The sequence below is a fragment of the Chryseobacterium scophthalmum genome, from assembly GCF_900143185.1.
Taxonomy (GTDB): Bacteria; Bacteroidota; Bacteroidia; order Flavobacteriales; family Weeksellaceae; genus Chryseobacterium; species Chryseobacterium scophthalmum.
On record NZ_FSRQ01000002.1, the window covers coordinates 576,714 to 634,384 of the forward strand.

General features: G+C 32.1%; 54 protein-coding genes and 1 pseudogene (2 of these 55 cut by a window edge). 20 read left to right on the forward strand and 35 right to left on the reverse strand.

Going from position 1 to position 57,671, the window contains the following annotated elements; translation table 11 throughout:
• From BUR17_RS12885 to BUR17_RS12900, 4 genes are all read right to left on the reverse strand, one after another.
• A protein-coding gene (locus BUR17_RS12885) for a hypothetical protein (RefSeq protein WP_074230764.1) crosses the window boundary here: on the reverse strand, window positions 1–1,698 show its 5' portion. The gene continues 612 nt to the left of window position 1, outside the view; the window shows 1,698 of its 2,310 coding nt (coding positions 1–1,698); it begins with the start codon at window positions 1,696–1,698; its stop codon lies off the left edge, out of view.
• Between the two features lie 302 nt (window positions 1,699–2,000).
• Window positions 2,001–2,264 (reverse strand): hypothetical protein, encoded by a 264-nt coding sequence (locus BUR17_RS12890; RefSeq protein WP_074230765.1) that lies wholly within the window; start codon window positions 2,262–2,264, stop codon window positions 2,001–2,003.
• A 158-nt stretch (window positions 2,265–2,422) separates the two neighbouring features.
• The gene (locus tag BUR17_RS12895) at window positions 2,423–3,460 is read right to left on the reverse strand and encodes a patatin-like phospholipase family protein (RefSeq protein ID WP_074230766.1); all 1,038 of its coding nucleotides are present in this window, start codon (window positions 3,458–3,460) and stop codon (window positions 2,423–2,425) included.
• 85 nt (window positions 3,461–3,545) lie between these two features.
• Entirely contained in the window at window positions 3,546–4,046 is a 501-nt protein-coding gene (locus BUR17_RS12900) for a M15 family metallopeptidase (RefSeq protein ID WP_074231228.1), read from the reverse strand.
• Between the two features lie 488 nt (window positions 4,047–4,534).
• Between BUR17_RS12900 and BUR17_RS12905 the strand changes: the two genes are divergently transcribed.
• Genes BUR17_RS12905 through BUR17_RS12915 form a run of 3 tightly spaced genes read left to right on the forward strand, consistent with a single transcriptional unit; the run spans window position 4,535 to window position 6,974 of the window.
• Window positions 4,535–5,530 carry a DUF2971 domain-containing protein gene (locus BUR17_RS12905; RefSeq protein ID WP_074230767.1) on the forward strand — a complete coding sequence of 332 codons (996 nt, stop codon included), beginning with the start codon at window positions 4,535–4,537 and terminating at the stop codon, window positions 5,528–5,530.
• A gap of 56 nt (window positions 5,531–5,586) precedes the next feature.
• Window positions 5,587–6,321, forward strand: coding sequence for a class I SAM-dependent methyltransferase (locus BUR17_RS12910; protein ID WP_074230768.1), 735 nt, complete (start codon window positions 5,587–5,589; stop codon window positions 6,319–6,321).
• Window positions 6,322–6,350: 29 nt separating this feature from the next.
• Window positions 6,351–6,974, forward strand: a complete 624-nt coding sequence (locus tag BUR17_RS12915) for a hypothetical protein (RefSeq protein WP_074230769.1) — start codon at window positions 6,351–6,353, stop codon at window positions 6,972–6,974.
• A gap of 83 nt (window positions 6,975–7,057) precedes the next feature.
• Here BUR17_RS12915 and BUR17_RS12920 read toward each other — a convergent pair whose 3' ends face one another.
• The 4 genes from BUR17_RS12920 to BUR17_RS12935 form a co-directional block, all read right to left on the reverse strand.
• Window positions 7,058–7,513 (reverse strand): hypothetical protein, encoded by a 456-nt coding sequence (locus BUR17_RS12920; protein WP_074230770.1) that lies wholly within the window; start codon window positions 7,511–7,513, stop codon window positions 7,058–7,060.
• On the reverse strand, window positions 7,482–8,654 hold the full coding sequence (locus BUR17_RS12925) for a nucleotidyltransferase domain-containing protein (RefSeq protein WP_074230771.1): 1,173 nt from the start codon (window positions 8,652–8,654) through the stop codon (window positions 7,482–7,484). Before BUR17_RS12925 ends, BUR17_RS12920 begins: the two co-directional genes overlap by 32 nt.
• The gene (locus BUR17_RS12930; protein WP_074230772.1) at window positions 8,655–9,416 is read right to left on the reverse strand and encodes an SMODS-associated NUDIX domain-containing protein; all 762 of its coding nucleotides are present in this window, start codon (window positions 9,414–9,416) and stop codon (window positions 8,655–8,657) included.
• Between the two features lie 62 nt (window positions 9,417–9,478).
• Entirely contained in the window at window positions 9,479–9,709 is a 231-nt protein-coding gene (locus tag BUR17_RS12935; RefSeq protein WP_074230773.1) for a hypothetical protein, read from the reverse strand.
• Window positions 9,710–9,808: 99 nt separating this feature from the next.
• Here BUR17_RS12935 and BUR17_RS12940 point away from each other — a divergent pair, with 99 nt between their 5' ends.
• The 3 genes from BUR17_RS12940 to BUR17_RS12950 are packed head-to-tail and all read left to right on the forward strand — an operon-like array spanning window position 9,809 to window position 11,634.
• Window positions 9,809–10,513, forward strand: a complete 705-nt coding sequence (locus BUR17_RS12940) for an RNA polymerase sigma factor (RefSeq protein ID WP_074230774.1) — start codon at window positions 9,809–9,811, stop codon at window positions 10,511–10,513.
• Window positions 10,500–10,847 (forward strand): hypothetical protein, encoded by a 348-nt coding sequence (locus BUR17_RS12945; protein WP_074230775.1) that lies wholly within the window; start codon window positions 10,500–10,502, stop codon window positions 10,845–10,847. The genes BUR17_RS12940 and BUR17_RS12945 overlap by 14 nt, the downstream gene beginning before the upstream one ends.
• On the forward strand, window positions 10,834–11,634 hold the full coding sequence (locus BUR17_RS12950) for an ImmA/IrrE family metallo-endopeptidase (RefSeq protein ID WP_074230776.1): 801 nt from the start codon (window positions 10,834–10,836) through the stop codon (window positions 11,632–11,634). Before BUR17_RS12945 ends, BUR17_RS12950 begins: the two co-directional genes overlap by 14 nt.
• Window positions 11,635–12,096: 462 nt before the next feature.
• Here BUR17_RS12950 and BUR17_RS21225 read toward each other — a convergent pair whose 3' ends face one another.
• The 4 genes from BUR17_RS21225 to BUR17_RS12965 form a co-directional block, all read right to left on the reverse strand.
• Window positions 12,097–12,324, reverse strand: coding sequence for a superinfection immunity protein (locus tag BUR17_RS21225; RefSeq protein WP_074230777.1), 228 nt, complete (start codon window positions 12,322–12,324; stop codon window positions 12,097–12,099).
• Window positions 12,325–12,631: 307 nt separating this feature from the next.
• Complete coding sequence (locus BUR17_RS12960; protein ID WP_074230778.1) at window positions 12,632–13,237, reverse strand: alpha-ketoglutarate-dependent dioxygenase AlkB family protein; 606 nt, start codon at window positions 13,235–13,237, stop codon at window positions 12,632–12,634.
• 120 nt (window positions 13,238–13,357) lie between these two features.
• Window positions 13,358–13,579: a hypothetical protein gene (locus tag BUR17_RS20665; RefSeq protein ID WP_143747588.1), complete on the reverse strand. Its 222-nt coding sequence runs from the start codon at window positions 13,577–13,579 to the stop codon at window positions 13,358–13,360.
• A gap of 25 nt (window positions 13,580–13,604) precedes the next feature.
• On the reverse strand, window positions 13,605–14,378 hold the full coding sequence (locus BUR17_RS12965) for an XRE family transcriptional regulator (protein ID WP_074230779.1): 774 nt from the start codon (window positions 14,376–14,378) through the stop codon (window positions 13,605–13,607).
• Between the two features lie 61 nt (window positions 14,379–14,439).
• Here BUR17_RS12965 and dinB point away from each other — a divergent pair, with 61 nt between their 5' ends.
• The 5 genes from dinB (at window position 14,440) to BUR17_RS12990 (ending at window position 22,269) form a co-directional block, all read left to right on the forward strand.
• Window positions 14,440–15,588 carry a DNA polymerase IV gene (gene dinB / locus BUR17_RS12970; RefSeq protein ID WP_074230780.1) on the forward strand — a complete coding sequence of 383 codons (1,149 nt, stop codon included), beginning with the start codon at window positions 14,440–14,442 and terminating at the stop codon, window positions 15,586–15,588.
• Between the two features lie 18 nt (window positions 15,589–15,606).
• Window positions 15,607–18,666 (forward strand): DNA polymerase III subunit alpha, encoded by a 3,060-nt coding sequence (locus BUR17_RS12975; RefSeq protein WP_074230781.1) that lies wholly within the window; start codon window positions 15,607–15,609, stop codon window positions 18,664–18,666.
• A 356-nt stretch (window positions 18,667–19,022) separates the two neighbouring features.
• On the forward strand, window positions 19,023–20,246 hold the full coding sequence (locus BUR17_RS12980; RefSeq protein WP_074230782.1) for a site-specific integrase: 1,224 nt from the start codon (window positions 19,023–19,025) through the stop codon (window positions 20,244–20,246).
• A gap of 7 nt (window positions 20,247–20,253) precedes the next feature.
• A complete protein-coding gene (locus tag BUR17_RS12985; RefSeq protein WP_074231231.1) occupies window positions 20,254–21,243 on the forward strand; it encodes a tyrosine-type recombinase/integrase in 990 nt (329 codons plus the stop codon).
• 6 nt (window positions 21,244–21,249) lie between these two features.
• The gene (locus BUR17_RS12990) at window positions 21,250–22,269 is read left to right on the forward strand and encodes a tyrosine-type recombinase/integrase (RefSeq protein ID WP_074230783.1); all 1,020 of its coding nucleotides are present in this window, start codon (window positions 21,250–21,252) and stop codon (window positions 22,267–22,269) included.
• 316 nt (window positions 22,270–22,585) lie between these two features.
• Here BUR17_RS12990 and BUR17_RS12995 read toward each other — a convergent pair whose 3' ends face one another.
• The 5 genes from BUR17_RS12995 to BUR17_RS13015 form a co-directional block, all read right to left on the reverse strand.
• Window positions 22,586–22,972 carry a GNAT family N-acetyltransferase gene (locus tag BUR17_RS12995; RefSeq protein WP_074230784.1) on the reverse strand — a complete coding sequence of 129 codons (387 nt, stop codon included), beginning with the start codon at window positions 22,970–22,972 and terminating at the stop codon, window positions 22,586–22,588.
• The gene (locus tag BUR17_RS13000; RefSeq protein ID WP_074230785.1) at window positions 22,969–23,973 is read right to left on the reverse strand and encodes a hypothetical protein; all 1,005 of its coding nucleotides are present in this window, start codon (window positions 23,971–23,973) and stop codon (window positions 22,969–22,971) included. Before BUR17_RS13000 ends, BUR17_RS12995 begins: the two co-directional genes overlap by 4 nt.
• Entirely contained in the window at window positions 23,963–26,122 is a 2,160-nt protein-coding gene (yhhB, locus tag BUR17_RS13005) for a cyclophane-forming radical SAM/SPASM peptide maturase YhhB (protein WP_074230786.1), read from the reverse strand. Before yhhB ends, BUR17_RS13000 begins: the two co-directional genes overlap by 11 nt.
• Before the next feature lie 61 nt (window positions 26,123–26,183).
• On the reverse strand, window positions 26,184–26,369 hold the full coding sequence (gene yhhA / locus BUR17_RS21230) for a YhhA family cyclophane-containing RiPP (RefSeq protein ID WP_074230787.1): 186 nt from the start codon (window positions 26,367–26,369) through the stop codon (window positions 26,184–26,186).
• 44 nt (window positions 26,370–26,413) lie between these two features.
• Window positions 26,414–27,562, reverse strand: a complete 1,149-nt coding sequence (locus BUR17_RS13015; protein WP_159437603.1) for a glycosyltransferase family 2 protein — start codon at window positions 27,560–27,562, stop codon at window positions 26,414–26,416.
• A gap of 475 nt (window positions 27,563–28,037) precedes the next feature.
• Here BUR17_RS13015 and BUR17_RS13020 point away from each other — a divergent pair, with 475 nt between their 5' ends.
• From BUR17_RS13020 to BUR17_RS21240, 3 genes and pseudogenes are all read left to right on the forward strand, one after another.
• Window positions 28,038–31,703, forward strand: a complete 3,666-nt coding sequence (locus BUR17_RS13020; protein ID WP_074230789.1) for a YobI family P-loop NTPase — start codon at window positions 28,038–28,040, stop codon at window positions 31,701–31,703.
• A gap of 415 nt (window positions 31,704–32,118) precedes the next feature.
• Window positions 32,119–33,156, forward strand: a pseudogene (locus tag BUR17_RS21235) (Y-family DNA polymerase); the annotation flags it as partial.
• Window positions 33,157–33,213: 57 nt separating this feature from the next.
• Window positions 33,214–33,366 carry a DUF4113 domain-containing protein gene (locus tag BUR17_RS21240; RefSeq protein ID WP_394333827.1) on the forward strand — a complete coding sequence of 51 codons (153 nt, stop codon included), beginning with the start codon at window positions 33,214–33,216 and terminating at the stop codon, window positions 33,364–33,366.
• 77 nt (window positions 33,367–33,443) lie between these two features.
• On the opposite strand, the gene BUR17_RS13030 is transcribed toward BUR17_RS21240, so the two are convergent.
• From BUR17_RS13030 to BUR17_RS13040, 3 genes are all read right to left on the reverse strand, one after another.
• The gene (locus tag BUR17_RS13030; protein ID WP_074230790.1) at window positions 33,444–34,058 is read right to left on the reverse strand and encodes a YdeI/OmpD-associated family protein; all 615 of its coding nucleotides are present in this window, start codon (window positions 34,056–34,058) and stop codon (window positions 33,444–33,446) included.
• A 153-nt stretch (window positions 34,059–34,211) separates the two neighbouring features.
• Window positions 34,212–35,345, reverse strand: a complete 1,134-nt coding sequence (locus BUR17_RS13035) for a serine hydrolase domain-containing protein (protein WP_074230791.1) — start codon at window positions 35,343–35,345, stop codon at window positions 34,212–34,214.
• 80 nt (window positions 35,346–35,425) lie between these two features.
• Window positions 35,426–36,967 carry a glycine--tRNA ligase gene (locus tag BUR17_RS13040; protein WP_074230792.1) on the reverse strand — a complete coding sequence of 514 codons (1,542 nt, stop codon included), beginning with the start codon at window positions 36,965–36,967 and terminating at the stop codon, window positions 35,426–35,428.
• A gap of 289 nt (window positions 36,968–37,256) precedes the next feature.
• On the opposite strand from BUR17_RS13040, the gene BUR17_RS13045 reads away from it, so the two are divergent.
• Both BUR17_RS13045 and BUR17_RS13050 read left to right on the forward strand, forming a co-directional pair.
• Window positions 37,257–37,952, forward strand: a complete 696-nt coding sequence (locus BUR17_RS13045; protein WP_074230793.1) for a pseudouridine synthase — start codon at window positions 37,257–37,259, stop codon at window positions 37,950–37,952.
• A 436-nt stretch (window positions 37,953–38,388) separates the two neighbouring features.
• Window positions 38,389–39,426, forward strand: a complete 1,038-nt coding sequence (locus tag BUR17_RS13050) for a quinone-dependent dihydroorotate dehydrogenase (protein WP_074230794.1) — start codon at window positions 38,389–38,391, stop codon at window positions 39,424–39,426.
• 145 nt (window positions 39,427–39,571) lie between these two features.
• Here the strand turns inward: BUR17_RS13050 and BUR17_RS13055 are convergent, their stop codons facing one another.
• Window positions 39,572–40,816, reverse strand: coding sequence for a DUF445 domain-containing protein (locus BUR17_RS13055; RefSeq protein WP_074230795.1), 1,245 nt, complete (start codon window positions 40,814–40,816; stop codon window positions 39,572–39,574).
• 197 nt (window positions 40,817–41,013) lie between these two features.
• Here BUR17_RS13055 and msrB point away from each other — a divergent pair, with 197 nt between their 5' ends.
• From msrB to BUR17_RS13070, 3 genes are all read left to right on the forward strand, one after another.
• Complete coding sequence (gene msrB / locus BUR17_RS13060; RefSeq protein WP_084550609.1) at window positions 41,014–41,457, forward strand: peptide-methionine (R)-S-oxide reductase MsrB; 444 nt, start codon at window positions 41,014–41,016, stop codon at window positions 41,455–41,457.
• A gap of 111 nt (window positions 41,458–41,568) precedes the next feature.
• Window positions 41,569–42,330 (forward strand): murein L,D-transpeptidase catalytic domain family protein, encoded by a 762-nt coding sequence (locus BUR17_RS13065; protein ID WP_074230797.1) that lies wholly within the window; start codon window positions 41,569–41,571, stop codon window positions 42,328–42,330.
• Window positions 42,331–42,617: 287 nt separating this feature from the next.
• Window positions 42,618–43,475, forward strand: a complete 858-nt coding sequence (locus tag BUR17_RS13070; protein ID WP_074230798.1) for a T9SS type A sorting domain-containing protein — start codon at window positions 42,618–42,620, stop codon at window positions 43,473–43,475.
• A 67-nt stretch (window positions 43,476–43,542) separates the two neighbouring features.
• On the opposite strand, the gene fabF is transcribed toward BUR17_RS13070, so the two are convergent.
• The 9 genes from fabF to BUR17_RS13115 all read right to left on the reverse strand — a co-directional run bounded on the left by fabF (window position 43,543) and on the right by BUR17_RS13115 (window position 53,004).
• A complete protein-coding gene (gene fabF / locus BUR17_RS13075) occupies window positions 43,543–44,784 on the reverse strand; it encodes a beta-ketoacyl-ACP synthase II (RefSeq protein ID WP_074230799.1) in 1,242 nt (413 codons plus the stop codon).
• A gap of 84 nt (window positions 44,785–44,868) precedes the next feature.
• Window positions 44,869–45,294 carry a PaaI family thioesterase gene (locus BUR17_RS13080; protein WP_074230800.1) on the reverse strand — a complete coding sequence of 142 codons (426 nt, stop codon included), beginning with the start codon at window positions 45,292–45,294 and terminating at the stop codon, window positions 44,869–44,871.
• A gap of 10 nt (window positions 45,295–45,304) precedes the next feature.
• Window positions 45,305–45,910: a TetR/AcrR family transcriptional regulator gene (locus BUR17_RS13085; RefSeq protein ID WP_074230801.1), complete on the reverse strand. Its 606-nt coding sequence runs from the start codon at window positions 45,908–45,910 to the stop codon at window positions 45,305–45,307.
• Between the two features lie 293 nt (window positions 45,911–46,203).
• Window positions 46,204–46,623, reverse strand: a complete 420-nt coding sequence (locus BUR17_RS13090) for an OsmC family protein (protein WP_074230802.1) — start codon at window positions 46,621–46,623, stop codon at window positions 46,204–46,206.
• Window positions 46,624–46,768: 145 nt separating this feature from the next.
• Window positions 46,769–49,462: a TonB-dependent receptor domain-containing protein gene (locus tag BUR17_RS13095; RefSeq protein ID WP_074230803.1), complete on the reverse strand. Its 2,694-nt coding sequence runs from the start codon at window positions 49,460–49,462 to the stop codon at window positions 46,769–46,771.
• A gap of 110 nt (window positions 49,463–49,572) precedes the next feature.
• Window positions 49,573–49,899, reverse strand: coding sequence for a hypothetical protein (locus BUR17_RS13100; protein WP_228418728.1), 327 nt, complete (start codon window positions 49,897–49,899; stop codon window positions 49,573–49,575).
• A 58-nt stretch (window positions 49,900–49,957) separates the two neighbouring features.
• Window positions 49,958–50,569 (reverse strand): hypothetical protein, encoded by a 612-nt coding sequence (locus tag BUR17_RS13105; protein WP_074231233.1) that lies wholly within the window; start codon window positions 50,567–50,569, stop codon window positions 49,958–49,960.
• A gap of 164 nt (window positions 50,570–50,733) precedes the next feature.
• Window positions 50,734–51,420, reverse strand: coding sequence for a response regulator transcription factor (locus tag BUR17_RS13110; protein ID WP_074230805.1), 687 nt, complete (start codon window positions 51,418–51,420; stop codon window positions 50,734–50,736).
• 36 nt (window positions 51,421–51,456) lie between these two features.
• Complete coding sequence (locus BUR17_RS13115) at window positions 51,457–53,004, reverse strand: sensor histidine kinase (protein ID WP_074230806.1); 1,548 nt, start codon at window positions 53,002–53,004, stop codon at window positions 51,457–51,459.
• A gap of 181 nt (window positions 53,005–53,185) precedes the next feature.
• Here BUR17_RS13115 and BUR17_RS13125 point away from each other — a divergent pair, with 181 nt between their 5' ends.
• Complete coding sequence (locus BUR17_RS13125; protein ID WP_074230808.1) at window positions 53,186–53,683, forward strand: SRPBCC family protein; 498 nt, start codon at window positions 53,186–53,188, stop codon at window positions 53,681–53,683.
• Between the two features lie 161 nt (window positions 53,684–53,844).
• On the opposite strand, the gene BUR17_RS13130 is transcribed toward BUR17_RS13125, so the two are convergent.
• The 5 genes from BUR17_RS13130 to BUR17_RS13150 form a co-directional block, all read right to left on the reverse strand.
• Window positions 53,845–54,186 (reverse strand): hypothetical protein, encoded by a 342-nt coding sequence (locus BUR17_RS13130; RefSeq protein ID WP_066676445.1) that lies wholly within the window; start codon window positions 54,184–54,186, stop codon window positions 53,845–53,847.
• A gap of 47 nt (window positions 54,187–54,233) precedes the next feature.
• A complete protein-coding gene (locus BUR17_RS13135; protein WP_074230809.1) occupies window positions 54,234–54,416 on the reverse strand; it encodes a hypothetical protein in 183 nt (60 codons plus the stop codon).
• Between the two features lie 36 nt (window positions 54,417–54,452).
• The gene (locus BUR17_RS13140) at window positions 54,453–56,495 is read right to left on the reverse strand and encodes a S9 family peptidase (RefSeq protein WP_074230810.1); all 2,043 of its coding nucleotides are present in this window, start codon (window positions 56,493–56,495) and stop codon (window positions 54,453–54,455) included.
• A gap of 90 nt (window positions 56,496–56,585) precedes the next feature.
• Window positions 56,586–57,326, reverse strand: a complete 741-nt coding sequence (locus BUR17_RS13145; protein WP_074231235.1) for a uroporphyrinogen-III synthase — start codon at window positions 57,324–57,326, stop codon at window positions 56,586–56,588.
• Between the two features lie 12 nt (window positions 57,327–57,338).
• Window positions 57,339–57,671 carry the end of a DUF4271 domain-containing protein gene (locus BUR17_RS13150; RefSeq protein WP_074230811.1) on the reverse strand. The gene runs 336 nt beyond the window's last position, so 333 of the gene's 669 nt are visible here — the last part of the coding sequence; its start codon lies beyond the right edge, outside the window — the gene reads right to left on this strand; the stop codon is at window positions 57,339–57,341.

Consider the following 57,671-nt stretch of genomic DNA (forward strand, 5'->3'; position numbering starts at 1 on the left):
TACTTTTGCATTCCAATCACTTGCAGTCCCAAAATTAGATGTAAGAATATTACCATCAGGTTGTATTAAAACTTTTTCATCATAAATTGCACCATCATTTATTGATAACTCAAATGCATAACCTAAAGTGTTATCACTACCACCTCTTTTATTACCTACTTTCCATCTTGTATTATAATGTGTGTATTCATGTCCTGAAACAACTCCTGTATCTCCAATAGTGTGTCTAAATACATTTACATGATTTAAATCATGCCCTTTGAATGAAACCGCAGAAGTTGGTTCATAAATTTTATCAGCAACTATCGTTTGCGGTGTATTAATTGTAACATAATCGGATGGATTAAAATTAGTTGAATCCCAGTTAATAACATTGTCATTCAGAATAGGAATATAGCCTCTCAGGGTCATATCAATGGTGTTAATACCTTGATATAAGAATAACTTCTCAGCATGTACAGGAAAATCTAATCTATTATACCATGTATTTGGTCCTTGAAAATGAAAAGATGTTCCATAGTAACTTTGAAAATGTGTAGTAGATGGGTCTCCAGTATAATCTGTTATTGATAAAGGGAAGTTTGTTTTAGCTATAGTACCTGTGTGATAACCACCTCTTTGTGTTAAAAAATTATTATTTGCCCATGCTGTAGTAGCCAATATTTGAATAGAAATAGTTACTCTTTTTGTTCCACCTGGGTCTGCAGAATCGTCTATTGAATAAACTCTATTTACTGAACCTAATTGCCCACCAGTAGTGGTAGTTGCTTTTACAGAGAATCCTTGCCAATAAGATAATCTTGGAAACCAAAAACAAAGATTTCCGCCTAAATTTAAAGCAATTATTGAAGTTAAATCTGCATGAGTAGAATAACCATTTGCATTTATGATATTATTATTATAAATATATCCCTGTACCTTACAATCCAAAACCATTCCTCCATAATACATGTTGCCTTTCATTTCTAATAAGAAAGGAGCACCTTCACTTTGTGAATAGTCTATATTTGTTTTTATTAAAGTACCATTAGTAAAATCTCTTCCTGAATGAACAAACGAATCCTCTTTAGAAAATTTAGATAACTCGGCTCCGCCACCCATTAAAAACTGCTCATCATTTGAACCATCTTTAACAAAGCTTAAAGCTTTTATAGGCTTAAATGTTGTATCAGAAGCATCTTTTAAATTAAACGCACCATCAAAATTAATTTGACCTACTCCTAACCCATCTGAATAGAAAGGAATACCCGCTTTAGATCCATTCGAGCCTACAACCCATAATTTATGTTCAGCATAACCACTATTTCCAGAATTATTATGAAAATCTTTTCTACCTGTTATATTTTGATAGGTATTCGTAGTCATAAAATACTCATCAGAATTAAGCTGAATATATTCCGAGCCACTCCATCTGAATTGAGTATTGTTATTCGTTATTACATATATTTTTCCTTTTTCGCCGGAGCTGGGCAAGCTTTCAAAAGTGTCATATTCGAGTACATCATCTACATAACTAGGGAGCTGAGACGAAGGAACTTTTCCATCAACTAAGTCTGCTTTTTTATTCAGAGAGGCCTCTGTACTTTCTGGAAATTCTCGATTATTATGCCAGTAATTCTCCATGTAATTCCAAAACTCTTCAGATATAGGGATATCTTCAGGATTAAAATCGGAGTTAAATTCTTCATTTTCTTCCATTTTTATTATTTTTGTTAAGGTTTTTAAGATTAAAATTTTGAAGCCTCTTTTTATTAGATGAGCTTCAGGCTTTAGCCTTATTTTTTAAGGTGGTTTCCGGCAACGGATTTCCACCTTTATTTTTAATAGGAAGATTCATTTTGCGTTTTTAATTGTTGAATTTTAGACATATTTCGGGCTGTTCAACATTTTGAGAATGTTAAATTCTAAGACTTTTTCGTGAAAATTTATAGGATGAGTTGTGCTTGGTTACTACATTAAATTTAAGATGTCAAAACGACAGAACTTGACGTATTTGAAAATTAAATTTCATCTTTTTTAGTATCAAATTCTTCCTCAAGAATATCATTTTCAAAATCTTCTCTGAAGAAATTTTCAATATCATCGAGGTAATTTTCGTAGTCTATTTCTGTGTTTTCGATGTCGGCCCAAGTAATCGTATAGAGATCTTCATTAAAAACAATAGCAGAATTATGATTGGGTGTTTCCATGTTTTCTGTTTTTGATTTTTGGATTGATTTTGAACATGTTTTGAGCTGTTCAGCATTGTGTAATGTCGAATTCAAATGGCTTTAAAAGTTTTTAAGATTTGCTTTTGTGTTTTTGTTTATACTGTAAAGATAAGAGCGGGGAGCGACAAAACTTGACGTGTTTTAAAGTCTAAAATTTTATTTTTTAATTATAATAGAATAAGCTTATATTAACCAATTATAATCTTAAGAGCTTATATTTTATTTTTAATTAATTTCTGCACAATTTGGTTTAAAACGTCTCTGTTGTCATCAATATAGCTCAATCCTGCCTGAATTAAATTCTCAATATTAGATCTTCTTACATTATCCATCGCAGGAGAAGCGTTTTTCAACGAAGGATTTAGTCGATAATAATTTTTCTGATTTCTCAATCCTAAAGTATTAAACATCTGGCAAAGCTGATAATCCACCGTTTCTGCATTGGCAGACATTAGAATATCAATAATCGGTGTTACCCAACCGAGTTTTCCTGCTTTTTCCATTTTTTTGAACGGATATTTTTTCGATTCAATTCCGGTTCCAATTGAAATAATAATCATGTCATTCACGGTCGGATAATTGGCTTTCTGATGATTTTTCAAAACTTCAGCAAAAGGAACTTTTCTTGCTTCTGCGTAAGCACAAAGTGCCGGATTATTAGCAAACATTCCACCATCAATTAAGCTGAAAATCTGTCCGTACATCGATTTTATCTGAACCGGAGTAAAATAAGTTGGCGCTGCTGAAGTAGCTCTGCAGACATCTTTCACATAAAAATTATCGGTGATTAAATTGGCTTTCCAGGAGTTGAATAATTTTGCTCTTCTATTTTCTATGTCATAGCTTGTTATTAAACAAGGTTTTATCAATTCTTTTAATTCTAAATTTCCAAAAAATTCGTTGAGGTTTTTTTCTAAAGCTTCCTGAGAAATTTTTTCATTCAGCAGTCCAAATGGGTTGATCAGTTTTTCCCAAAAAGAAACCTGAAAGATATCGCCGCCTTTTTCAGAATACAATTCCAAACCTTTCTGAATAGAATATTTTGCTTTTCTTTGTTCGTCGGGACACAAAATAATCGCTGCGATTAATGCTCCCGTGCTGCTTCCTGCCACCAAATCAAAATAATCTCCAAGCTTTGCACTTGGTTTGTCGTGAATCTGCAGCTGCTCTTCGATGTAGCGTAAAATAATGCAGGTGATGATTCCTCTTATTCCGCCTCCATCTAAAGAAAGTAGGGTTGTCTTTTTCATTTTTCTACTGTTATTTTGGTAGAATAAAGATAGGATCGGGAGGCGACAGAACTTGACGTGTTATAATTATTTTCAATAAAAAATTTTAAAAAATAACATAATTTTCATCATCCCTTTTCAGCTTTGCAAGCGCTCTCCAAGTCGTTTTTACCAAACTTTTTTTAGTCGGGAAATTCTTCTTTTCAAAGTGGGGAAGGTCTTTAAAAGTTTTCCAGTTTCCGCCCCAATCCCAACCGTGTTTTGCGAAAATTTTTACGCATTCGTACCAGTCGGCAACCTGATCATTATCCCAGTCTTTTGCGGTGTCCCAACTTGCTGTTTTTCTGTCAATAATCAAACAGATATCAACGGCTAATCCGTAATTGTGAATGCTTTGGCCGGCTTTGGCGTTCGTTACTTTTTTTCCGTTTGTAATTCTTCCGATAGCATAGAGTTTTTCCTGCTCCTCAAAACTTCGAAGTCCCTGAGTAATTCTTATTTTGGCTTTTCCGGTTAATGCTTCATCGCATTCTTTGATGATTTGTTTTACTTCCTCCCTCACAAAAGGATGTAATTTTTCTATTCTCTGTAAGGTTATTTTGTCCATATTTTTAGTTTCTTTAGAAAACAAATGTAGGGGTGCAATACGTCAAAACTTGACGCATTGAGGATAAAAAAGGTGTCATTTTAAATGAAAAAATAAACTTTCTGCAAACACTGATTAATACATTATTGCGACAAAACGTGACGTGTTTTAAAGTATTTAATTATTTGATTTTAAAGTAAATAGGTGTCGTGTTAAATTTTTATTGAAATATGAAATTCTGTTTTAAAAGTTATAGATTTGTACTTTCAAACAGGTGTTTTTTTCATATCATGTACGCTTTAGTCGATTGCAATAATTTTTTTGTTTCCTGTTATCGAAAGTTATTATTTATCAAAAGTTAATTAGACTATGTATTGTAAATGTTTGATTATCATATTTTATTGTGATAATATTGTATTGATAATTAACCAATTTCAATTTCTACTTTTGAGGTAAATAATGTAATATTTCTAAAATTAATAAGTACATTAGTAAAAACTAATGTAATCATGCAATTAAAATTAAAAGAGAAAGATATTTCTCTCATTGGTAAAGACTTAGTGGTTGATCTTCACAGAGAGATACCTGTAAACTTATACAAATACTTTTCCATTAGTTCTTATAGTATAGATAATCTGATTGAAAATAAAATTCACTTCTCTCATCCTTTCAAACTTAATGATATTATGGAAGGAAGCAGTCAGCTATGGGACTTAAATGATTTTATAGAGCAGTACGTTTCAGAATCCTCGAGACCCTATTTAGACGTTCTTACTTTAGTTACCCAGCATTTCCCGGAAGAGGTATACCAGCATCGTGGAGTATTGTGTTTAACAGAAGATTTCAATAATAATCTGTTTTGGCCGCATTACACCTCCGAATTAGGTTTTTGTATAGAATTCAATTCTACTGATTTTTTAAAATCGTTGGAACTTGAAAAGATTATTTGTTTTCCAATGGATTATGAAATCTTACAGACCATTAATTTTAATGACTATATATTTAGGGAGGAACTTTCAGGAAAAGTCGGAGTAAATGCACAATTACCTTTGACATATGCACTTGCTGTGAAGGATAAGATATGGGCGTATGAAAAAGAATGGCGGATTATTCTTACAAAAGAGGATTTAGGGAAGATTTCACATCCATTACATATTATTAATCAAGAGCAATATTTGGCCGAATTAAAAGGATTGGTCAATAGGAATATTCCTTATGATCGTCAATGTATAAATAGAATAATTTTATCAACTTTATTTTTCAGCAACAGCAGATTTGCTAATAAGATCAAAGTGAATAACTGCACTACAGAATATTATTTTAGGGAGGGAAATAAAGATTTATTTCAGTTTTTATTAGAGCTTCAGCAGAACTATAATGATAAGGTTTTCCAGATTGATAGAGATATCATAGAGGGTGAAATAGTTAGTAAAATCAATTATAGAATTAAGATTATATACTTGAGTGAAAAGTATGTATCTATTGAATCTGAAAAACTATTTTAAATATTATTAAAATTAATTTCTTCATTAATTAAAAAATAAATTAACCCTAAAAATTTATGGATAAATCATTAAAATTATATTGGGATCTATATTTCGAAACAGTATCAAATGATGAGATGGTCAGAGAACATAGTAATCCCATTAGAGAATTTGAAAAAGAATTAATAGATGGAGCAATACTGGATATCGGTTGTGGTCAATCACCCTTTATTTTGGACTTACTTAAATTAGATAAGAAAATTTTTGCGATTGATAATGAGCTTTTTCAACTTAAGCATCTAGAAAATCGAATACGAAATTTTGATAGTGAAAGTTTAAAAAAATGTACTTTTCTACAGAGTAATTTTCCCGCTGATAATCTACCAGACACCAATTATTCTCTTATAATTTTATCTAATATCTTGCATTTTTATAATATTCAAGAATGTATTGAGATTGGTAACCTTATAAAGACTATTTCAGTAAAAGGAACAATTATTTACATTAAAGTTCATTCTTATAAGCATCATACGAATGACCCAGAAAATCCTGACAATAATGAATATTTTAAGCATTTTTTTAATAGAATGAATTTAGACTCTGTCTTTAATAAAAATGATTTTGAAACAATCTATTTTGCTGATGTAGAAAGTATTAATTCTCAAAATCAGATTAAATTTTTAGAAAAATGGTTAGATTGTTTTTTAGATAATAATCGAATTTATAATCCAGTGGAAAGATTAGCAATAAAGAAAGACTATCTTCAAAATAAAACAGAAGCAAATTTTGTTGTAATGCTGAAAAAAAAATAAATTAATTTGATATTATCCAATCAAAATCCATGCAGTACAAACTTATAGAAGAGATAGTTTATTTGAGCGAAGCAAACGGTTGGGATTTTGCAAAACTAGAATGGGAATTTACTTCTGCATATTATTCAGAAGAAGAACAAAGATGTCTTTGTGGGCATTATCCTATCAGGAATATTTGTGTGATAAAAAATAAAAAAAACTTTACAATTACTGAAGTCGGAAATTGCTGTATAAACAAATTTCTAGGGATTGAAGACGGAAATAAAATTTTCACCTCTATAAAGAGGATTAAAGAGAATGCAAGAAGTAGTATAAGCGCAGAGGTTCTTGAGTATTTATATTCAAAAAACGCTATTTCAGATTCTGAATATAAATTTTATAAATCTATACATCGAAGAACTAGAATGTCTACAAAACAATGGGAGTTTAAAGAAAAAATAAACAGAAAATTTTTAAACTTTACAAGTTATGAAAGGAATTCTCATTTTAATAAAATAAATCTTATTTTAAAATGGGCTGAAGAGAAGCCTTCTTTTAATACTGATTATGTGCTATCTTTAAAACAAGCTTGTAATAGAAATGGAAAGTTAACAGATAATCAATTATCAGCATTGAATAATATAATTACCAAATTTAAAATCAAGGAATATTAATTTGTAGATTTATTTTTTACTTTCACATGACATTTCGTAGACTATTATATTAACAAATCCAGTTCAATATTGAGCTGGATTTGTTAAATTGGTATTCTTCGGTGTTTGATTTCTTTTCCTAACCAAACGCCATAAATTTTCCATTGTTCATAAAAAACTATCCATTCGGAAATCCAAGGAATTATCTTATACAGTGGGATATTTTGGAGTATTGGAACATCTTTTACAGGATGGTACAAGCAAAGAGATAAATCTCCGTACAAATGTATATCATCATTGTATTCAATCTTTTGGTTAGTTATAAATACTCTATCATACCTAAATGGGAAAAAGGGTGAGTACAAAATGTTTATCCGGTAAGATTTACCCGAGATAATGATTGTACCGTTCCCTTCTAAAGCCTTCTTTTTCGGATTAATCGAAACTGTTAGCCACTGAAAGTTGTGTTCTAACATCATTTGCTGGGAGAGTAAATATGGATACCAGTTTTTCCTTTGCTGTTTTTTTTTATTTTCCTCCAAAATTGTGATGAGATTCATTTTTTACACCATCTTTAGCGTTAATTATTCCTCTAGCATTGGTATATGCCGTTCCACTTGTTATCAAACTGCTGGTCTTTACAAATTCGTTATCTGAAAATTTGGAAAAGGTTCTTATTTGCTCATTAAGGGCCTTTTTATATATACCTTCACCAAATAATTGGATATAATCTTCTTTGCTCGTCTCAAATGATGATTTTAACTTTGTCCATCGCGTGTGAAAATCAGTAATAAAACTATAAAAGCTTTTATAATGCTCATCAGTCCAGAAGTCTGTAAAATCTTCTTCGTTGTTAACTGGATTTAAAATTTTAAATTTGTATCCTCCAATTAAAGCTCTATTATAATTATCCTTTATCTTGGACATAATGTTATCAATTGTTTCGAAAATGGAATTTTCTGAACGGTAAAAGTGTGCTAAAAGTGTTGTGATAACAATGCTTGAAACTGGATAATTACAGTTTTGAAAGTAAACATCACGATATCTTTTTAACAGTTGTACTGATCGTTGCAGTGGTGTTTTAAAATATAATTCTTCGGGAAGCTCCTCAGTTTCTATTTTTGCTTCAAGAACAAGGTTTGAAAAGCTCTTTAAAAGAGGCTTTTCTGCTGATTCTGAAATGCTGGTGAACCATTTAGCAAAACCTTTTGGATTGCCTGTAGACCAACTTCTTAATGCTTTTTCAGGGATTTTAATTATTTCTTTTTCAAATAAATTTGGCATACAAGCAGGTAAGATATCCATATGGAAATCACTTTTATAATTTAATCTTACACATCTTTTCTTCTTTTCCATTATGGAGCTGTAGTAACTATCTTTTTCAAGAGCTTTTACTAAAGCGTTGTAAATTTCTTCAGGGCTGTGCAAATGGTAAGGATCATAAATGTGTAAAACGGTATCAAGATCGAAATCTTGATCATTTATAGGTTTTACCGTGGTTCCTATACGTTTGGATCCTTGTGCATAGATTTCAATTTCAAGTCCATCAAAAAAATCAGGATTTTTCTTTAATACGTTTGCAACGGAGTTATAAGCACTCTCCATTCTTTCTAATCTCGTATTATCCAGTTGTAATTCTTGCGCAATCCTTGCTAATAATTCTTCCCTTTGAAGAATGTAATCTTTAAATATATCAATCATTTAAAATGTTTTATTTATAAGCAATTTGGTATGTTGTCCAATTCTTGCTATTTGTTTATTTTCTTGCAGCAACCTTTGTTGTTCGATATCATCGCAACTAACAATGCCAAAACCTTTTGAAAGGTCATTGTCTTTTTTTGAAAGTTGTATAAGGGCTTTCTTTTGTTTTTCGTTTGGAATAAGCTCATAAACATCATAAATTAAAATCTCATAGCATGTAAAAAACTCGCTCCAAACAAGATTTTTTGAAAATCTTCGAACGTGTTTGTAATCTATTTGTGAAAATATATCTGAATCCAAAATATTTGTATCTAAAAGCTCTTCCTTAAACTCCCGATAAGGATTATTTTCTCTTTCTTGTCCAGATTCGAACCAATTTAAAACGTCTATACAATGTTTTCCCGGAACCATGAATCTAAGATCACACGAGCTCTTATCATCTACATCAAGACCGTTTTTCGAATTATCGGGTTTATACCCCCATTTGGTAAAAAGACTTTCATCTCCATATCTTTTATAAACTCCGCCAACAGGCTGCAATTGATTTTCTATCCTTCTGTTTAGAACCAAAAGATATTTGTTAGTGCCAGGGATTTTTATTCGAATTAATCCTGCTATGGAAAAACGAATATTCTGATTTTTATAAGCACCGTACTTGGTCTTGAAAAATAGATTTAAATAATTTCTATTTTCCCAGAGTATACCAGCTCCTTTTGTTGCTAATGATTTTGCTACACCTGTAAAAAGGGTTAATAATGCCATATTAAATTGGTATTGGTTATTATAAGCTACCGACAAATTTTATTCTGTCGATAGCTTAAGGTTTACTTTTCCTTACGAATTCCTTTAAATGGCGTACTACTTGATGTTTTTACACCTATAAATTGACCATTAGAGGTATCTCGCTTCACCCATAATTCTGTTTTGGGGTTGAAAGTTTGGGAACGACCTCTTACCGCTCCATTTCTGTGACCATCACCGGTCGGATTGTTTGTTGCCATCGCAAATAAAATTTTTGTTATTACGTTATAAATATGTCTGAAAGACACCTTCATACATATACCAAATCCGTTATAAAGTTTTTCACTAAATTTGGAAAATATGAATGCCCTCATTCATATACCAATTCCGTTAGTAACGCATTTGATATATAGATGAATAAAGAGCCAAAAAAAACTATTGAAATTGATTTTGAATCATTACCCAGCGATGAGCTGATAGAATATATTTCTTTTCAAAATGATTATAAAAATGAAGCGGAAATAGCATTTTCAGTTTTTTGTGATAGATTTCAGGAAAAAATTTTCAGAAAATCAGAGATATATTGTAATAAATTTGACTTTAGCGAAGCTGTAGCAACTTATATTGTTAACTGTACATTTGCAAGAGTCTGGAAATATCATTCTTTTAGTAAAGGAAAGTCGAAGCGATCAAATGTAGATGCTGCAATAGAAATTTGGTTGTGTAAAATACTTTACAATGAAATTGTAAAATATAATACTAAAAATACCTGTTCTGAAAAAGATGAAGAAGATTTACCTATTATAGATAATTTTGATGCATTAGTAGATTATTTTATAAAATGTGAAGATGACGAAGATGATGAAGTGATTGAGAGAAAAAGAGATTTAAGAAAACAGTTAGAGGATGTAGAAAGGGCTTTAGCAAAACTATCAGTAAAGCATAGAATCATTTTTTTAACTTATAAAGCTTATGGTAATGACGGATACATACCGCGTAAGGTAAGTAAAGCATTATGTGAAAGATTAGAACTTACACAAAATTCTATCAGAGGTTATAAGAGGGTTGCTGAAAATCATATTAAAACATATTTAACTTATTTAAATGGGAGCAAGTAAAAACATAGAAAAACTTTCTAATGAAAATTTTGATGATTGGTTGCATTCTTTAGGATATTTATATCCGTTGTGTGAAAGACATTTAAAAAGATTTGATACGTTGTATCAAGATTATGACTTTAAGTTAAAAAATCAGAAAGTAAGTATAGAATCTATAATCGATGGAACCTTTTGTGAAGTATCTAGAACTGTTGAGATAAAGCTGGATTCTTTTACTAGTACAGAAATAAGTAGTTTAAAAATGGTAGCTAGAAAAGGAGGTGAAAACATACCAGATCACATTAAAGAAAAAATGAAAAAAAATAATAAAAAGAAAAAAGGTGATAGCGAATAGCTCATTTTCTAAAATTAAAAAGCTTGCTGACGAAATTTCTAGTGATTATAATGAGAAAATTATACCGTTAGAGAAGATTGGAGAGTCAGAATATTTAGAAATTATTTATGACAATTACGAACCGGGGACATTTGATGGGATGACGATCTTTGACGATGAAGACTTTTACATCCATCTAAATATTGATAACGGAAATAAAATAAATTCTCCAAGATCACGTTTTACTTTGGCACACGAATTCGGACATTATTTTATTGACACACATAGAATTGGACTTAAATTAGGCATTTTAGAACCACACCCCTCAAAAATTGACAGAGTTCAATTTGATAAAATAGAAAGAGAGGCAGACTATTTTGCTTCTTGTCTCTTAATGCCTGAAGAATCTTTCAGAAAAGATGTATCACAATTTAAAACATTTAATTTTGAAGTTATTAATCATTTAGCGAAAGAATACAATGTAAGTAAGACAGCTTGTGCAATTAGATTTTCAGACATAGGCAATCATCCTATAAAGATAGTCTACGCAGAAAATGGTATAATAAAATGGGCAAAAAATAGCTTTGATTTTCCGTACTATAATTTTTTATCGGATAAAAAAGTTCCTGACGGTATGATAATGGGAGATTATTTTAAAGATATTACATCAGAAATCTTTAAAACAGGACAAATTTTTGCTGCGGATTGTTTTCTTGATAATAAAAAACCTATTCCTTCTAACTTATTATTTTACGAGCATTGTATTACCCACAAAAATTGCGCTCTAAGTATAATTTGGGAAGATTGATATAAAATAATATTAGAATATAAATTTAACCTTTGGGCAATTTAATTTTTTAATATCCTTATGTAATCCCGAAAACAGATCCTTCAAGGAATAATTTTCAAATTCTCAGGTTCAAAGTCTTCAGGGAAGATTCCCGAAAGATATTTCTACAATTTCCACCTACGGAATATCATAAAATTTATAGAATACGCTGTCAGAAATTTGCTTTTGCTTTTTGTTTGACACTTTCGATTCTTCTTGATTTTTATAAATGTTAATTTGTCATTTATTCATTCAACTTATTAATAGTATCTTTTAATGTGTTTTTATACCGAAAAATATTCAATTTTTCCCGTTTCTTTTTAATTTTTATATTGTTAATTCCCAGTTTTGCGAGCTTGCGTAATATATGATTAATTTCACTTTCTGATACTTTTAAAACTACCTTTATCATCCTATAATTGCTTGCTTAATATTCTTACATTAAAATCCTTTGCTACTAGATACTGCTTTTATAAATGACAGCCACCAACCATACACTGTCCAACCAAAGAATGCATTGATTAATAATACGACTAGAAATTTAAACTTTAGAACTGGAAGGCGTAGTAAAGCTATCATTGAAGGAATGAAATAGATAAACAAAATTATTTTTAGAAATAATGCTCCTCCTTCTTCTTGCTGGGTTGTAACGGTCAAAATTTGTATCATGCCTATTTAATAAAAAGCGTGGAACTAATATCAATCCGTACATAGGTGCCGCGAAGTACCCGATAACCAGAAAGACTTAGCCCACGCCGTATAAGCATGGGCGTAAGTCTATCATTTTTGGTTATCATTTTAAAGTTCGCGGCTTTATGTACCAAAACGATAGCTTACGCTTGACGTTATTTTAATTTATAGACAAATATATAAAATCAAAATTAAAAAGTTATATAATAAAAATACCCGTCATCTACTCTTAAAGAATAAAAAGGGTATGTAGATAAAGCATCTTTAGGGCTACTCTTTATTGTGATTATACAGTTCGCAAACGAAAAGTTAAATTAATACGTTCTTTCATTGGAATAGTAGATTTAGCAATTCTGTGTTCCCAGTGCTCTTGTAAATCACCCTTCATAATTAATAATGACCCATTAGGAAGAGGAAGGCTGTATTTGCTCTGATGATGATCTACTTTTCTAAAGTCAAAATTTCTTGTTTGTCCAAGGCTTATTGAAGCAATAATTGGTCGTTTCCCATATTTGCTTTCTTTATCTCGATGCCAAGCAACAGAATCATTGTGATCTCTATAAAGATTCAATAAAACACCATTGAATTGATAGCCAAATTCATTTTCTATTCTCTGCTTTAATGCTAAAAGATCAGGAAGCCAAGGATTCGTCGTTTTTCTATTTTCTTCAGAACTGTAAGATTTTGTATCGCCGTACCAAGCTGTCAAACGTGGAGTCAGTACCATCTTATCATACATTTTTTGAGTACGTTGTTCCCAAGGTGCTGTTTTCAGTAGCTTATTTTTTAGCTGGTCAGCTTCTTCCTCACTTAGAAAATTCTCTTTGTATTCCAAAAGATTTTTTGGAAATTCATAAAATTCTTCCGTATCAAATAAACTCAGCTGACTCATTGCTGTATTCTTTTTTAATATTATATTTGTTTTACCCCGTTGATACGGGATTTTTTTTCATCATTTGTGTTTTTAATCCTGTTGTATGTATAATAGAACAGGATTTTTTATGAATTGATTTTACTTTGTGTGGGAAAAGCTATTTTCAAAAACGTTTATATTAATGATTTTATCATGAGCGATATCATAAATAAGCTCCACCGAAAAGCTCGAAACCTTATAAAGAATATATTTTGATTGGGAAGTGGTTCGTTCATTGATGAAAATTCCATGAGCAATAGTAAAATCATATTGCGCCTTACGGTCTGGTAAGTTCTGAAAATCATAATAAGAGATAAACATAATCTTATATAAATGCTTGATGAATTTATTTTTTTGAAATCTTTTGATCTAATTCTTGAATATCTCTTCTGATTTCAAGGAACATATGTTTAAAATTATAGTTTTCAAAATTATCAGGTTCAAAGTCTTCGGGAAAAATTCCTGATGCATACTGCCAGACTTCAACAACTTCTCTTAAGGGGATATCATAAGGTTTGTAAAATGAGTTGTCAGCAGCAACAGTTATTGATTTCTTATTTCTGGAGGTAAATCTTTTATAAGAAATACCATCATTTAAAGTCACAAAAACATAACTTTTATTTGGTTTCAGGTCATCAATATTTTCAACATACTTTCCGATAATATAAGAACCATCTTTAAATGGTGGCATCGAATCTCCCTGAGCTGGAAAAGCTCTATATTTTCCATTTGTAAGGAAAGGTAACGAGATTCTCTGTAAGCTTTCAATATATTCTGGATCACTGTAGCCGGACAAGTATCCCATGGATGCTTTTTGAGGTACAATTTCAATACTGTTGTTTCCTAATTGATCTACGACCACCGGCAGGACAATTCTGTTGTCCGGTAGTTTCAATACATCTTCTAGCGGATATTTCCTAATATCCACAGTAAGAAGCAGATCAATACTTAAATTGAAATATTTCGAAATTCTGATGAGCAGCTCATACGGAGCTTCCGAACGTCCGTCTTCATATTTAGAATAACGCACCCTGCTCATTAAAATTTGATCCGCAAGTTCCTGCTGCGATAAATTTTTTTGAGTCCTTAAAAACCTTATGTTATCTGAAAAAATCGACATTGATACAAATTGTATCTGCAAATATATGAAAAATGATACAAATAGTATCTAATTTTGTAAAGTGAATCGTGCGATTGTACATATGGACTTGGACGCATTTTTTGTATCCTGCGAGAGGCGTAATAATGCTCAACTTGATGGAATCCCCCTTATCATAGGAGGTGGAGACCGTGGAGTGGTTGCGTCATGTTCCTATGAAGCAAGGAAATTTGGAGTTCGCTCAGCGATGCCGATTCGAATGGCTCTCAGATTATGCCCAGATGCTAAAGTGATTCGTGGAGATCATGAGCTGTATTCTAATTTATCGCATACCGTAACTGAAATTATTCAGGAAAAAGTACCTGTGTTGGAAAAAGCAAGTATCGATGAATTCTATTTGGACCTTACCGGAATGGATAAATTTTTCGGCTGCTATCAATGGACACAGGAAATTGCTGCAGCAGTAAAAAAAGAAGCTGGACTTCCCATAAGTTTTGCCTTATCTACGAATAAAACTGTTTCAAAAATTGGAACAGGAGAATCAAAACCTTTGGGAAGACTAGAAATTAAAGAAATAGAAGTGCAATCATTTTTAAACCCTCTATCTATTAAAAAGATTCCGATGGTTGGTGATAAGACTTTTCAATTGTTATCAAGAATTGGAATTCGAACCATTCATACTTTAGCTGAAATGCCGGTACTGGTACTTCAGCAAATGATCGGAGTCAATGGAAAAGAACTTTGGAAAAAGGCGAATGGGATTGATGAAAATCCTGTTGTTCCTTATTCAGAAAGAAAATCGATTTCAACGGAAAGAACTTTTACGAATGATACAATGGATATCATGGAACTGAAAAGACTGATATCAGGAATGGCTGAACAATTGGCTTATCAATTAAGACAGGAAAAATGGCTGACTTCAACAGTGGTAGTCAAGATCCGTTATGCAAATTTCGATACAGAAACAAAACAGCATAAAGTAGCCTATACTTCAGCGGATCATACACTTTCGAGAGTGGCTCTGGAACTTTTCAATCAGATATATACAAGAAGAATGAGATTAAGATTGGTGGGGTTGCGGTTTACAGGACTTGTTCATGGTAACCATCAGATGAATCTGTTTGAAGATACGGAAGAACAGATGAGCTTATATCAGACAATGGATTATTTGAAGAATCGGTTTGGTGTCGATGCGGTCGGCAGAGCATCCGGTTTTGATTTTGGAAAATAACTTGTAAACTTTTCTATTATGTTTCTAAATTGTCATTCTTTCCACAGTCTTCGTTACGGTACTTTATCGATGGAAGAATTAGTACAGCAAGCACATTCTTTGGGTATCAAAGAATTAGTACTGACGGATATTAATACGATTACTGCTATTTATGATTTCAAGAAAGAATGTGAAAAAGTAGGAATTAAACCTATTGCTGGAATCGAAGTCAGAAAAGAGAATAAGCTGCTTTATATTGCTATTGCAAAAGAGTTCTCAGGAATTGGTGAAGTCAATAAAGCGTTGACGGATCACAATTGTTATGGAGCAGAACTTTCTGAAACGGCTCCTGCATTTAAAAATGTTTTTATTGTTTATTCGATAGATAACATTCCTTCAAAGCTAAAAGAAAATGAGTTTATTGGAGTCCGGGAAGAAGAATTGAATTTATTGATTCGTCCTGAATTTAAAAGGCTAATTCCGAAAATGGTGGTTCTTCAGCCGGTTACATTCAGTACTAAAAAAGAATATAATCTTCATAGAATTTTAAGGGCTATTGATAACAATACTTTATTGTCAAAACTGGCTGAGCAAGATGTTTGCAAAAAATCGGAATATTTTAAATCCGAAGATTTAATTATTGGGGCTTTTCAAAGATATCCAGAGATCCTAAAGAATACAAAAAAAATCCTGCATGCCTGTAGTTTTGAATTTGATTTTGAAAAAGTTAAGAACAAACAATACTATACTAAGTCCAAAGAATCCGATGTAAAGCTTTTGAGAAGATTAGCGTATTTGGGACTGAAAAAGCGTTATGGTAAAGATCATGAAATCGCAAAAATAAGAGTAGAGAAAGAACTGAAAGTAATTGATGAACTCAACTTTTGTTCTTACTTTTTGATTACATGGGATATTGTGCGATACAGCAATAGGATGGGGTTTATGCATGTAGGACGTGGAAGCGGAGCCAATTCAATTGTCAGTTACTGTATCGGGATTACGGATATATGTCCTTTAGAACTTGATCTATATTTTGAAAGATTCTTAAACCTTAACAGAAAAAGCCCTCCGGATTTCGATATCGATTGGAGTTGGCAGAATAGAGATACAATTCTGGAATATATTTTCAATCGTTACGGAAAAAATCATGTCGCTTTCTGTGGAACCAATGTTGAATTCAAATACAAATCAAGATTCAGAGAAGTCGGGAAAGCTTTTGGATTGCCAAAAGATGAGTTGGACGACCTGACGAAAAAGCCAATGGAAGCTCATGAAATCAATTCTGTTGTCCAGACAATCCATAAATATGTAAGGCTGATGGAAAGATTTCCTAATCAAAGAAGTATGCATGCATGTGGAATTTTGATTTCTGAAGAACCTATTACCAATTATTCTGCACTCGAAATGCCACCGAAGGGATTTCCTATTGTTCAATTCGATATGAATGTAGCAGAAGATATTAAGTTAGAAAAATTTGATATTCTATCTCAAAGAGGGCTTGGAACGATAAAAGATACTGTCGAGCTGATTAAAAAAACAAGAGGAGTCGATGTTGATATCCGTGATACGAGAATTTCCAAAGATGAAGAAAAAGCTAATGAATATTTGGCTATCGGAAGAACGATCGGCTGTTTTTACATAGAATCTCCTGCGATGCGAGGACTTTTAAGAAGATTAAAATGTGATAATTACAGAATACTGGTTGCGGCTTCTTCTATTATCAGACCTGGAGTAGCGCAAAGTGGTATGATGCGAGAATATATTTTCAGGCATAATCACCCAGATCAGTTTGAGTATTTCCATTCAGTATTTGAGGAACATTTAAGAGAAACGTACGGAATTATGGTTTATCAGGAAGATGTAATTAAAATTGCTCAATATTTTGGTGGCTTATCCTTAGCTGATGGAGATATTCTGCGAAGAGCAATGAGTGGAAAAGGGCGCTCCATTAAAAAGCTTCAGGAAGTAAAGGCTAATTTTTTTAAATCCTGTAAAGATAAAGGGCATTCATTAGAACTTACTGCTGAAGCGTATCGACAGATTGAATCCTTTGCAGGGTATTCTTTTTGTAAAGCACATTCCGCCTCCTATGCGGTGGAGAGTTATCAAAGTTTATATTTGAAGGTTTATTATCCATTGGAATTCATGGTTTCCGTGATCAATAATCAGGGGGGATTTTATCGTACTGAAGTATATATCCATGAAGCGAAAATGTCGGGAGGGAATGTCCAGGTGCCTTGTGTGAATTCAAGTGAATTCCAGACTATTTTAAAGGGGGAAAATATTTTTTTAGGGCTGATGCTTTTGGAAGGATTAGAGACAAGAATTGCCCACGGAATTGTTAACGAACGGGAAAGAAATGGAGATTATAAATCTTTACAAGACTTTGTCAAACGGATTCCAATTGGTATTGAAACAATCCAGACCTTAATTTTTATTGGAGCATTTCGGTTTACGGGTAAGCAAAAAAATGAACTTCTTGTTGAAGCAAGAGTGTTATTGGTAAATTTTAAACCAGAGAATCGAGGTTTAATGTTAATTGAAGAACCTGTCCAAGAATTTAAGCTTCCCGAACTCAAAAGGGAAAATTTTGAGGATGCTTTTGATGAAATTGAATTGATTGGTTTTCCTATTTCATGCAGTCCTTTTGATTTACTGCAAACAAAGTATAGAGGATCAGTGTTTGTAAAAGATTTATCGAAGTTTCATAAACGACAAGTAAAAATGTTGGCTTATCTAATTGCCAGAAAACATGTGCCAACAAAGAAAGGAGAAATGTATTTTGGAACCTGGATCGATGCAAACGGAGATTATTTCGATACTGCTCATTTTCCAGACAGTCTAAAGCAATCTGATTTTCAGGGAGGAGGCTGCTATTTGCTGTTGGGAACCGTAGAAGTAGATTATCATTTCCCTACCATTACTATTCACAAGATGGCAAAGATGCCAATGATTCCTGACCCACGTTATTCTTATGATAAGGAAAAACAATATGATATTCATCGACAGATTAAAGAAGATGTAAGTATGACTTCTAGGCAACCTTATCCACAAATTCATGAGATTGAATTACCAAGATTTACTTTTGATAAAAAATAACATAATATTCATAATATTTATAATATTCATAATATATATTATGTTTATGGCTGTTTTTTAATAAAAAGTTATTGAGTTTTATATTTTTTTTATAAGTTTGTGTAAACAAAAAAATCTGCCTAGTATTTGGAGCACTAACAGATTTTATTTGTTCGATAAAAGTATATGGAAAAAAGAGAATTCTTTTGTCCCCTATATCTTATTTTCTTATAGCAAATATAAAAAATATTGCTAAATAAAAAAATATCTTAATTAAATTTTTCACTAAAAATTTAATTATCAAATTGATATAGAGTGATAACGATACTCAGTTTCCAATACTTAATCAATTATTGTTAAACTTTATATCAATATTTATGAACAAAAACATTCATGAACTACACTCGCAGCTTGAAACGTATATTAAAGAGAATATATATTCAAGCAGTATGACAGAACGCTTATCTACAGAATACAACAGGCTTCTCGAATACATGAAAGAAAAATCAACTGAGATTTATACACCGGAATTGGGAGAGACCTATTTAAAATATAGGAATACGATTATCAAGAAGCGTAAGTACCACCATTATGATGCACGTTACGTTACACTGCTAAATGGGATGCTTCAGGAACGTTGGATATTAAAAATTTCCCGAACAAAGTATGATGCGCCATTTCCAGGGCAGCTTGGTTATTATTTTACAGATTTTTTAGAGAAATATACCATTGAAAAAAAATTAAAGACGAATACAAGAAATAATTATTATCGAAGTCTTTACAAATTTTGTGAACGAATGGAGTATGAAAAGATATTAGAATTAAAAGATATTACTGCTGAAAAAATTCTTGATTTTATGTCATCCGTAAAAAATTGCAGAGATCATAGTGCAATAATATTAAGGGCGGCACTAAAAAAGCTTCATGATGAGGGGGTGATAGATCGTCGCACTTCAAAGATATTAGATCATTTAAAAATTAGAGTAAGAAATGAAATCCAAACATACTTTACAGCTGATGAGATTTTACGGCTTGAGCAAAGTATAAATAGAACTATATCAAAAGGCAAAAGGGATTATGCTATGATTTTATTAGCAACTAGACTAGGGTTAAGATCTTCTGATATCAGATATCTTAAATTTTCCAATATTGATTGGAAGAATAATATAATTCGCTTGGAGCAATTCAAAACAAAAGTCCCTATTGAATTACCTTTATTGGTAGATATTGGGGAAGCATTAATTGATTACATCAAAAATGGTAGGCCTAAGATAAAATCAAAGGATATATTTCTAAGAGACCTTGGCCCATATACAACGATGACAAGTGGTGCATTTTATAATAATATCCGTCATTATTTGAAAAAAGCCCGTATTAATTACAGTACCAGAAAGCACGGCAGTCATGCACTACGACATAGCTTAGCAACAAACTTATTGAAGAATAGAGTTCCAATATCAATAATTTCAGATACATTAGGGCATTCGAATACAAGCGTAACAATGGATTATTTACACATTAGTGTGGAAAATTTACTTGAATGTTCTTTAGACGTACCTATGGTTGATGATAATTTTTACTTACAAGCAAATTTTAAATAAAATAAATATGGATAAAAAATTTGTATATACAAGTAAGCTAGCGCCTTATATTCAGGGATTTTTAAAAGAGAGAGGGCTTAAGGGATATAATTCATCGGCACTTAAATGGATTTTATTAGAGATCGATAAATTTTGCAATGATTATAACATGAAAGACCATTTTATAAGAGAAGAGATTGTAAATAAATGGAGAAAAACCAGAACTAATGATAGTGACCGGTCTTTATACATGAAGTACAATGCCTGGATTCAACTAGGTAATTATATGCGTGATTTAGGTATAGACTGTTATGTACCGATTCCTTATAGAAAAGGAGCAAAAAATAATTATATTCCATATATTTTTACCCATGAAGAAATTCAAACTATATTTTCACTCTCAAATTATTTAAAAATAAGTTATAAATATTCACAAACTATGATCTTTACTATGCCGGCAATACTTCGATTACTTTATAGTGCTGGATTAAGAATTGGTGAAGTATTAGCAATTAAAAATAAAGATATCGATTTTGAAAAAAGAACAATAGTAATAAACGATTCTAAAAATAATACTCAAAGACTCGCAGCAATAAATGATTCGTTATTACCAGTATTGCTACAGTACAAAGAATTTCGAGACAAAAATCCAATAGAAAAAATTCTTTTACCTGAGTCACCATTTTTTATTACACAAAGAGGAAAAAGCTGTCTGGGAGAAAGTGTTAGACGTTGGTTTTGTGAAATTTTAAATACAGCAGGAATATCTTCAAAGTCGGGAGGAAATCCTCCACGAATTCATGATCTTAGGCATACCGCTGCTGTTCATAGCCTTGTAAAGATGGTGCGTAATAACATAGATGTTTATTGTGCATTGCCAATGATTTCTTTGTTTTTAGGTCATAACGATCCAAGGTCAACCAATAATTATGTTAGGTTGACAAACGAAATGTTTCCAGGAATAATACAGCTAGAACATCCGACATCTTTAATTTTTCCAAAAATCACTCAAAATTAATTAGCTATGACAGATTTTGCAAAATACTTACAAAGTTTTTTCCATAAATATCTTCTTGGAAATTATGGAGCTTCATCCAATACTATAAGAGCATATAAAAAAAGCTTCAGTTTGTTGGTATCATTTATGACTAAGGTAAAAAATATACCTCCTCACAAACTTGAACTAAAACATTTAAATAAAGATTCAATATCTGAATTTTTGATGTGGCTTGAGACGGATTGCAATAATTCTATTTCAACAAGAAATAATCGTTACGGAGCCATTTGTTCTTTTTGTAAATATTTACAATATGAAGTACCAGACAGATTAGCTGAGTGGCAAAATATCCGATCAATTAAAAGTAAAAAAGGATTTTCAAAAGTAATGAATTATTTGTCTGTAGAAGGTATAAATTTATTACTTGAACAAGCGTCTATGGACACTTTGGCTTCTCGTCGGGATTTAGCTATGTTAGCATTGTTATATGATAGCGGAATGCGAGTTCAGGAACTTGTAGATCTAAGCCCATCATGTGTAAGGTTTGAATATCCTTATCATATAAGAGTAACAGGTAAAGGTAATAAGCAACGAGACATTCCTTTGCTGAAAGAACAAATTAATTTATTGGAACGATATGTCAAAGAGAATCATTTGCTCAGGCCTGAAAAACAATTTAGCCCTTTATTTTTTAATCGAGGAGGAGGAAAGCTTACTCCTGCAGGTATAACTTATATTTTAAAGAAATACGCAAAAAGTGCTAGAATAGTTAATAGCCATCTGATTCCTGAAATTATTAGTCCTCACGTGTTTAGGCATTCTAAAGCAATGCACCTTTTACAAGGTGGAGTTAATATTGTTTACATTCGAGATATTTTAGGACATGTAAGTGTACAAACAACGGAGAGGTATGCAAGAGCTGATTCAAAACAAAAACGGGATGCTCTTGAAGCAGCTTACCAAGATGTAATCCCAGAAAAAGGAAAACTTGGTTCTTGGGAAGGAAATGATGAGGAGATAGATTTTTTAACTAATTTAGGTATTTAATATAAAAACAAAGTGCTTTTAAAAGCACTTTGTTTATAAATAATAATAAAATGCGTCAAGCTCTGTCGTTTTACTAAACTAGTTTTGTTATAGATAATAACAATATATTAAATATTTGAATACCTTTAAGATATTTAATTAAAAAAGTTATTTTTATGCAAAATTAATAATCTCAACTTAAATCAAGACAAGCATGAAAAAATTCTATATGAGTGCATTTTGGTGTGCGTTTTTTTGAGTATTTCTGCTCTGGAATTGCTAACTTTGTTAAGACACATTTATAGTATTATAGAAATGGACAAACACTGAAATCATTCTATTTTTTCCAGACCATAACAACTTGCCGAAATTCTGGTCTTTGCAATTCGACAAAACCTGCATCTGCGGCAGCTTTAATCGATGCAGTATTGGACTTTCGTGAATGCATATAGATCTCATCTAGACCGCTTTCCTTACAAGCCATTGCATAAGCTACCCTTCCTATATGCTGGCCTTGGAACTGCTTGTTGATGAAAATATCTATTGATGGATGATTCCCCAATACTTCATCAGTATTATAATCAATATATATTTTACCGACCCTTTGTTCACCAAGATATATATGCCAATATTTTCCTCTCACTTTATCGTGCAAGTTTTGACCGCTTCCCAGCTTTAAGGAGATATTGTTATCTTTTTCAGAAACCTGTGTTATATTATTCATGATTTTTCTATTAACACCCTATTAATAACCGATATACTTTCTTTCCAAAATTCAACTGGAAAAAAACCAGGAGACAAAGCAACCGTATAGTTTTCAATTCTCTTTGTAATATTGCTGTTCTCTATTGTTGAAAATGTCTCTTCAATATTTTTATAAACTATTTCCGCACTTGGGTCATGATTGAATTCATGGGATCTCCAATCTGAGTCGCCATCAAATCGATTGTTGAAATAATCCATATCAACATGTAACAATATAGAAGCCGTATCCGAAATATCTTTTAGAAAGTCATCAATTTCAGTAAACACTGAATATTCAAGATTAGATTTTATACCTTCCGATGGTGAGAAACTTAAAAGTGGACGTTCTTGATAGGGTTGTATAGTCTCATCACTTAAAAACCCACGATTTACTTTGCCTGATACTTGCGCTTTACTTAGTCGATGTTTTGGCATCAGGTGTCGAAACTGTATTCTTGGCATACTATGTAGAAATAACGTCATAAAACTTCCAATAGAAATTGCACCGCTTTCAATAGCTCGCCTTACAGTATTTGGATTAAATAAATTGACTTCTTCGTTATTGAATGGATTAATAAATAAATTATCTTTCTTAAACAATAAGGGAGGCATACAGTCAGTGTGGTCGTCGATATGTAATATAACAATCTCATTCGGAACATCATTTTCTAAAAGCCTTTGTTCTAGCCAAAGGCTCCAACTGTATATAGTCCAATTGTCGTTAAGCGATAGTTGATATTTTACAAGATTTCGAAACTGATCAGGTATTTCCTTTATCATGATGCTTTTATCCCACCATTGCAGTCCTTCTAAGATATTAGGATCTATGTAATAATCGGAAGATTTGTGATTACTTAATAAAACATCAATATAATTATCATCCTGTTCTAGAATTCTAATATCTTTTCCAGAAAAATAATCCACCAAAAATTGTTGTAGATCTTCTTCTTTCTTAGGTAAATTTTTAGCATTAATTTTCATCGTCTATCATTAGATATTCACATCTATTTTTTAAACAATTTAGCAACTCACGTCCTAACAGAGTTAGGTCACATTTGTCTATTACTTCAAAACCTGTTATTAGTTGATCCGAAATTTTCCGGCAATTATTTGTTGCTACATCAGTAAGGCCTTGTTCTTTAGATTTCCGTAAAAACGCCCAGAAATCCAGCAGCTCTACAAACACATACAAAGCATGAAATAATCCACTTGGAGGTCTTAATTCTTCTCGCCAAGGAGATGCTACTAAAGGATAATCTGAATATACAATTGGACAAACACGTTGCAAAAGATATAACTTTTGATGACGATGCTCGTGTATAATGGAATCAGCCAGATCGGCTGGATGAATATATTTGTCATTCCGCATTAACTGTACGTACAAAGCGCCCGGTACACTATTATCACTGAATGAAACTACCCTATCTAGTGGTGCATCTAAATCTCTAATAAAAAGTACATCTGGTGATATAGCTTTCATCTCATCAACAATAGAGGATTTCCATTTAACAATAAGATTTAGTGCTTTATTTATCACAGTCTGTCCATCAGTTACTTGAGATAAATCTTCAAAATAAACTCTGTTGCCAAAGGGCAGTCTCAACCATTTATCTGAATTCTGTAATTTAGGCCAAGCAAATAAATTAGTAATATCACAATTTAAAATGTCTTGCAAATATTTAAGATCAATTGGAAGAGTTTCTCCATCTACAGATTTAGCTTCGCTTCCTTCTAACCTTCTCTTTATAACTTCAGTCCACGCTACAACAGCAGGACTTGTGGCAATTTGTTTAAGTGTGTTAGGTTCAAGAGCAAGAATTTTTTCTACTGTTGCATTATATTCCTCCTTATTAATTTGTGAAATAGTTGTCATGAACATTTCGCTTTGACTATTTCTAAAGCTTTCCAAAATGTTTATAAATGAATTATTCACTCCTGTTTCAAGTTCATACTCCTGGATATCATTTTCACTAATCTGCGATATAGAATTTGTATCAAGTTCTATCTGCAATTGATCCGTTACTTTTTTGTTTGCATGCTCAATAAGATTTTTAAGCTCCTTACAGTATATACTAGGATTTAAAAAGCCTGTATCACTATAACGATGAGCTACAGCTCCACCTCCACATACATCTACTACCGAGCATTCCTGACAGGTCAAACATAATCCATCTTTTCGAAGTAATTCCCTATGTTTCTTTACACTTTCAGAATCGATTGCATAAGCAATATTAGTCGTCTTCACATCACCACGAGTAAGGTCAGTACCTTCTCCTGTTATCTTAAGAACATCAAGATCATGATAAGTCCCATCCGTTTCAATTGTAATTAATCCTACATCACCAAAACCAAATCCATCCGTTTCACTTGGAGCACCAAGAAGAGATGCCAAAATAGAATCGAATGTCCTTACCTTCAAAGCAGAATAATGATCAAACCACAAATCAAAACAATTCAATAACCAATTTTCATATATATCCGGTTGTTCATTTCTATGAGGAGGGATAGTGACATAATTAGCATCAGGTAATAAAAAATCCAGTTGCGGTATGTCGTAATTGCTAAAAAAAGATAAGATTTCAGAAGGATCATTAAATGGATCTATTACTGCAATAACACCAGCAAAAACATTAGGCTTTTTTTCAAGTAATCTTAATGCTTTCTCTGTGTCTGCAAAAGTTGATTTCCCTCTGTGATCTAATCTATGTTTATCATTTGCAGTTTGCCCACCATCTAAACTCAATGAAACCTGCAATCCACACTTTTCAAAAAGCTCTAAGTCAGTCTCTTTTAACAGAACCCCATTGGTTTGTAGAGAAAAATCGACTATCGTCTCTTGTCGAATCATATTCCTGACATATTCAACATGTTTCGCAAGCACTTCAGCACCCAATAACAATGGTTCGCCTCCATGATAAACTATTGCAATGCGATCTATCGAATTTTCTACTACATATTCATTTATTCTGGTTGCTGCAGTTTCTAATATCTCTTTAGACATTATTTTAGGCTGTGATTTATAACTTTGATCCAAATGATTATACATATAACAATAATCACAGTTGATATTACACCTTGATGCAACTTTGAAGAGAAAACACCTTATAATTGGTTGATTTGATACTTGCATAATAAAAAAATTAACAGGAAGGCAATAAATTAGTACCCTTCCTGTTATTAAGATAGTTAAGTTATGACCTGTTATGGCGATGATGCATTCTGCTATAGTCAGTTATAGCTTCATTCCCGCTAACTTGCATTGCTTTTGAACGCATCCTATTTAATGCAGGATGGGCTGTGTTAAGTTGCTTTAACTTTGGCAACAACTTATCTTTTGGATTTGCCATCGGCGATCCATTCGTTGAAAAATTTTCCATAATCAATTTTTATTTAAACTATAAAATTAAAAAAAATAATAAAATCATCCTCTTTTTTTACTGATATTTTCATCACCAGTTTCTCCACCTATTTCATTATATATTAAGCGCTTTAAGCTTGTAAAGTTCTGCTCAACGACATTTAAAACATTAAGAATAAGATGTCCTGGATTTACCATCAATATCTCCCTATTATAAAGTGGTAATAAATCCGAAATTGAATCATATAGGATGTTGGAACAAGTTGTCGTTTTTATACCTAAAATCCTGTTTATATATATAGGTAATACATTAAAAAGAGAAATCAAGTGAATAATCCTGACATTAGTTATATCATCCCAAGCAATAGAATCACTATCTTTTAGTTTAAGAAATTCCTTTATGCTTATACTTTTATCTAGCCATTTTATTTTCCATGCCATTTCTCTGGGAAATCCTGCCGTAATATATTGCAATATTGGATGTTCTAATATTCGCCTTGATGAATGTTCAGCATAAACACTATTGAGCATTACCTTAGTTGCACCAGAAAGTCTTGCTTTTAGAAACAATCTTGTTGTTTCTGCAAAGATCTCATCACCATTTGCCAAAAACTCTCTAATATGTGTACCCCATCGAAAATAATCTCCTAATCTGTATGCACATTGTTTATCATCAACAATAATATCATATGTTTTACTCTTTACAAAAATGGATTCCAGAGTATGATCAATTCTACTACACAACTCAATGTAATCCGCAAATTTGTGCTTAAATGATTTCGGATATTCGCTATATGCTTCAAGCATCGTATTTAAGCCAAAAAAAGAACTTGCATCCCTCATTGCGGACACATACCCATTTGAATAGAGAGTATCTGCATCAGCCTGTAAAATTAAAATATTATCAATTACCCACCCCTTCTCTTCAGCCAGATCTTTAACATAAACATTCCCAGCATGCCTAGCAGGAATATATCCTTGTTCAGACTCTTTAATCAAGTGGATTCTTTCTGGAAATTGACCTTTAATCCTACTGGCAATAGAGAAGGTAGAGTCTGTCGAGTTATTATCGATCATAACAAGATTTACATCCATGCTTTCTTGGATACCTTTGCTAGCAAATCCCAATGATGATAAAGATTCAATTAAATTATCCTCTTCATTGAAACATGGCATTACAATAAATGTCTTGATTTGATTAGTAGAGTTCATAGGCCACATTAATGGGAATATTATTTAAACTCACCTTCTCTCCATTATTCTTAGTAAGAATTTTTATTTTGAGATCATTTTCCATGGTGTATTAATCGATTTGGTAAAAGTAAAAAAAAAATTAATCCTGAAATTACGGAAATCCGTAATGATTTTACTTTGATTTTAAATTGAATTAATTTTCTCAATTTTTGATAAAAGTAGCTAGGTGAACAAGTGGCATTTTATCTTTATCATATTATTTATAAAGCGAATAAATATTATCTAATCTAATATATTGGCAATAAAAGGACCTTTGCAATCACTTTGGTTATATTTGGCAATTCCACATATAAATATGAAATGGATATTCTGGAGTGATTCAAATATTAGAATAATAGAAAGTCATATTGTCGAAAGCGTAATAACTTTCTGACATTATGTCTGTTATGTAGGGTTGGCAAATTAATTGTTTTTTTAAGGGAAAACAACGCCAATGAATCAAATTAATCTTCAGCAATCAACAAATCAAGCTACTAAAAAATCAATTTCTTTAGCTCCTAAAGTTCTAAAAAATGAAAATGAAATTAAAAAGATTCGACCCTATCTCAATTCATTAAAAATAGCAATTGATGACAACGATATTACAAACATAGCACTTACAGGTGCTTATGGGGCTGGTAAAAGTACCATTTTAGAAACTTTTAAAGATAAAAATAACCAAGACTACAAATTCTTAAATATATCTTTAGCTTCGTTTACAGACATTAGCGAAAATGAAACTAAGACTACTAAAGAAGAATTTGAAAGAAAATTGGAAGTTAGTATATTACAACAAATTTTTTACCATGTTGAGCCATCAGAAATTCCTGATTCAAGATTCAAGAGAATTACATATTTTTCAAAAAATGAACTTTTAAAATTAGCATTTGGCTTTATTTTATGGTTGATCAGTGCTATAATAATTTTAAAATTAGGATATATTTCAAAATTAAACCCAGAAAATTGGAACTATGAATTTTATTATTTGGATGTTTGGGCTTTAGTTTTTTTAGCTATATTCTTCTGGGGAATTGGCGTATTTTCTAATACAATAATTACTCTTTTCAAAAACTCAAAAATTAATAAGGTTAATCTACAAGGAGAAATAGAATTAGGGGATAAACTGGATAAATCTATATTTAATGAGCATCTTGAAGAAATCATATACTTTTTTGAAAAAACAGAATACAATGTTGTAATCATTGAAGATTTAGATAGATTTGAAACAACAGAAATTTTCACCAAATTAAGGGAGATTAATATACTTCTTAATAATGCCAAAACTATACATCGAAAAATAAAATTCATCTATGCCATTAATGATGGAATCTTTAAAGACAAAACAGAAAGAGTTAAGTTTTTTGAATACATTGTTCCTGTAATACCATTCATTAATCCAGCAAATGCTAAAGATAAACTTACTAATCTGATTCAGGAAGCAGAATTGAATGGAGTATTATCTAATGATTTTACTTCCGATGTTGTTTCCTTTATTAATGATATAGATATGAGATTATTAACAAATATAGTTCATGAATATAGCATATACAAATTGAATCTAAGTTCTTCTCTTATTCAAGAAAATCTTTTTGCTCTTATAACATATAAGAACTTATTTCCTGACGATTTTATTTTATTACATAAAAAAGAAGGCGAGTTATATTCTTTTGTAAGCAAAAAAGATATTTATTTAAAAACATTTTTAAATAAAATTAATGATGAGATAGAAATTAAGACTCAGGAAATTTCAAATATAGAAGAGGAAAATTTCAAAAAAATAGAAGAACTAAGAGCGGTGTATGTTAACGAAATAATTTCGGATTTGCCTCCCAATTCAGTGCTTTCTAATTTAAAAGCAAGAGACTTAGTTAAAGATGATGAGTTTGATAATTTGATTAACAAGCAAACTCTTACACATATACAATTTACTCATTATTATAATCATCAATATAATCTTTCGAATTCCGAACAATATAAATTCAATTTTTCTAAAATTGAAAATAAAATAAGCTCTGATTTCAAATATGTTGAAAGAGAAAAATTCATAAAAGATAAATCAAATGATAAAACAGAAATATTAAAAAAAGAGATCGATAAATTAAAATCAGAAAAAAGATCCATTGAAAATTGGGACTTAAAACAAATCTTTTCTAAAGTTTCTATTGATGAGTTTATTAATGAAAAATTTAAAGATAATGATTTGGTTAGAATGTTAATTTTGGAAGGCTATATCAATGAAAATTATGAGGATTACATTTCAATTTTCCATGAAGGTAACCTTACAAATGAGGATTTCAATTTTTTAAAAGGTATAAAAGCAAATAAAACATTCCCTTATCAATATAAGCTTGAGAACAATGCAAATCTAATTAGAGAAATTAAACAACATCAGTTTAGTAGAGATTCAATTCTAAATTTTGATTTATTGGATTATTTAGGTAATAACTATGAAAACTATAAAAATCAATATGATGATATAATAAAATTCATTAGTAATGATAAACAAAATTCAATAGACTTTATAGACCAGTATTTATCCGACCAAAATAGAGTTCACAGAGTTTTCATCAATAAATTAACTGAAAGCTGGAAAGAATTTTGGGATTATATTTATCTGAAAAGTAATTATCCTAAAGATAAACAAGATCAATATTTAAAATATATAATTCAATATTCAGATGTTGATTCTCTTATCTCTAATCAAAACAAAAGAACTCTTTCAACTGCAATCATGCAGAAAAATTATTTTTTAAAACTTATTCAGCATATTGATATTCAAAAAGTAGAAGCACTTTTAAAACAATTAAATATAAAGTTTGAATCTTTAGATAGTCCTGATAATGAATTGGTTGGTTTGTTTGACTATATTTATGATAATAATCTTTATCAAATCAATATTGAAAATATTAAAAACTTCATTAAACATTTTGACAATAAAATAAAACTTGATAATCTGTATAACTTGAACTATCAGACCATAACAGAAAGCAATTGCGATAAACTAAAAGATTATGTTGAAGTAAATTTTGAAAATTATATAACAAATGTATTATTGAAACTTTCGAATACAAATCAAGAATCTGAAGAATTTACAGTTAAGATACTTAATCACGACATAGATGAGAAAGTATTAAACAAGTTTATAGAATTATCTAGGTTTGATGATATTAAAAATTTATCATTAGTTGATAATTTTAGTATGAAGCAAAGTCTTCTAAAGGCAGGTAAGGTATTTCCTTCTTGGGAGAATGTAATTGATTACTTTGAAAACCTTGATGAATTTGAAATTGACGAAGTGTTGCTCAATTATTTCAATGATTATATGAATTCCCAAGAATTATCTAATAATAAAATTGAAAATGCATTTGATAGTGAAAGTAAAGATTATTTAGAAAAGTTTTATTTAAAACTGATTAATAAACCCGAATTAAATGATGACTCTTTTAAATGCCTTGCAGAATCAGCCCCAAAAGGACTGTACGACACATTTGAAATAAATCATGAGTTTTTTAATCCTAACAAAGTAAATGTTTTAATTTCTTCAGGAATAATCAATATTTCTAAAACAAATTATTTCCGCGTCAGAGAGCATTTCTCGCCTTTACACATAAAAATGATTGAAAAATATCAAAAAGATTTTTTTGACAATATTGATGATTATGAATTATCTCAAAGAGATAAACTGACACTTATAGCTTCATCTAAAGTTAATGAAAAAAATAAAGAACTTCTTATAGAAAAACTAAAAGAACCTATCTTAACACAATCGAACGAATTAGACAATTTGGTATGTCATGTTTATGCTGAAAGTTCATTTGTTCCGGACTTAGATTTTGAAGAAATGAAAAAATTGGTCAAAAATTCTAAAAGTATAAAAGATGTTGCTATTTTGATATTTAGGAAAGCAAATAATCTTGACAATACTCAATTACAATTTTTAGTTGAGAGTATAAATGATAATTATAAGAAAATTTTTGAAAAATTTAAACAGCCAACTTTCAAAAAAATTGAATACAATCATAATCTATTTGAAGAATTAAGAAATAGGGGCATGATAATAAGGTTTGAAGTAAATAAAAATGATTCAACGGAATATCGAGTATTTGCAAATCACAAATAATTCTTGAGTTAATTAATAAGCTAAAATTTTAAAAATAGTATTAATTTACCCCATTCTTAAGAAGACAATTAACTTGTGATCCAAAAGCTAAGAATTAGTATTTCTTTTATTTCATTATTTAACTACTTATTTATGATTATTAAAGTCCATTCATTATAGAATAGACTTTAATAATAACCTAAAACTTCTTCTTTTATCTCTTTTATTTAGCAAGAGAAAACAAAAAATGTAGAATGATAATGTAATTCATACTAAAATAGGACCTAGCAATAAAAATTTAGTTTTATTCAGTAAATTTTTATCAAAAGCATAATAAATGATTTTTGTTTGTAATATTTTTGTTTTCAGTTATTTCTATATTTTACTTTTGATAATACCCAACTTTTGATAAGCTGATTTATCAAAAGCTTTCGATAATTCCTGTGAAAGAACTTTAGATCCTTCGCTTGAAAACAAACCCGTTGTGGTGCTTTCCAACAACGATGGATGTGTTGTGTCTCGAAGCAAGGAAGCGAAAGATTTGGGGATTCCGATGGCGGCTCCTGCGTTTAAGTACAAAGAACTTTTTAAGGAACATGATGTAAAGAGTTTTTCTGCTAAATTTGAATTGTATAATTTTAAAAGTCAGAGAGTTATTGAGATTTCAACCTCTTATGTTGATAAAGCTGATTATGAAGTCTATTCGATTGATGAATTATTTTTAGACCTCACAAGTTTTAAATATATCGACACTCATGATTATTGTGTTAAAATAAAAAAAGAAATTCAGGATAAAGAAAACATTCCTGTAAGCATCGGTATTGCGCCTACAAAAACCTTGTGTAAAGTGGCCAACAGAATTGTAAAAGACTTTCCTGAAAAATTTAATGAAGGAGTTTATATTTTAGATACGCCCGAAAAAATTGAAAAAGCTTTAAAATGGCTCAACATCGGTGATGTTTGGGGAATAGGTAGAAAGCTTAGAGCAAAAATGAATGACAACGGAGTTTATAAAGCATGGGATTTGCTCCAAAAACCGGAAATGTGGGTTCGCAAAATCATGGGAATTCATGGCGTAAGAATGATTAATGAGCTGAAAGGAATTCGTCAATTGGAATTAGACACTCCTTCGCCTAAAAAATCTATTGCGGTGACGAGAAGTTTTATGGAAATGCTTACCAAAAAAGAGGACGTACGCGAACGTGTAGAAACCTTTGGAATGTATTGTTCGGAAAGACTGAGAAAACAAAATACCTGCTGCAAAATGGTAACAGTTTTTGTGCAAACCAATCGTTTCAGAAAAGATTTACCAGAATACAGAAATGCTAAAACTCAGATTCTGCCAAACCCTACCAATTCATCGATTCTTATTGGCAGAGTAGTGAATGATTTGTTTGAATCTATTTTTGAAGAAGGCTTTCATTATAAAAAAGCAGGCGTTATCGTCAACGATTTTGTTCCGGAAGATCAACGGTTGATTAATCTATTTGAAGAAGACAGCCAGAATCAGCATTTGCCTGTAATGAAAGCGATGGATGCAATGAATAAAAAATATGGTAAAGATAAAGTACGTTTGGGAAGCATGAGCGGACAAAATACTTTTGGTCGTGCCCAAATGTCGCCCGAATACGAAGCTTTTCTTAAAAACAATACGCTTCCCGAAGCTAATTTTAGATTCCACTAAAAAGCTAGTTTAAAACTCCCGAAAAATATTTTCAAACTTGTAAACCTCCAGCTTCCATCACCCAACTTCCAACCACACTATTTCTTCTTCTCATATTTCCAGTTTCTGCCTTTTCCTTCTGAGATCCATTCTATGGCTTGTTCCATCCTTTTATTTCGGGTGGTTTCTGTTTTGGCTTCGGTAATCCAGTTGATGTATTCTTTTCTGAAAGAAGGCGATGCTTTTTGAAAAATATCCAAAGCTATTTTATTTTGATTTAAAACATTCTGAAACTCATCAGGAACTGCAGTTTCTGTTTTTGTGGGCGCTGCTTTTTTTAATTTAACTCCCATATCGGTAAGATCAATTGCCTCAAGAATAATTTTTTTAAGCTGAGGTTTTGAAGGAAGATCTTCGAGTTTGGTGATCTTTCCAAGGCTAAACATATTGGTTTTCTCAACGTCCGTTTCAAGATTTTTTATCGTCTGCATTTCACCGTGCAACCAAAATCCCATGCTGCAATATTGCTTAAATGAAACCATTGAACAAAGAATTTTTCCTTTATACATAAAAGTCGGAAACTTCCATTTAATCGCTTCTTCCATGTCGGGATAACATTCATGTACAACTTCCCGGATATGGTTTAAAATAGGCTTTGAAAAATCCGGAGATTTCTCAATATATTCATCCACCAAAGGATTGTATTTTATCATAATTTTTAGTTTAACTAAGATTTGAAATAGTAAAGTTTTCAGGCTTCAAATCAATCAGAATTTATAGCTATATTTAAAATAAATATCCTTGGATATTCTTAATATTAATCTTAACAACTTAATAAATCTTAATGGTTAATAAAAGTTTTAAGTTTAATCAAACAGTTTCACGGTTTCATTCACCAAAAATTTCACCTGATCCGGTCTTCCTCTGTCGGTTTTAGGAAGATTATTGTAACTTCCGGTTCTTACAATCACCATTTTATGTTCAGGAATCATTATAATATACTGACCTTGAAGACCGAGGAAATAATAATGTTTGATAGGATTGTCATGGTTAATCCAGAGTCCCATTCCATAGATTTCATCAGATTTTTTGGTAGGAGTTCTCATCTGTTCAATAAAATCTAAATTTAAAACCTGCTCATTTCCTACCTTTCCGTCATCCAAAAATAATTGACCCAATTTTGCAAAATCTCTTGCGTTGGAGTGAATACAGCAATATGTTTTTTCCATTCCACTTTCGTCAACGCTCCAATCTGCATTTTGTTCCATTCCCAACGGAATCCAGAATTTTTCAGATAAATAACTTGCTAGAGTCTGATTGACTGCTTTTTTCACTGCAAATCCTAAAAGTTGAGTAGAACCGCTTTGATACTCAAATCTTTCACCAGGTTTTTCTTTAAATGGTCTCGAGAATGTAGCCTTTATCAGGCTTTTTCCGTAATACGCTCGAGCGTTTGGAAGAAAAGGGTTTTTATAATTTTCATCCCAGTTTAAACCAGATTCCATTTGAGCAAGATGCTTTAAAGTTAAATCTTTACCGAAAGGTTTCAATTTAAATTCATCATAAAATTCAGAAAAGTTATTATCAATATTCTGAATTTTTCCTTCTTCTAAAGCTTTTCCGAAAAGCATAACGGTAACTGCTTTTGCCATAGAAAACGAATTGGTTTTCGAAAGTTCATTATAGCCGTTCCAGTATTGTTCGTGCAATAATTTTCCATCTTTTATGACCAGAAATGAAGCCGTGTTTGACTGAATTAAATCATCGACGATGTTTTTAGGTAAATCTTTTTTGTTGTAATCAGGATGTTCATCCCAAAGAACGGGTTTGGCGGAGTGAATGATGTTACTTGTAAAAAGTTTTCCGTCATCAATATTGGCACTCGATTTTCCACGAAGATAGGTTTTCGAAATTCCGCTGAAGAGATAAGCATATCCGAAAATATAGAATAAAACCACCACGGTTACCAGAAAAAGAGTAATATAAAAAAGAATAATCATAAGAATTTGGTCTTAAACAAATTTAGAATAATTTTAAAACCAAGCATCAAAAAAGCCCTGAAAAAATCAGGGCTTATTAATTATATCTTAGAAAGTAAATTTCTGAAGTTCGTTTTCTCGTCGATAATTCGTCTCAGTTCAGAAACCGGAACTCTTTCCTGTTGCATCGTGTCTCTGTCTCTTATGGTCACAGTGTGATCTGTTAGAGAATCATGATCGATGGTGATACAGTAAGGTGTTCCAATTGCATCCTGTCTTCTGTAACGTTTTCCAATTGCATCTTTTTCTTCGTAGAATAAATTGAAATCGTATTTTAAATCGTCAAATATTTTTTCTGCATATTCAGCTAAACCATCTTTCTTCATCAATGGAAGAATGGCTGCTTTAATTGGTGCTAAAGCCGGAGGTAAAGATAAAACTGTTCTTTCTGAACCGTCTTCCAATACTTCGTCTCTTAAACAATGAGAGAAAATTGAAAGGAATAATCTGTCTAAACCTACAGAAGTTTCAACAACATAAGGAACATAGTTTTCATTTCTTTCAGGATCGAAGAACTGAAGTTTTCTTCCTGAATGCTCTTCGTGAGCTTTTAAGTCGAAATCTGTTCTCGAGTGAATACCTTCCAGTTCTTTAAATCCGAATGGAAAATTAAACTCAATATCTGCCGCAGCATTTGCATAATGCGCCAGTTTCTCATGATCGTGGAATCTGTAATTATCGTTTCCTAATCCTAAAGCCAAATGCCAGTTCAGACGTTTTGTTTTCCACTGTTCGTAGAATTCAAGTTCTGTTCCCGGAGCTACGAAAAATTGCATTTCCATTTGTTCAAATTCACGCATTCTGAAAATAAATTGTCTTGCAACGATCTCATTTCTAAATGCTTTTCCGATTTGAGCGATACCGAAAGGAAGTCTGTGACGAGATGTTTTCTGTACATTCAGGAAATTAACGAAAATACCTTGAGCAGTTTCCGGTCTTAAATAAAGATCCATCGCAGAATCTGCAGAAGCACCTAATTTAGTTCCGAACATCAGGTTAAATTGTCTTACTTCCGTCCAGTTTTTAGAACCTGTATCCGGATCAGCGATTTCCAATTCTTCAATTAAAGCTTTTACATCAGCAAGATCTTCATTCTCCAAAGATTTAGCTAATCTTGAAAGGATTTGTTCTCTTTTTGCTCTGTATTCTAAAATTTTAGGATTGGTTGCTTCAAACTGCGCTTTATCGAAAGACTCACCGAATCTTTTCGCAGCTTTTTCAATTTCTTTATTCTCTTTATCCTCAATTTTCAAACAGTAATCTTCTACCAAAACATCTGCTCTGAAACGTTTTTTAGAATCTTTATTGTCAATCAAAGGGTCATTGAATGCGTCAACGTGGCCCGAAGCTTTCCAAGTAGTCGGGTGCATCAGAATTGCCGAATCAATACCTACAATATTTTCGTTAAGCTGAACCATCGCTTTCCACCAATATTGTTTGATATTATTTTTCAGTTCTGCACCATTCTGTCCATAATCATAAACAGCTGATAAACCGTCATAGATCTCACTTGAAGGGAAAATAAAACCATATTCTTTAGCGTGAGAAATCACTTTCTTGAAAACATCTTCTTGCTTTGCCATAATTTTTTTACGTCTGAGTTGCAAAAATAGTGAAAAAGCGGGAAGTAGGGAGATGGAAGATGGAAGTTTTTAACTTTGAAATTTTTAGGAGCCGGGAACCTGCTTTCGCTACTCGCTATTTTATTAGATTTTGCACGGCGATGGAGCCGCCGCGCAAAATCTAATAAAATGAGCTCAAACATACCGCTCAATCAGGGCTAAACTTGTCAAAAAATTGAAAGAGCAGACTTTTAAAGCAATTTGAGTAAAGGTTTTTAACAAATAGATTTGAAATCTCTACTTTTGCCGGATGTTAGAAATTCTTTATCGAGACGAACATCTTATTGCCATCAATAAACCAAGCGGATTATTGGTTCACAAATCTTTTTATTCCGGCGAAGCAGATACGTATGCAATTCAGGAATTGAGAAATCAAATCGGGCAAAAAGTTTATCCTGTACATCGTTTAGACCGAAAAACTTCGGGTGTATTGTTGTTTACTTTAGATAAAGATACGCTGAGAATGATGAGCACTCAATTTGAGGAAAAAAAGGTTGAAAAGAAATACATCGCCATTCTCCGAGGCTGGGCGAAAGAAGAAGAAACCATCGATTATGATTTGACTAACGAAAACGAAGTCACGCAAAATGCAGTTACACGCTATCATCGTTTGCAGACTTCGGAAATAGATTTACCTTTTTTAAAGCATCAAACTTCAAGATATTGTTTGGTAGAGGCGATTCCTGAAACAGGAAGATTTCATCAGTTGAGAAAGCATTTTAAACATATTTTACATCCTATTTTGGGATGCCGTAAACACGGTTGCAACAAGCAAAACAAATTGTGGCTTCAAACATTTGGCATCAACAAAATGACGCTTCACGCTCATCAATTGATTTTTAATCATCCTATTTCTAACGAAAGAATCACGGTAAATGCGACTATAGATGATGAGTTTAAAAGAATAGGAGATATTTTAAATTTTGATTTGAGTTCATATTTGTAATTATTTCTTATTTACATAAAGTTTGTCATTCAGAGCGTAACGAAGTGAAGCGTAGAATCTTACTTTTTTTACTTTTCAACTGTTGAGATTCCTACGGAATGACAAACTTTGCGGTTATTTTAAACGCAAAGATTTAATTATTCAAAATTTTGATTTTAGAAAACCAAGGGCATATAAATTTGCTACGTGAAGTTTGAACATTAGCTTCATCAAATCAACTTGTTGATTAATTCTTTGCTCCTTAAAATATATTTCAGTAAATAAAATCTTTGCGTTAAAAAAGCTCTCGCAGATTTAAGAAATTAAGCAGATTTTAATTGTCTATTCGTGCAAAATATTTGTGTTTAAAAGAATCAATAACCTTTATTCAAATAAAATATCACACATCAAGAATTCATTCAATTTAAAATGAGTATTTTTGTAAAACTTTTTTTCAATGTACAAATCGCTCATTCGTCCGATTCTTTTCAAATGTGATCCCGAAGAAGTGCATCACTTTACTTTTTCGATGCTTAAAAATTTTGGATTTCTAACCAAATTATTTCTACCAAAACCAATTATCGACAAACGTCTGGAAAGAGAAGTCTTCGGATTGAAATTCAAAAATCCAGTTGGTTTAGCTGCAGGTTTTGATAAAAATGCAGTTTTATTCAATGAGTTAGGAGATTTAGGTTTCGGATTTGTGGAAATTGGAACAGTAACTCCAAAAGCCCAGGCTGGAAATCCTAAGAAAAGATTGTTCCGTTTGATTGAAGATGGCGGAATTATCAACAGAATGGGTTTCAACAATGATGGCTTGGAAGCTGCCATCCAAAAACTGAAAGGCAACAAAGGAAAAATCATCATCGGCGGAAACATTGGAAAAAATACCAACACAACGCCTGAAAATTACACTCAGGATTACTTAGATTGTTTCGAAGGACTTCATCCTTATGTAGATTATTTTGTACTGAATGTGAGTTGCCCGAATGTGGGAAGTCACGCAAAGCTTGAAGATGTAGAATACTTGAGAGAATTGATTACTGCTGTTAAGGGAATCAATCAAACTAAAGTAAATCCAAAACCTATTCTTCTAAAAATTGCTCCGGATTTAAATAATCAGCAATTAGACGAAATCATCGAACTGATTGCAGAAACAAAAATTGATGGGATTGTGGTTTCAAATACATCAGTGAACAGAGAAGGTCTGAAAACTTCGCCTGAAGTTTTAGCGGAAATCGGAAACGGTGGTTTAAGCGGAAAACCGATTAGTGAAAGAAGCACAAAAATGATCAAATATCTTTCTGATAAAAGCAACAGAGCATTTCCAATTATTGGAGTTGGAGGAATTCATTCTGCAAAAGATGCCATGGAGAAACTTGATGCGGGAGCGACTTTGGTTCAACTGTACACCGGATTTATCTATGAAGGACCACAATTGATCAACGACATTAATCAGGAACTTTTAACGAGAGCAAGTAGAATTTCGAGGTAAATTTTACTTTAAAATATATTGAAAAGCAAAATCGATGAGGTTTTGCTTTTTTTCTTAAAAAATATCTCGCAGATTTAAGAGATTAAGCAAATTTAAAAATGAATTTTATCTGCAAGATTTGCTGGATCTGCGTGAGAAAATTAATCTAAATAAAAAAATGCGAAATCGTATAAATAATCAACCCGACTAATCCACCAACTAAAGTTCCATTGACACGGATGAATTGCAGGTCTTTTCCAACTTCCAGTTCCAGTTTTTCGCTGAGCTCTTTTCCTTGCCAGTTTCCAACGGTTGAGCTGATGAGGTTTCCCGCTTGATGGGTATTTTTAAGAATATATTTATAAGCAGTTACTCTTACCCAATGGTCGATTTTATTCTGAAGATTTTCATCAGTTTTCAAATTTTGAGAAAACTCATTCAGGTTTTTTGTGATGTATTTTTTTAATGAAGATTCTTCTTCCTGCAGTTCTGTGCTCAATGTTTTTTTGATGGAAAGCCAAATATCATTGGAGTATTCTTCCAGTTTATCGTTTTTAAGAAAGTCATTTTTAATGGTTTTAAATTCATCATTCCATTTTGGGTCTTCTTTTAAATCATTAGAAAATTCGTAGATCTTTTTTGTGATTAAACCTCTGATTTCGTGATGAGGATCTTCTTCCACTTCTCTGAAGAAATCTGAAAGTCCGCTCGCAATTTTTTCAGCAATTTTATTATCAACAAACGATGGAATAAAAGAATAGCTTCCTTTTTTTACCCTTTCCTGAATCATTTCGTCATTTTCAATAAGGTATTCTTTGATTTGCTTCGAAAGATTAGTGACGATTTTCTGGTGGTCATTTTTATCTAAAAGATAGATAATTCCATTCCCCAAAATTTTATTAAGCTGAATATCATCGGTCATTTCGCTCACCTTTTTGCTGATAAATTGGCTTACTTCAGAATCATCCAATTTATTGAGAATGTCAAGAACAATATCCGAAAGATTTTTAATTAAAACGTCCTGATTTCTTTCTTTTGTGAGCCATTCGCCGACGAAATTTGATATTTTAATTTTCTGAATATAAGGACGAATTGTTTTTGGAGAAAGGAAATTAGAAACCACAAAACTTCCCAGATTATCACCCAACTTTTCTTTACTGTTTTCAATCAGATTGGTGTGTGGAATCGGAAGACCCAAAGGATGGCGGAAAAGCGCCGTTACAGCAAACCAATCTGCTAAAGCGCCAACCATTGCCGCTTCGGAAAACGCACGAACATAACCAATCCAGTGAGAATCGTGAGTCTTTTGTAAAATTGTAGTTACAATGAAAATAATCGCCATCAAAACAAAAAGTCCTGTGGCAAAAGCTTTATATTTTCTGAGCTGTTTTCTTTTGGCTTCATCATTCATATTCTCAAATTTAGTAAATTTGGTTGTAATTCTTTTACCACAAAAGTCACAAAGAATTTAAGCTTAATACTATTTTAGAAAAGTACACATCAGTTTTACAGCTTGTGATTTCCAAGAATCAAAACTTTAATAAAAAAAGCTTTTGCGACTTTTGTGGTTAGATTTTACATTAATTTCTAATATTTAAAATAAATTCTATGCAAAACGAAGCAAAAAACAATCCATATTATTCAAGAACAGATACTGCAAAACTGAATGTCTCTAATGACGAATGGTTTAAAATTCTTTCTCCAGATTTGTACGCTATTGCAAGAGAAGCGGCAACAGAAAGACCATTTACCGGAACGTACAATGAGTTTGATGAACTGGGAGAATATTATTGTGCGGTTTGTGGAAATCATCTTTTCCGTTCTAACCAGAAATTTATGAGCAGTTGCGGTTGGCCAAGTTTTTTTGAAGCCGATAAAAATGGAGTAGGATACAATCGCGATTCTTCTCACGGTATGGAAAGAATTGAAGTGGTTTGCAGAAGATGTGATTCTCATTTAGGTCATGTATTTAATGACGGACCGGCTCCAACAGGGACAAGATACTGCATGAATTCTATAAGTTTAGAGTTTGTTCCGGATTCTGAGAATTAATCTCTTAGAGTTAAAGTTTCTTAAATTGAGTTAAACTTTTTTCATTTTAACTCATTGATAATTATGATTTTATAAATTTGTACCCGGAATTTTAATTTAACATAATATTTAATGAAAGGATTTTATAGCTTATTAGGCATTGTGTATATGGTAACGACTTCTTTTTATGTTTCTCCAAAAAACGAGAATGTAAAGAATGAAAATACCAACACAAAAAAAATAGAAACTGCAGTTGAAATTAAATCTAAAAAAAGCACAAATGAAATGAGTTCTTCTGAAGAGCTTTACAATTCAATACTATTTGAAACAGATCATAAACTCAATTTTGATGTTTTTTCTAAAGCTATTTTAGGATTTAATAATCTGAAAAAAGCAGGGGAACTAGATGAAAATGCACACTTATTAACAGTTTGTGATTTTTCAATGTCATCAAATACCAAAAGGCTTTGGGTGATTGATATGAACGAGAAAAAAGTTCTTTTTAATTCATTAGTTGCTCATGGGAAAAATACAGGGGAAGAATTTGCAACCAATTTTTCTAACACAGAAAGCTCACTTCAAAGCAGTATGGGTTTCTATATAACAGAATCTACCTATAATGGAGACAATGGATATTCTTTAAAACTTTTAGGAATGGATAAAGGATATAATGATGCAGCTTACAGAAGAGCTGTTGTAATGCATGGAGCAGATTATGTAAGTGAAGAGTTTGCTGCAGCACACAAAAGAATTGGAAGAAGTTGGGGTTGTCCTGCAATTCCGAGAGCATTAACGGAACCGATAATTAATACAATAAAAGGTAAAAATTGTCTTTTTATTTATTATCCTGATCAGAATTATCTTTCTTCATCAGAATGGCTGAAAGAAGCATAAAAATTCTGCTATTATGATTTAAAGAAGCTGTTTCGCAATTCGTGAAACAGCTTTTTATTTTATTAAATTCTTATTTGTGAATTTTTTATGAATACGCTTATGTTGGGATTGGTTTTATTAATAAAATCATAATTATATGAATTATATTGCGTTAAAGAGTGTTAATGAATTATGTTAAAATCATAATTTATTTATTTTTTATGATTTATTTGTTTTGTGGATGATTTATATATGTAGATTTGAAATGAATTATGATAATTTTATTAACACCTTAAAAACAATTTATTATGACGCAAAATTTACTTTTTTTAAAGAAAAACTTCAAAAAAGCAGTATTTTCTTTAAGTGCCTTGTTTGCTCTTTCTGCGAATATTAATGCACAAATTATTTACACTAATATTACTGATTGTACAACTGTAATCACTGCAAATAACTCTCAAATGGACTTGTGTAATGTCGATTTTGATTCTAATGGCGTTACAGAATACAACTTTAGATGGGACAATTTCGGAGGCGACTGGTTTGTGCATTTGGTACCTCAAAACTTTACTGATAATAAAATTGCTCTTAAAGGAACTGCAACTAATCCTTTCGGAGGAAGATTTGTAAAAGCATTTTCTGTAGATGAAGTTATCGGAAGTACAGCAACTTGGGGAACATCAATGCCGGAACCTTTCATCGGAGAGTCGACAACAGATGCTAATTTTTTAAATTTAGGAGATAAATACGTTGGTGTGCAGTTTAAAAAGAATGGAATGCTACATTATGGTTGGATTTTAGTTAATTTTTCACTTGCCGGAACTACAAGACAATTAACTGTGAAATCTTTTGCCTATAATTCTGTAGCAGATCAACAGATTTTGGCAGGACAAACTACCAATCTTGGTATAAATGAAAGTGATTTGTCTAAAAATTTAAAGATTTATCCTAATCCGGTAAAAAAATCGTTTACAATCGAGCATGGTATTAAAAGCGGCAGTGTTGATTATGAAATATTTGATTCATTAGGACGGACGATAAAAAAAGAAACAATAATGAATAAGGAAAATCAAATCAATGTTTCTGAACTCACGAAAGGAATTTATTACATTAGATTGTATAATAAAGGAAGTTTGGTTGGGCAACAGAAATTTATTAAATCTTAAAGATACTTAAGCAAAAGATCTTCTACTCAATGTAGAAGATCTTTATATTTTTAATGAAAATTTACAGCTAAGAAAATTTCTTAAAGACCAAAGTAGCATTATGTCCTCCAAAGCCAAAGGCATTGCTTAATGCAAATTGAATGTTTTTTTCTTTTGCTTCGCCAAAAACAATATTTACATCTTTTGGAATATTTTCATCAATCTTATGAAGATTAATTGTCGGCGGAATAATTCCTTTTTCAATAGCTTTAATCGAAAGAATAGCTTCTGCTGCTCCTGCTGCTCCCAACAAATGACCGGTCATTGATTTTGTGGCACTTAAATCTAAATTTTTACTTCCCTTAAATAATTTGCTGATTCCTTTTAGCTCAACCAAATCTCCAAGTGGGGTAGAGGTTGCATGAGGATTCAGATAATCAATATCTTCAATGTTTGCTCCGGCTTCATTTAATGCCAATTGCATTGCTTTTATTGCGCCAACTCCATCAGGATGAGGTGCGGTCATGTGATAGGCATCTGCAGTCATTGCGGCTCCTACTAATTCTGCGTAGATTTTTGCTCCTCTTGCTTTTGCGTGTTCGTATTCTTCTAAAACCAAAGCTCCGGCTCCTTCTCCCATTACAAAACCGTCTCGGTCTTCATCGTAAGGTCGGCTTGCTGTAGCAAAATCATCATTTCTTGTAGACATGGCTTTCATTACAGAAAATCCACCAATTGAAGCAGGAGTAATTGCAGCTTCAGAACCACCACTAATGATTACTTTGGCTTTTCCTAAACGGATGTAATTGAAAGCATCCATCAAAGCTGTATTTCCTGTTGCACAAGCTGAAATCGTTGTGTAATTGATTCCTTGAAGACCAAACTTCATAGAAATCATTCCCGAAGCCATATTGGCAATAAATTTTGGAACGAAGAAAGGGTTGAATCTCGGATTCTGATCATTGGCTGCAAAATTCATCACTTCGCTTTCGAAAGTCCACATTCCGCCTTGTCCGGTTCCCCAGATTACGCCTGTATCGAAAGGATCCATTTTTTCAAATTCCAATCCTGAATCTTTTATCGCTTCTGCTGATGAATACATTGCGTATTGTGAAAACAGATCGCTTCTTTTTATTTCGTTGTGATTTAAATATACTTTTGGATCAAAGTTTTTTACTTCACATGCAAAGTGTACTTTAAATTTTTCGGTATCGAAATGAGTGATTTTGTTTGCTCCACTCACTCCGTTGATGCTGTTTTGCCAGAATTCTTCAACATTATTTCCTAAAGACGTTACTGCGCCTAATCCTGTAATGACAACTCTTTTCATAGGTGGTCGTTTATATTTTTTAAGTCATTTAAAATCACAATTTTTACTGTTTATAAAAGATATTCAGTAATGATGATTTTATATTTAGTTATTAATTTTAAATAGATTTGAGGTTCCTCTTGCGATGAGTCTTGTTTTGTCTGCATTCCAAATCTCACATTGTGCATTCACAAACTGTTTTCCTCTTTTAATGATTTTTGTTTCGGCTACAATAGTATCATTTTCTTTTGCCGTTGAAAAATAATCGATGCTGTTATTTACAGTTACAATAAAGTTTTTTTCGTTTAAAGAAAACATCGTTGCCCCAATAATATCGTCCATAATTGCTGCCGTTACTCCGCCGTGCATGTTTCCCATCGGGTTTAGCCATTCTTCTCTTACGGTATACTGAAATTCAATTTGACCTTCTTCAGCCGAAATAACCACAGGATTCAGCCATCTCATAAAAGGAGAAGGAGATGCGGTAAATTCTTTTCCGACAAATGATTTTAATGCCTGTAATTTATCCATACCATTTATTTTATAAAGGATTTTTTTTAATTTCTTGGTCGATGAGTATTAAAATTCTGTCTAAAGCAAGATTTAAATGTTTCTCGTCGCCTGTTGTTTTTGAAAGCAAAATTCCGCCTTCAATAAGAATAATGAAAAGTGAAGCGTATTGTTCCGGATCTATTTCCTGACTGAACTCATTATTAGTTTGTCCGGTTTTAATAATTTTAGAAATAGTTTCTGTCCAGTCTTGGAAAGATAATTTTACCTGATTGTTTAATGCGGGGAAAGTGTCATCAGATTCCGTTGCTGCATTCATTAGAGGGCAACCGCCATGTAGAAAAACCAACTGCCAGTTTTTTCGGTAAAAAGACACAAAAGCGTATAGTTTATCAGACATTGTCGGAAACTCTTCGCTGAATGATCTCATTAAACTTTTTTTGAGAATTCCCGAATTGTATTTATAAACTTCGAGTGATACTTCGTCTTTGTTTTCAAAATTTCCGTAGATGCTGCCTTTGGTAAGGCCAGTTGCTTCAGTAATGTCGGATAAAGACGTAGCAGTATAACCTTTGGTATTAAACAAAGTTGCCGTTTTTTCAATAATGAATTGTTTTGTCTTTTCTGCTTTTGACATCTTCAAAAATCAACGTACAAATATACGTAAATATACCGATTGGTATATTTTTTTTAAACTTAAAATTTTATTAATTTATTTGTTGAAATTTAAAACTAAGACTTGAGGTTTTGGCTAAAGCCAATTGGCTTGATTTTAAATTGAAAAACGGGCTAAAGCCCGTTCCTATTGATGATAATACCTATTTTATTTTTTTTCAAGCAGAAATTTAAGCTTATTATTAACGATTGAGATGTGAAAAATATTTACCTAGATTCCTACGGAATGACAAAAAGAGTGTTTTAATTTTGTACTTAGTTTGCCAAAGTAGCATTCAAGCTAATTTCAAAACTAAAAGCCTGACTTACAGGACAGCCTTCTTCAGCGATTTTCGCATACTTTTGAAAATCTTCTTCAGAAATTCCAGGGATTTTAGCTGTTAATGTCAATTCAGATTTAGTGATTTTTCCTGCTGCAGGATCTAATGTGATTACTGATTTTGTGGTTAATTCTTCTGGTGTAAAGCCGGCTTGAGTCAATTCTGCACTCAGTTTCATGGTGAAACATCCTGCGTGAGCTGCAGCCAATAATTCTTCAGGATTGGTTCCAACTCCATCCTCGAAACGACTTCCGAAAGAATATTGAGTTTGATTTAAAGTGGTGCTTTGCGTTGTGATATGTCCTTTTCCTTCTTTTACGGTACCGTTCCAAACGGCTGTTGCGTTACGTTTCATATTAAAATTTTTGATGTTTAATTTAACATAAAGATACAAAAAAGCATGATTTCATAATCATTAAATTATCGAAACCATGCCTTTTTAATTTGAGAATTTGAAAATGAGTTAATTTGGAAATTACACAAACCTCTCAATATCAAATTTAAAATGTTACATCAAACCCAACGTAAAAGTTAGCTTTCATAATGGGTGCGTAAACCATTCCGCCATCAAAATAATTTCCGAAAGGATTTCTAAAATCCATAATCGCATTTTCTTGGTGATAAGAAGTTAGGTTTTCACCTCCTAAATAAGCTCTTAATTTTTTATTGAAATTTCTAGAAATCTGTGCATTCAAAACTGCATAAGATTCAGAATACATCGGCAATTGGAATTCTGCCGGATTGGTGGAAGTATTTGGAAGTCTTTGTTTTCCAACCCAATTCAATGTTGTATCAAAGCTCCAGAATCCTTCGTTTTTATTTTTATTGGTAGCATAAGCTAAGTTGACAAAACCTCTGTGCTTTGCCATAAAAGGAACTTCACGTCTTCCGTCCAAATAATCTGCCTGAACATCATAATATTTGTATGCCAATCTTACATCAAAATTTTTGAAAGGAGTAAAATCCCACTGTGTTTGGAATGAGTTGGCAAAAGATTTTCCATCTAGATTATAAAACGTCAGTTGCTGAGGCGAACGGTCAAGATCTACCAAAACCTGATCCTGGAAATCTGTTCTGAAAAAGTCGGCAACAATAGTAGATTTTTTACCGAAAATTTTAAATTCCTGTTGTAAACTCGCTCCGTAATTCCATGCAATTTCTGGTCTCAAACCATAAATATCTCCGCCGTTTTGTAAAATCTGAATATTTCTGTTTGATGCAAAATATTGTTGGCTTTCAGCAAAAATATTCGCTGTTCTGAAACCTCTTCCCGCAGAAAGTCTAAAAATAGTTTGCGGAGTAAAATCATATTTGAAATTCAATCTTGGTGTAAACTGTGTTCCTGCCAAGTTGTGAAAATCTGCTCTTGCGCCCGCAACTAAAGTATATTTTAAGCCTGTTAAAGTATATTCAGCAAAAACTCCCGGAACAATTTCGTTTCTTTTAAAGTTATCCACTAAATAATTTTCTTCATAACCATCGTATAAGAAACTCGCTCCAGCTTTGTATTTATGATTGGTATTTCCTAAAATACTTTCAAAAATCAAATTAGAATAATAAGTGTGTTGCTGCCCTGAATAATTTCTCAAACCGAAAAAGCTGTCTTGCTGATGATACACATATTGATTCATCCAGCCCAAACTTTGGTAAGGTTTCCCTTTAAAAACATATCCTGTTTTGTTCCAAACCTGAAATCTTGAAATATCAATTCCAACACCGTAAAGTGACTGCTCACTTTGAGGAAGTTTTTTATCAAATCCTATTTGTCCTGCAGTTCGTTCATCTTTTATAAAATTAATTCCGAAATGCGATCCAAAACCAGAACGCTCCAAGTCGTTATAATTCAATAAATAAGCTGCATTGATCTGAGTTCCTTTCGGACGGTCAAGAAAATTGTCATCATTCATATCGGTGTCTCCAAAAGTTCCGTTTCCATGAAGGAGAAAAGTTTGAGACCATTTATCATTGATTGCTGCTACGTGCGTGACATTTGCTTCGGCTCTTCCATTGAAATCGGCAAAAAGGTTTAATGAAGTTTCAGGTGTTTTAGAATTCTTAATAAGTTCTGTGTTGATTTGCCCTGTAATACTTTCATAACCGTTGGTTACTGTACTTCCTCCTTTTGTCAGCTGAATGCTTTCAATCCATCTTCCTGGAATGAAATTTAATCCGTAAGCAGAAGCCAAACCTCTGATTTCGGGTAGTAATTCTTTGGTTAAACTCGTGTATTTTTGGTCTAAACCTAACATTTTAAGCTGTTTCGTTCCCGTTACCGCGTTACTGAAAGAAACATCAACAGTTGCGTTGGTTTCAAAACTTTCAGACAAATTACAACAAGCTGCTTTTAAAAGCTCTTTAGAATCGATATTAAATACCAAGCCAGCTTCTTTTTTACTGATAGAAGTTGCAGCTTTTGTGGCAGTAATGGTTACTCCTTCTATGTTTTTTTCACCGGTTGTATGAGAACTGTGATTAGAAATTTCTGTGTTGGCTTGTTTTTCTGCAAATTCCTTTTCGGTTTCGTTAGAGTGTACTTTTTCGTTTTTTTCTCCAAATTCGATATCACGGTCGTAAAGACAACATCCCGGCAATTTTTTGTAAACATCATCAGTTGTTTTGTACTTCTCATTATCATGACCTACTTCTGCAATTTTTTTTAGAATTTGGTCTGCAGATGTTTTAGAAGAGTCAAAGTTTAACGTTACTGTTTGTTTTTCAGCGCTCCATTCTGCTGAATTTGCTCCGGCAGATTTTGCTGCTTTTTCTATTCTTGCTTTACATGATTCGCAATTTCCTTTCACGAAAAATTCGTTTTCACCTTTAGAGTGATTGTGATTTTCTACGTTCGAATTTTCCGTTTTTAAGTCTCTGTCGTAATGACAACATCCCGGAAGTTTCTCATATGTTTCATCAGGAGCTTTGAATTTTTCATTGTCATGACCCGCTTCTGCAACTTTTTTTAGAACTTCTTCGGGTGAAACTTTTTCTGAAGTTTCGATGGTAAGCGTTTGTGAATCTATTGAATATTGTGCTGATTTTGCACCTGCTTTTTTGGCAGTTGTTTCTATTCTCTCTTTGCACATTTCGCAGTTTCCTTTTACCTTAAACTGATTTTTAGAAAGGTTTTGAGCTGATACAAATGTTGCGAATAGTAAGAATGCGCCAAGGATTGCCTTGGTAAAATATAATTTCATTTTGTTTAAAATTTAGATTAATTGAATTAATGTAAGATTCTAACAATGTAAATAGTCTTATAATCATTGGACGATTGGTAAAGTGATAACATCGTTAAATTAATTTTTAATTAACCTAGTTTAGGCGGTTGCCAGATTTCTTTTAAACCGTTTGAAATGTAAGGATCAGCGTACTGAACCTGAATTTTTGAGATTGTTTTGAATGAGGGAATTCCCCAAGTATTGTTTTTCGCAAAATTATTTTCTACGAAAGTGTTGCAGGTCATGCAAGAAGAGCAACAATCATCATTACATGATTTATGTTTGCTTTTACCGTCTTTAGAATTATGGTTGTCGTGGCTTTTTTCACAACACGACATTTTAGATTCAGATTTGCAACAATTTTCCTTTGAAGCCTGAGCATAAAAATTATCTTTAGGAATTAAAAAAATTCCCAAACAAAAGATAATTAATAATAGCTGTATCGGTTTCACAGTGCAAATTTACAAAAAATAATTAAAGTGGTGCACCTACTTGTTTTGCGCAGTCATGCCAAGGTTGACCATGCGCAGGATTATTTTTTGGTTTTGGTCCTGTATTGGCAACTACCGGTTGCGGAGTTGGAGTTGGTTGTGGAGCTTGTACAGGAGTAGTATTCTGAGCTGTAGGTTTACTATTCAAAGGTTGTCCAACAGCAATGTCGCATCTATGACCAGGTTCTCCGTGTGGAGGATTCATTCCTGGAGCTGTTTTTACAGGTTGACTATTTTGAGTAGGCTTTACAGAATTTGGGTCAATCTGAATGGTGTTGTTACCATTTACCTGAACGGCTTGAGGTGCAGAATTTTGCGCTGCAGGAGCGCTGTTTAAAGGTTGACCAACAGGGATTTCACATCTGTGACCTGGTTGTCCATGAGGAGGATTCATTCCTGAAGCAGTGACCATTGTAGAACCGCTGGAAGTTTTTATTCCTGCCTGATCAATTAAAGAAGGTTTTGGAGTATTATTCATTGCAACATTGGGTTGCTGAGCTCCATTTTCATCTTTTAAATATGTTGGTTTTTCGTCTTTTTTACATGAAACAGCAATTAAAGAAGTTGCCAAAAGCCCAAAAAGTAAATTTTTCATAATTAGATTTCTATTTTTCCTGACAATGGTTTTTGAAGTTTTGTATTTACTTTTATTCAAAGTTTAGAATTTTACATCAAAAAATGCCCTGAAAAACAAAATTAGCAAAACATTTTGAATTGTTTTGCTAATTTGAATTTTTATGTTGCTATTTTAACGTTCGGTTAGTTCTTAACCAAAAGTCTGAAACCTTCACCGTGTACGTTGATGATTTCTAAACCTTCATCGTCTTTCAGCAATTTTCTAAGTTTGGCAATGTAAACGTCCATACTTCTTGCTGTAAAATAGTTTTCTTTTTTCCAGATTTTTCTCAATGCTAAATCTCTAGGCATAAAGTCGTTTCTGTGAAGACAAAGTAATTTTAAAAGTTCATTTTCTTTAGGCGAAAGTTTGTATTCGTTATCACCAACTCTCAATTGTCTCAGCATAGAATCGAAGAAAATGTTGCTGATTTTAAATTGCTCCTGCTCTTCGTTTTCCAAAGTAGAGCTTCTCTGAAGAATCGCTTTAATTTTGTATAAAAGCAATTCGGTATCAAATGGTTTTGTGATGTAGTCATCTGCTCCCAACTGATATCCTTTCAAAATATCTTCTCTCATGTTTCTTGCGGTCAAGAAAATGATCGGTGTATTTTTATCAATCTTTTTTACATCTTCAGCTAATGAAAAACCGTCTTTTTTAGGCATCATCACGTCGAAAATACAAATGTCAAATTCACTCTCTGTAAATTCTTTTAAACCTTGTTCACCATCTACTGCAAGGGTAACCTCAAAATTGTTTATCGTAAGATAATCTTTCAGTACTGCACCGAAACTCTGATCGTCTTCTACTAATAATATCCTGTTGCTCATATGTTTTTATATTTTATTATTTGTTTAAATTATTTTTTATGCCATTGGAAGTTTAATGATAAACTTACTTCCCATATCTTTTTCTGATTCTACAATGATTACTCCTTTATGAAGTTCTACAATTTTTTTCACGTAAGAAAGTCCCAAACCTTGTCCTTTTACATTATGAATATTTCCTGTTTCTTCTCTGAAGAATTTTTCGAAAATTTTAGTCTTGTTGTGAGTTTCCATTCCCATTCCTTTGTCTGAAATTTCCAAAACGTACCAAAGTCCTTCGTTTTTAGTTTTAATACTGATTTCAGGAGCTTCCGGTGAATATTTGTTGGCATTGTCTAAAAGATTCACCAACATATTTGAAATATGGAATTCATCAATTTTAAAATTATAATGAGTTGCATTAAACTCCTGAGTAAGCTTTCCGTTTCTCTGCTGAATAATCAGATTAAATGATTCTGTTGTCTTTTTAATTAATTCTCTTACATTGGTTTCTTTTAAGAATAGTTCTACTTCATTTCGTTCTAATTTAGACATATTCAGAACGTTTTCAACCTGCTTTTTCATTCTCAGATTTTCCTGTTTAATAAGGTTTGAATAATATTTTACCTTATCAGGATTGGTCGCAATTTTATCATTCGCCAAAGAATCTGTAGCTACAGAAATCGTGGCAAGTGGCGTTTTGAATTCGTGCGACATGTTATTGATGAAATCCGTTTTCACTTCTGCCAGTTTTTTCTGCCTCATCATATAATTAATTGAGATAATATAAATTCCCAAAATCGTCAAAAGAGAAAGAAAGGTTCCCAAAAGCATCGGCCAGTTATTCATTGCCAAAGAATATTCTTTTTTAGGAAAAACCAATGCTAATGTATATAAAGTACGATCTTTGGTATCGGTAAATAAAGGATAAGAGTAAGAATTAGCATCTTTTTTCTCTTTAAACACTTTGTTTACAATATTGGTTAGTTTATTATTTTTATCTGTCACTCCATAGCCGAATTCTGCACTGACTCCTTTCATTCTAAGTTCTTTAGTAATCACAGAATCTAAAACTGCACGGTCTACTCTTTTATCAAGAGGAAGATTGTTTCCATATACTTCAACAAATTCTTTTAGGCTATAATCACCACTTCTAATATCCTGATTCAGTTCTGAAGTGAGTATTTCTCGTTTAGTTGTATCTTTTTTTACTTTATATGCTGCGTCATCAGTATACATGGTTGTGAGGCGCAGAGAATCTCCCTTAAGAGAAATAGGGAGCTTTATAGTTTCGGTAAGGTTTCTGTAATATACAATCGATTTTTGAGTTCCTGAATCCTGTGTCTGTTGAATCGTAGTGAGGGAAGGCTTGTCTTTATTTGCTTTTACATTGTCTCTTAAATTTGCATAATTCTCATTAAAAAGCTTTTCTACTTCAATTTCTGCTATGTTTTTTGAAGTATTTTCCAAAGCGGAATAAACTTTGTTAGAAAACTCTTGTTCTAATGCAACGTAATAATTTTTAAGCCAATAAAACTGCAGCGTGACAAATACGATAAGAGAAATTGTCATAAAAACCGAGATTATCGGGATGAATTTGTTATTCATTGCATTGGAAAATTAAAGTTGTGAATGTTAAAATTACTCATTTTAAGATTTGATAAACAAAAAATGCGCCAAAATATTGTTTATTTTTTCTTAAAAATAAAGCTTTTAACATTTTATTATAAATTTTGTGTAGATTTCTTAAAGAAACTTGTGATAATTATTAACCAAAATCAAAATAACTATGAGCTCAAAAATTGTTTTTAATCAAGATTTTCATACAAAAAGTATTTATGTGATGAAGGTCTATTCTGCCGAAGTATCGGAAGTATGGGAGTATTTTACAAAACCAGAATTGCTGGATTTGTGGTGGGCTCCAAAACCCTGGAAATGTGAAACCGAGAAATTAAATTTTGAAGAAGGTGGCGTTTGGCTATATTCGATGAACGGACCAGAAGGAGAGAAAATATTTTCTCTTGTAAAATACGGAGAGATTAATGAACATCGGAGTTTTGATGGAATTGATGCGTTTTGTGATGAAAACGGAAATGTTGATGCAAGATTTCCACAAACTCAATGGCTGATTGGTTTTACGGGAACTGATGAAGGTACAAAGGTTTCTGTGAATATCCATTTTAAGTCGGAGGATGATATGAAAAAACAACTGGAAATGGGATTTGAAGAAGGTTTTAAAATGGGTTTAAACCAGTTGGAAGAGATTTTTAATAATTTGAAAAGTTAAGAATGTATTGATTTGAAAATTATTTTTTTTATTCGAATGAAAACTTCTAGATACGATTTTTCAAAATTTACTTAAAGTAACGATGTGTAAAAAACAAAATGGAAAGTAAAACTTACTTTCCATTTTTTATATAATTAATCAATTTTCAAATTATCTTATTATCAAATTAATTCTTCATCCTGAAAATATTGAATGATTGCTTTTTTCATCAGGATTTGTTGTTCGTTCGGTTTAAGTTCCGGAAGTTTTTCCGTTTCCTCAAAATGAGGATAACCGTCGTCGTCGTAATGTGAAAATTTAAAATATCCGAAAGGTTCCAGCAAACGGCAAACTGCAATGTGAAGGATGTTTAGTTTATCGTCTTTGGTATATTTTTGTTGTCCGCTTCCCAATTCCTGTATGCCGATTAAGAATAGATAAGTCTCAATCGGAGCGTTTTTTTCGGTATCAAAATTTTCAATAAAAAATTGTTCTATTTTTTGCCAAATTTCACTTTCTGTCATAATATATCGTCTGTATTCATTCAGCTTTTAGAATGATACATTTTTATTTAGAGATTATTTTGTTCTTCTTTTTTCTTCAAATCTTCTTCTTTTGCCATTTTTAGAAGTTCGGCAAGTTTTTCTTCCTGTTTAAATTTTAAAATCTCCCTCTTTTCATTTCTAATGATTCTTTCTCTTTGGATAAGATAGTAAATGACAGTAATCGTAATCATTATTATAATTAATATCATATTATTAGAATTTGAGTTTAATTGAAAGTTTAAAATTTACATACCGTCAATCTTTAGAAGAAATGCATATTCCAGCGCATCTTCTTTTAATGATTCAAATCTTCCGCTTGCTCCACCGTGTCCTGAACTCATGTCGGTTTTGAAAACTAGAAGGTTATTGTCAGTTTTTAATTCTCTCAGTTTTGCGGTCCATTTTGCAGGTTCCCAATATTGTACCTGAGAATCGTGGAAACCAGTCGTAATCAATGTGTGCGGATAATCTTTTGCTTCAACATTATCATATGGCGAATATTCTTTCATATAATGATAATATTCTTCGTCATTCGGATTTCCCCATTCGTCATATTCCCCGGTTGTCAGAGGAATGGTTTCGTCCAACATCGTAGAAACTACATCTACAAAAGGAACCTGTGCTACAATTCCGTTGAATAGAGTAGGTTCGTAATTCATTACAGCTCCCACTAATAATCCTCCTGCGCTTCCGCCCATTGCATACAAATGCTTTGAAGAAGTGTAATTTTCTTTAATTAAATGTTTCCCGGCATCAATAAAATCGAAGAATGTATTTTTCTTAAACAGCATTTTTCCATCTTCATACCATTCTCTTCCAAGATATTCTCCACCACGAATATGAGCAATTGCATAAATAAATCCTCGGTCTAGAATTGATAATCTCACATTTGAAAAACTTGCATCAACTGTGTGACCATAACTTCCGTAACCATACAAAAGAACCGGAGTGTCCGCAGATTTTTTAGTGTCTTTATGATAAACCAAAGAAATCGGAATTTGTTCTTCGCCATCTCTTGAGTCTGCCCAAATTCTTTCAGAAATATAATTTTCAGGGAAAAACTTTCCACCCAAAACTTCTTGTCGTTTCAGAAGCTTGGTGGTTTTTTCTTTTAAATTATATTCGTAAGTCGAGTTTGGCTGTGTTAAAGAAGTATAGCCATAACGCAAAACTTCTGTGTCAAATTCTAGATTTGTTCCAATATATGCGGTGTATGTAGGATCTGAAAAAGGTAAATAATATGATTCCTGAGTTTTTTCGTCGATGATCTTTATTTGCAATAAACCGTCCTCTCTTTCTTCAAGAATGAGATAATTTTTAAAAATTTCAAATCCTTCCAGTAAGACTTCTTCACGGTGCGGAATAACATCTACCCAGTTTTCCATTCCGCAATTGTCGATTTTCGCTTTTACAATTTTAAAATTGGTAGCATCATCTGCATTGGTAATAATGTAAAACTCGTCTTCATAATGTTCTACCGAATATTCCAGATCATCAATTCTTGGCTGAATAACTTTCCATTCTGCAAAAACATTATTTGCCGGAATAAAATGATGCTCATCTGAAATCGTACTCGAGCTCGCCATGAAAATATATTCCATAGACTTTGTCTTGAAAACATTTACATCAAAAGTTTCATCTTCTTCATGGAAAATTAAAACATCTTCAGAAGTGTCGGTTCCTAATTTATGTCTGTAAACTTTATAAGCTCTTAAACTTTCATCTTTTATGATGTAGAAAACATGTTCGTTATCATTTGCCCAAACTGCTTTTCCTGTTGTATTTTCAATTTTATCAGCAAGAATTTCATTGGTTTTTAAATCCTTAAAATTTAAAGTGTAAATTCTTCTCCCAACATTGTCTGATGAAAATGATGCTAATTTGTTATTCGGGCTTACCGCAACATTGGCAACTTCAAAAAACTCTTCACCTTCTGCAAGAATGTTAACATCGAGAACAATTTCCTCTTCGTTTTCGAGGGTTTTATATTTACGGCAGAAAATCGGGTACTCTTTTCCTTCTTCATAGCGCACGATATACCAATATTCATTAAAGAAATAAGGCAAAGATTCATCATCTTTTTTATAACGGGCTTTCATTTCCTCGAAAAGCTCTTCCTGAAATTCCTCAGAATCTTTCATTATAAAGTCCGCATAGGCATTTTCTTCTTCAAGATATTGTGTAACCTCGGGATTTTCTTTTTCATTCAGCCAGAAATAGTTGTCAATTCTTCTGTCACCGTGTATTTCGAGTACTTTTTCTATTTTTTTTGCCGTGGGAGCTTTCATTAATGTTAATTCTTGTTCAAATTTAATTAAAAAAAAACCATCTTTTCTTTTTATCGAAAAGACGGCTGTTTTGTATCAAATATTTTAAAACTATTTGTGTAGGCTTTTGATGTATTTTTCAAGAGCCATAGTCATAGAAGGCGTTTCTTTTGTTGGAGCCATTAAGTCTATTTTTAAACCTGCATCTTCTGCTGCCGCTGAAGTAGTAGGTCCGAAAACTCCTATTTTGGTATCTTCCTGTTTGAAATCGGGGAAGTTTTGCTGTAGAGATTTTATTCCTTGCGGACTGAAGAAAATCAACATATCATAATCGTTAATGTTGATGTCTGTTAAATCACTGCAAACCGTTCTGTACATAATTGCTCTCGTCCATTCGATGTTGGCCGCATCCAAAGTTTTTGGAATATCCGGGCTCAAAACATCCGAAGAAGGCAATAAGTACTTCTCGGAAGGAAACTTCTTGAAAAGTGGTAAAAGATCTGCAAAGTTCTTTTCACCAAAACTGATCTTTCTTTTCCTATATACAATATGCTTCTGTAAATAATTGGCAATCGCCTCAGACTGACAAATGTATCGCATTGTGTCTGGTACGGCAAACCTTAATTCTTCAGCAAGTCTGAAATAGTGGTCTATCGCATTTTTACTGGTAAAAATAATACCGGTATGCTGCGTAAGATCAATCTTTTGTGTTCTCAGTTCTTTATTGTCTACTCCTGCGACGTGGATAAAAGGGCGGAAGTCAATCTTTATTTTTTCCTTCTTTGCAATTTCCAAATATGGAGAAGACTCACTAGGCGCTGGTTGAGAAACCAATATTGACTTTATTCTCATCATGTACTTTTATTAAATAAATAATAACTTCCAAAGCATCAACAGCGGTGCAATTTGGAGGGTGCAAATATACAAAAATTTATAATACCATTTCTGGGGTAAGATGTTGTTTCTGTGAAACAAATAGAAAAACACCTTGAAAATGAAGACAAAAGAGAAAAAATAAATATAATAAATAAATGCGCTATTTCTGTCTATCGGGAAATAGTAGTGGGTTACACACAAAATAATCAGTAAAACTGAAAGAATGAAGTGGAATTTTGTGGAGGTAAAATAAAAAATACTCCATTTTTTGCCGTCACCTATCGCTTGGTAAAATAAAAAGCCCAATGCAGTTCTGATGAA

What these genes read in the sequence shown, in the direction of transcription:
- BUR17_RS12920 (WP_074230770.1), bottom strand. Translation starts at nt 7,513, where the DNA reads ATGAATCTCATCACAATTTTGGAGGAAAATAAAAAAAAACAGCAAAGG.
- BUR17_RS13135 (WP_074230809.1), bottom strand. Translation starts at nt 54,416, where the DNA reads ATGATATTAATTATAATAATGATTACGATTACTGTCATTTACTATCTT.
- BUR17_RS21225 (WP_074230777.1), bottom strand. Translation starts at nt 12,324, where the DNA reads ATGATACAAATTTTGACCGTTACAACCCAGCAAGAAGAAGGAGGAGCA.
- BUR17_RS13095 (WP_074230803.1), bottom strand. Translation starts at nt 49,462, where the DNA reads ATGAAATTATATTTTACCAAGGCAATCCTTGGCGCATTCTTACTATTC.
- BUR17_RS12900 (WP_074231228.1), bottom strand. Translation starts at nt 4,046, where the DNA reads ATGGACAAAATAACCTTACAGAGAATAGAAAAATTACATCCTTTTGTG.
- BUR17_RS12905 (WP_074230767.1), top strand. Translation starts at nt 4,535, where the DNA reads ATGCAATTAAAATTAAAAGAGAAAGATATTTCTCTCATTGGTAAAGAC.
- BUR17_RS13090 (WP_074230802.1), bottom strand. Translation starts at nt 46,623, where the DNA reads ATGAAACGTAACGCAACAGCCGTTTGGAACGGTACCGTAAAAGAAGGA.
- BUR17_RS13080 (WP_074230800.1), bottom strand. Translation starts at nt 45,294, where the DNA reads ATGGATAAATTACAGGCATTAAAATCATTTGTCGGAAAAGAATTTACC.
- BUR17_RS12995 (WP_074230784.1), bottom strand. Translation starts at nt 22,972, where the DNA reads ATGAATAATATAACACAGGTTTCTGAAAAAGATAACAATATCTCCTTA.
- BUR17_RS13000 (WP_074230785.1), bottom strand. Translation starts at nt 23,973, where the DNA reads ATGAAAATTAATGCTAAAAATTTACCTAAGAAAGAAGAAGATCTACAA.
- msrB (WP_084550609.1), top strand. Translation starts at nt 41,014, where the DNA reads ATGCAAAACGAAGCAAAAAACAATCCATATTATTCAAGAACAGATACT.
- BUR17_RS13105 (WP_074231233.1), bottom strand. Translation starts at nt 50,569, where the DNA reads ATGAAAAATTTACTTTTTGGGCTTTTGGCAACTTCTTTAATTGCTGTT.
- BUR17_RS13085 (WP_074230801.1), bottom strand. Translation starts at nt 45,910, where the DNA reads ATGTCAAAAGCAGAAAAGACAAAACAATTCATTATTGAAAAAACGGCA.
- BUR17_RS12895 (WP_074230766.1), bottom strand. Translation starts at nt 3,460, where the DNA reads ATGAAAAAGACAACCCTACTTTCTTTAGATGGAGGCGGAATAAGAGGA.
- BUR17_RS13045 (WP_074230793.1), top strand. Translation starts at nt 37,257, where the DNA reads ATGTTAGAAATTCTTTATCGAGACGAACATCTTATTGCCATCAATAAA.
- BUR17_RS12940 (WP_074230774.1), top strand. Translation starts at nt 9,809, where the DNA reads ATGAATAAAGAGCCAAAAAAAACTATTGAAATTGATTTTGAATCATTA.
- BUR17_RS13015 (WP_159437603.1), bottom strand. Translation starts at nt 27,562, where the DNA reads ATGAACTCTACTAATCAAATCAAGACATTTATTGTAATGCCATGTTTC.
- BUR17_RS13110 (WP_074230805.1), bottom strand. Translation starts at nt 51,420, where the DNA reads ATGAGCAACAGGATATTATTAGTAGAAGACGATCAGAGTTTCGGTGCA.
- BUR17_RS12910 (WP_074230768.1), top strand. Translation starts at nt 5,587, where the DNA reads ATGGATAAATCATTAAAATTATATTGGGATCTATATTTCGAAACAGTA.
- fabF (WP_074230799.1), bottom strand. Translation starts at nt 44,784, where the DNA reads ATGAAAAGAGTTGTCATTACAGGATTAGGCGCAGTAACGTCTTTAGGA.
- BUR17_RS13040 (WP_074230792.1), bottom strand. Translation starts at nt 36,967, where the DNA reads ATGGCAAAGCAAGAAGATGTTTTCAAGAAAGTGATTTCTCACGCTAAA.
- BUR17_RS13065 (WP_074230797.1), top strand. Translation starts at nt 41,569, where the DNA reads ATGAAAGGATTTTATAGCTTATTAGGCATTGTGTATATGGTAACGACT.
- BUR17_RS13050 (WP_074230794.1), top strand. Translation starts at nt 38,389, where the DNA reads ATGTACAAATCGCTCATTCGTCCGATTCTTTTCAAATGTGATCCCGAA.
- BUR17_RS13030 (WP_074230790.1), bottom strand. Translation starts at nt 34,058, where the DNA reads ATGATAAAATACAATCCTTTGGTGGATGAATATATTGAGAAATCTCCG.
- BUR17_RS13140 (WP_074230810.1), bottom strand. Translation starts at nt 56,495, where the DNA reads ATGAAAGCTCCCACGGCAAAAAAAATAGAAAAAGTACTCGAAATACAC.
- BUR17_RS13035 (WP_074230791.1), bottom strand. Translation starts at nt 35,345, where the DNA reads ATGATTATTCTTTTTTATATTACTCTTTTTCTGGTAACCGTGGTGGTT.
- yhhA (WP_074230787.1), bottom strand. Translation starts at nt 26,369, where the DNA reads ATGGAAAATTTTTCAACGAATGGATCGCCGATGGCAAATCCAAAAGAT.
- BUR17_RS12945 (WP_074230775.1), top strand. Translation starts at nt 10,500, where the DNA reads ATGGGAGCAAGTAAAAACATAGAAAAACTTTCTAATGAAAATTTTGAT.
- BUR17_RS12915 (WP_074230769.1), top strand. Translation starts at nt 6,351, where the DNA reads ATGCAGTACAAACTTATAGAAGAGATAGTTTATTTGAGCGAAGCAAAC.
- BUR17_RS12990 (WP_074230783.1), top strand. Translation starts at nt 21,250, where the DNA reads ATGACAGATTTTGCAAAATACTTACAAAGTTTTTTCCATAAATATCTT.
- BUR17_RS12930 (WP_074230772.1), bottom strand. Translation starts at nt 9,416, where the DNA reads ATGGCATTATTAACCCTTTTTACAGGTGTAGCAAAATCATTAGCAACA.
- BUR17_RS20665 (WP_143747588.1), bottom strand. Translation starts at nt 13,579, where the DNA reads ATGTTTATCTCTTATTATGATTTTCAGAACTTACCAGACCGTAAGGCG.
- BUR17_RS13070 (WP_074230798.1), top strand. Translation starts at nt 42,618, where the DNA reads ATGACGCAAAATTTACTTTTTTTAAAGAAAAACTTCAAAAAAGCAGTA.
- BUR17_RS13125 (WP_074230808.1), top strand. Translation starts at nt 53,186, where the DNA reads ATGAGCTCAAAAATTGTTTTTAATCAAGATTTTCATACAAAAAGTATT.
- BUR17_RS21240 (WP_394333827.1), top strand. Translation starts at nt 33,214, where the DNA reads ATGGATGCAATGAATAAAAAATATGGTAAAGATAAAGTACGTTTGGGA.
- BUR17_RS12985 (WP_074231231.1), top strand. Translation starts at nt 20,254, where the DNA reads ATGGATAAAAAATTTGTATATACAAGTAAGCTAGCGCCTTATATTCAG.
- BUR17_RS13145 (WP_074231235.1), bottom strand. Translation starts at nt 57,326, where the DNA reads ATGAGAATAAAGTCAATATTGGTTTCTCAACCAGCGCCTAGTGAGTCT.
- yhhB (WP_074230786.1), bottom strand. Translation starts at nt 26,122, where the DNA reads ATGCAAGTATCAAATCAACCAATTATAAGGTGTTTTCTCTTCAAAGTT.
- BUR17_RS13055 (WP_074230795.1), bottom strand. Translation starts at nt 40,816, where the DNA reads ATGAATGATGAAGCCAAAAGAAAACAGCTCAGAAAATATAAAGCTTTT.
- BUR17_RS12925 (WP_074230771.1), bottom strand. Translation starts at nt 8,654, where the DNA reads ATGATTGATATATTTAAAGATTACATTCTTCAAAGGGAAGAATTATTA.
- BUR17_RS12980 (WP_074230782.1), top strand. Translation starts at nt 19,023, where the DNA reads ATGAACAAAAACATTCATGAACTACACTCGCAGCTTGAAACGTATATT.
- BUR17_RS12975 (WP_074230781.1), top strand. Translation starts at nt 15,607, where the DNA reads ATGTTTCTAAATTGTCATTCTTTCCACAGTCTTCGTTACGGTACTTTA.
- BUR17_RS12965 (WP_074230779.1), bottom strand. Translation starts at nt 14,378, where the DNA reads ATGTCGATTTTTTCAGATAACATAAGGTTTTTAAGGACTCAAAAAAAT.
- BUR17_RS12960 (WP_074230778.1), bottom strand. Translation starts at nt 13,237, where the DNA reads ATGAGTCAGCTGAGTTTATTTGATACGGAAGAATTTTATGAATTTCCA.
- BUR17_RS13130 (WP_066676445.1), bottom strand. Translation starts at nt 54,186, where the DNA reads ATGACAGAAAGTGAAATTTGGCAAAAAATAGAACAATTTTTTATTGAA.
- BUR17_RS13020 (WP_074230789.1), top strand. Translation starts at nt 28,038, where the DNA reads ATGAATCAAATTAATCTTCAGCAATCAACAAATCAAGCTACTAAAAAA.
- BUR17_RS13115 (WP_074230806.1), bottom strand. Translation starts at nt 53,004, where the DNA reads ATGAATAACAAATTCATCCCGATAATCTCGGTTTTTATGACAATTTCT.
- BUR17_RS12935 (WP_074230773.1), bottom strand. Translation starts at nt 9,709, where the DNA reads ATGAAGGTGTCTTTCAGACATATTTATAACGTAATAACAAAAATTTTA.